Genomic DNA, 56,685 nt, shown 5'->3' with positions numbered 1-56,685 from the left:
TCCATTTCTGATGAAATATCATTTTTTCGTTCTGCTGAAATCCCTGAATCAGAGCCTAAATCTAGCTTACCGTCTAATCTAAGGGCACTAAATACACCTGCCGATGCGCCAAGTGCCAATTGGGTACTGGCACTGGCGGCAATCGCTTCTTTTTCGGCATCTGTACGCCCAACCTTTTCAGCAATGGCCTTTCCGGTCGCGGCCGCCCACCGATCCGAGGCTGAATGCGATTTACTTAACGAATCGGTAATTGTTGTCCCATCGGTAACGGTATGGCCTTTTGTGTCAGTATGTTGGGTCAAATTATTGAATGCTTGCGAAGCGGAGGCATTTGCCGACTGCAAGCTGGTAAACGCGCTTTGCTGTGATTTTTGTGAACCGCTGGCCATACTGTAAGTGGCTTCTGACCACCCGGAGACTGTTTGGCCTGAATTGGAATCCATACTACGTTGGGAGCCAATACTGGTGGTTGCGGCAATTGAAACGGGTTCCGGCATGAGACGTTCCGGTTTGACCGCAGCCGAGGCGCCGGATGTCATACGTCCAGCAAGATTTACGGCGGCATTAGAGCCGCCGTAAACCAGCATCAATGATAGGGCGGGAACACTGGATGCCAACATGCCACCGGTGGCCAACCAGGTTTCTAGCGTCCCGTAAAGTTGGTCGTGTGAGACCATCGCCATCAATGATGTGCCATTCGCTTCTGCCTGGTCGGATATTGTCGTCATTAACCGCGTTGTGACCATCGCAATATACAAGTTGCAAACAGCAGTGATCGGCCCCCACAAGGCGATCCAAATCAGCATCTGGAAATATCGCGCGATCATCTTGATGCCCATCAGACCTAATGTCGTTAAAAAAGCGACAATAGGGGATATAGCTACCGTGAATATTTCAATGAAGGCGGTCAACGGTCGGGAAATTTGCGTAAAGATGCTTTGTTCTCCAGACCATTGCAAACGTAGCTGCTCAATACCCGTCCGTTCGATAAATGCCGCTGGCCCGTCGCGTAAATAGGCGGCCATCAAGCCATTACGCATATACGTCTGAGAGTTGACCGCAACCATGCCCAGAGCCTGGGTCGATTGGGTGACCAAATCGTCAGGGGTGACCGAGGGGTCTTTAACATCCAAAAACCCCCGCATATATTGCTCCCATAACGTGGCAAACTCAGGCGTATTAATGTATTGGTCAAGCAACGCATAAGCATCTTTGCAAGATTTTTGGCCAGAAAAAGCAGGCAAGTCCACCAAAACATCCTTGTTAATAAATGTGGTTTTCATTGCAACCCAAATATCTTCGGCCTTTAAAAGCCTTTCCCGCGTGACCTCATGTTCACTTTCAGGAATTTGTAGTGCTATGTCGTACATGACGCAACCTTCAATATAGCTATTGAGGGAGTCAGACAAGCTGCCATTAAATGTGATATCAGAGGAAGCGGTGCCCAAGCCTATATTACGCAGTTTTATCAGGGTACTTAATGGCTGTAGATAGCCGGACTCAAGTAAATGTGCTTCATCCGGCGTTGAGAACACTGTTTCATACACTTGGGTGGTGTTGACACCGATGGTTGAGACAATTGACATTGGCAAGGAAATGCCAAGGGGGACATTTGCAACGGTGTAGACCTGTCCGGTATAAATATCCTCAATGATTACCGTGTCCTTGGGGATAAACATGGCGGCGGACACAATGTAGGCGACCAATATTGAATAAAGAGGAAATTTCAGTTCAAACAAATATTGGAATGCCACGAGGAACAGCCCAATCAGAAAACCAATTTTCATCAAGGTGTTCATGTTGTCGGATGCGAAAACCATAGCAACGCCATTGAAGGCGTTGTACATCATTTCAGCATCACCAATACTTAGGATTGAATAAGCCATAGCATTACTATCCTAAATTTTATGGTTGTCTTTTTGATGTAGTGACCTCTCCACATCGTCAAGCATGTTTAATATGTTGGCAATGGAGGCTGTAGATTCTCCGTTTAGCCGCCTCTCATTATCGATTTGTTGTCGCCTGGACTCCATCACTTTAAGCATGGATGAATCTAGTGGCTTGCCTGTGGAATTGATTGAATGGGTGACAGCCTCAAACATTTCGTCAATAATCTGATTGGTCAATCCGGTGGCCAACACACCGACCATTTGTTCGCCGATAAGGGCAGCTGAACCTGGTTGTGAACTTACACGATGTAGCAGGCCTAAAATCCCCGGTGAGGAAGCTTTGATAAACTTGTCTTCGTTTGCACCAAAGCCCTCGCCACCGTCGCGGTTTCCCAACTTTCTTATGATACCGCCAGTACCGCCAAGGCAATTGCAGGTACCGAACAACATGGTGCGTACTTTTTCCCGCATTCCGGTGACATGGATAGTTTCAGTGGGATCGGCATCACTCAATAAGCATTCGTCACTTTCACATTTGTAAATATTAAGATCACCACCTTCGATAAAATCGCGGGTCTCAATCGTGGGTTGGCGATAATCATATTTCACATCTGAGTTATCATCCTTTTTTCCAATGATCATGGTTCCGGTCAAACTCATGAGCACCCGTTGCAACTGGTCATCACCATTAACGAACCAACTGTAAGCGACGGCATCTTTTAAGGCATCGTGGACGACATTTCCCGTAATTTCATCGGCAGCGCCACTGGCTAATGCAACTTGGTTAGGGTTTTTTGATTCTTTTGCTTCATGGAAATCTGGTAAAAAACCTTTGCTGGTATCAAGGTCAGCTGCGTCATTTAGCCGCTTGTCGTGCCAAGCACCCAAACCAGTGGCGTTAACGATGGATTTGGAGGCATCGCATGAATTTTTCATGATTGAATTGATTTGGGCAATATCCTTTTGTAACTTGGTCATCACTTGTGAACAGGTAGGGCACATGCCTTCAATTGCCAACTGGAAAGCGTAACCGACTGCACCTTGAGTGATGCTACGCAAAAGCGAGGTTATTTGAGTGCCATTGATGTATGAGAATGACCCGCCAAATAGATCAATCCCGCCACATCCACCTTTGAAACTGGGAGGTACAAAAGAGACCAGGTTAGGGTGAAGCACCTTGTTTCGTGTAGCTAAATTACCTCCAGTGATCACTCCTCTTCGTTGAGTATCATAATAACCTCCTGGTGTTGCATTAAGCATATCTACAAACATGCCACTCATCTCATCTTCTAGTCCTGCGTGTGCGTATGTGGTCAGTGTCAAAGTGATCAAAAATAGAGATAAAGTTTTCATTGGATGGCTTTAAAAAGGTATCAATATCAAGCTCTATTTTAGCTAAGACTGCGATTTTACGGTGCGTCGAAAAGTATCAAAAAAGTGGTATAGTTCAAAAGATATGTCTACTTATTAAGTAAGACTATTTTTAAGTTTTAGACATTAGTCATGTAATCTCTTGAAGAAGTTTTCTTGAAAAACAACTAACTAACTTTTTTGGATTATGTGTCTAGTTTGTAGTTGTTTTTTTTGTTTTAACTGTTTTTATTGTTTTAGTAGTTATTTTTACTATTTAATTCAATGGCATGTAACCATAAATGTGCGGAATTTGTTGTGGGATGTGCGGAATTTGTTGTGAAATGTGCGGTATTTGGTGTGTGGTGTGCGGGTTTTGGTGCGTGATGTGCGGAATTTGTTGTGGGATGTGCGGAATTTGTTGTGATAGGTGCGGAATTTGTTGTATTATCGAAAAAACCTGTTAGATAACCCCTCCAATAATACTTTTGTATGATTGAGTTTGTCGTTAAACACACTGGATAGCATTCTTGTAAAGCAGGATTTGTAACTATATTGTGTGTTTTTTAGAAAAATAGAATAAATCTGTTTTTAACATGTATTTATAATCAATCACTTACAATAAAACCATTGGCTATTTTTGGGAAATGTGCGGAATTTGTTGTCAACTTTTTTAAAGAAAACAATTACTTATAATTTATGGCTAAAAAAAAGATAAAAGCATTACCAAATTCGTTAATCGTTACTCAAGCGAATGAGTTAGTTGAGGCTCGGTATAACTTACCTTTAGGGGAGCAACGGTTGGTTTTGACTATGATTTCCAGAATTCAGCCTGATGATGCAGATTTTAAGCCCTATCGTGTTAGTGTTAGTGATTTTGCTGAATTTTTAGGGATATCTAGAGATTCAGCATATGCTGAGTGTAAAAAAATAACAGCAAAATTATTGACCAGAGTGTTGCAGATTAAAGGGGAGGGCAGATTGTTACAAATTGGCTGGATGTCGTCCGCTGAATATATTGACGGCTCAGGTATGGTTAATTTGACGTTTGATCCCTTGCTTAAGCCCTATCTATTGCAATTAAAATCTAGTTTCACTAGTTGTAAGTTGACGATGTTGTTGAGTTTTAAAAGCCAGTACACTATGCGTGTTTATACCTTGCTTAAGCAATATGAGAAGTTGAAGGTTCGGGAAATAGAAATAGAGCCGTTACGTGATATGTTGGGTATTAGAAAAGATTTGCATGAGGAATACAGGGATTTTAAACGTCATGTTTTGGAATACGCTAAAAAAGAACTCGCTGAGAAAGCGGATTTAATGTTCGAATTTGATGAGATAAAGTATGGTCGTCGAGTTGGAGCCATACGTTTTCGTATTTACACTAAAACCCCACCTATTTCTTTGTCAGCTAATGATGACTTGTTGACAGTTGATGAGGTTGGTAATACGCCTTATAACGTCAATACGCCCATCGACCCAGCTATTAGTGATTTATTGTTATTTGTACCTGAGCAGCATCGAAACAAAAAAACTGTCTATGCGGCCTTGGAGGTATTTAATAAAAAGCACGGTTTTAATTACGTTAAGCGTAATATTTTGTATAGCAATGCTAAAGCCGATAAATCTTATGCTGGATTTTTAAATAATGCCCTAAAAGGTGATTGGGGACAGGATGTGGAGTTAGAGCAGCAGTCTTTGTTCAAGAAAAATCCGATTGAAGTATGGGAACGTAGCGGATTTTCTACTGAGAAGGAATACAATGAATTTATGTATAAAAAGCAAATGAAGAATTACGGAATGGTAGTTTAGTTAGTGCTACTCTGAGCGATTTGTCCTATCGAATTATGCCACTTTTTTGATACTTTTCGATAAGACAGAAAATTAAAATCTTCTTTACAATATTTCCATGTTTATTCAAATGTGGAATTTATTGCGGATATGGATTTAAAAACACAATATAGCCAGCAAATACAACGCAACACGTTACAGCAGCTAATTCCAGTCCAGTCTTATGATGATGAATCCAGGTTTTTCTACTTGGAAGATGGTCATTTAGGATGGGGTTATATCAGCAGCCCCCTACAAAGCGGGGACGATTCAGTCATCCAGCGGATGAATGTGCTGTTTTCCTTCGATTACCCGCCAGACAGCTTTATTCAAGTTTTGTTATTAGGGTCGCAAGACATCCAGCCTAAGTTAAGGGCTATTGAAAATATCCGCAAAACCAAAAATCCAGAACTGAAACAGTCATTGCGTAACCGCGTCAAAATGCTGGATGAAGCAACCATGCGTCCTATCGACCCAAATGCCGTTGCGTATATCCGAGAATTCAAGATTCTCTTCACCGTTAAGATTCCCCTGAAAGACAAAAAAGGCTTGCCTTTGGGCGATGATATGAAGCGCGGCAATGAACTTAAACTTTCATTTGAACAGACGCTTAAGTCCGCCGGGTTGCGCCTGGTTCCGATGGATGCCGAAAGTTATCTCCGTCATATCGGGCAAATGCTACATTGGAAACCCTCGGCGGATTGGCGTGGGGGCGAGCCTTGTTATGATGAAACCTTACCGATTAACGGGCAGATTAGTGAGCACGATGATCGGATTGAGGTGAACAAGAACAGTGTTTTGCTGGGTGACAAATGGCTACGGATACTTTCACCTAGCCGTTTGCCCAAAACCATGAGCCTGCAAAATATGCGCCGATTGATTGGTGACCCCATGAACGGCGTTAGAGGGATACATGGCAATTTCTACATCAGCCTGAATATCCACATCCCTGACAGTTCCAAAGAAAAGCAAAAAGCTGAAAAAGAACGCGCCACCATTAATTATCAGGCATTCGGCCCGATGATGAAATTTAACCCGAAGTTGGGATTAAAAAAGGAAAGCGCGGACTTGTTATATGAATCTACTAACGACGGAGACCGGGTGGTTAGGGCTATGCTTTCCATCGGGTTGTTTGAAGATAACATGGAACGTAGTGAGGCGAGGCTGACGGAGGCGCGTGCCTATTTGAGCGAAATTGGCTGGAACATGAAGGAGGACAAATACATCGTGTTGCCTATGTTGGTGAATGCGTTGCCTTTCTGTGTCGATCCACTGGCGGTTGAGTTTTTGCAACGGTACAAACGGATGGGTTCAAAACATTGTATCGAATTTATGCCGATTTTAGCGGATTGGGCCGGCACCGGCACACCCCAAATGACGTTCGTGTCCCGAAGCGGCCAGCTCATGAATATGAGTATTTTTGACTCCCAGACCAATTATAACACCTGCATTGTTGCCGCCTCCGGTTCCGGGAAATCCTTCCTGACCAACGACATTATCACGTCGCATCTCAGCTCTGGCGCAAAATGCTGGGTGATTGACGTGGGCCGTTCTTATGAAAAATTGTGCAACACCATTGGTGGTGATTTTGTTGAATTTGGCGAGAGTAGTGAAATATGCCTGAACCCGTTCCAGATTATCGACAATTACGCTGAGGAATCTGACATGTTGGTCGGCATCATCATATCGATGGCTTCAATGGATGATAGGCTAACTGATTTGCAGCAAGCACGGCTACGTGCGGTGTTAAAAGAGCTTTGGGATGAACATGGCAAAGAGCTCATCATCGACCAAGTCGCGGAAAAATTGCGTAATGACACTGATAGCCGCGTCATTGATATGGGTGACCAGCTTTACGCTTTTACTAGCAAGGGCGAATATGGGCGTTTCTTCAATGGTACCAACAATGTCAGTTTTGATAACCCATTTACTTGCCTAGAGCTGGAGGAGTTGAAAGGGCGTAGCCATTTGCAACAAGTTGTCCTGTTAATTTTAATCTATCAAATTCAACAATCCATGTATTTGGGCAACAGGGATCAATGCAAGCTGTTGTTTATCGATGAAGCTTGGGATTTGCTGTCTAAAGGCAACATAGCCAAGTTTATCGAAACCGGTTACCGCCGGTTCCGTAAATATAATGGCGCAGCCATTACCATCACCCAATCATTAAATGATTTGTACAGTTCACCATCCGGTGTCGCTATTGCCGAGAATTCTGCCAACCTGTATTTGTTGTACCAGAAACCGGAAACCATCGAAACGATTAAGCGCGAAAACAGGCTAATGATCGGTGAGGGTGGATTTGAATACCTTAAATCCGTCCACACCGTGACAGGCCATTATTCAGAAATCTTCTTCAGAACCGATTACGGTTTGGGTGTCGGTCGCTTGATTGTTGACCCTTATACCAAACTGCTTTATTCCACCCACCCCAATGACATCAAGAAAATTGCGGCCAAAACCCGGTTAGGGATGAGCACGGCTGATGCGATAGAAACCATTCTGGCCGAAGAAAACGCGGCTTAACTTTATTAAGAGGTAAAAAAATATGGCTGAAGATAGTGAAAATCCCAGAGACATTAATCAACAAATCCCGGCTAAGAAAAGCTCGGAAAGGGAGCGGGTTAGAAATATCTTTTTAAACCAGTATCGCGGCGATGCCGTTGTTGTGCCGATAAAATTGGTGTCAACGGAGATTAATAGGGCGTTCCGAAAGCATTTTGACGGAGTATCCAGATCATTGTTTTATGTTCGATATTACTCAAGGGCATTGAATAACACTGCCATAGAGCAAGAGGTTGTGACTGGTGTCATTGCATTGCTAGATCAGGCGGCGGAAGGAATAAGACATAAGAATGAAATGGCTGATAGTTTAATCGGTCAGTTTGACGTAATAATTAAAAATGGTGTCGGTCAAACAACGATAAACGCATCGGTCATTGACCCGCTTGCAAACCGTTATTTAAAACTGGTTGAGGCGGCAGATGAAGTCGCTCGTAAATACAGTGCGTTATGGATGGCATTGGCGATAGACGATAGACAAAAAAACCAGGCAATGAACGAAACCGTCAATGTGTTACGGCAAGTGCATACCAACAGTACCAGGATCAGCTTAGGCTTAAGGGACAGGGTATCTCCAAAACAAAATTCGAAACCAGACGAAGCCGAGAATAATGAAGCAGCGATCATAGAAACTGATGAGTTTCAAGATACAGAATTAGAAACTGAAGGGGCGGATGCGTGAAACGTTTCCCGGCCATCCTAACCTTAACCATATTCTTCTTGGATTTTGGTGTACTGGCGCACGCCGGTGAAGGAATGGAGCAACCATTTTTTGGTGTTTCGGACGGGAGGGAAAACGTAACCACACAATTGCAGGCATCCGCTTTCTACCAGCAAAAGGAGCGGGGATGGTTTTGGTATGAAGATCCTATTGAGGAAGTGCCTGAAATTGAATTGCCGCCAGAACCGAAACCACTCAAACAAGAGCAGATGGAGCAAAAGAATTCGCCTCCCCTCAAACCACTGTCTTCGGAATGGTTTCGGGCGAACCTGACCCAATACCGTGATGAAGCCGTTGATGACCCGACACCTGAAAACGTGTCCAAGTACATGTATCTGCAACGGGTGATGCTTGACAAGGCGGAGCGGTTTACTGATGCCACTAAACAAGTGGTGATGGCTGACCCCATACTTGATGAGAATAGCCGTCGGCCTATTGCGACATTTGGTGCGAATGCACTGGATGAACAGGCGGAATTAGGAATGGCTAAAGTCGCCAAGCAGCTTGCAAAGGCAGCGGGCCTTTGGTTTTTTTACAGTAGCACCTGCACGTTTTGCATCAAAGAGGCTGGCGTACTGAAAGGGTTAGCCAACGCCTATGGGTTCAAGGTGATGGCCATCGCATTGGATGGTTTACCGCTGCCGGATAATTCTTATCCGAACTTTACCACTGACAGCGGTCAGGGCAAGAAGTTAGGGGTCGAAACCACACCTGCACTATTCCTCGTGAAACCAGGCAAAAACGGCGATGTGATCCAAATAGGACAAGGGCTTTTGTCCGGGGATGATATTGTGAAAAGGGCGGTGGTACTGGGTTATCAGCGTGGCTGGATCGACGATGCTGATTATAACGGCACCTTGAAAGCCAAACCCATCACCATAGACCAAACCACGCTGCAAACGGTTAATGATGACGACCTTGATAGCCCTGACGCACTGGTTAGTAAAATTAAGGATAACCTGAAAGAACAGCTAAGGAAGCTACGGTGAGAGTTTTATTAGGACATGATGATTATTTACTGACCCAAGGACAAAACCAAATTGTGGCATGTGACTACAGTCGTTTGGTGAACGCGCATACCTTGATCGTGGGTAAAACGGGTATGGGAAAAACCACAACGTTGAACGACATAATTGGTCAAATATGCCGGTTTGATGGCAATGTCCGCATCCATGTGTTTGATGTACACGGTGACATCACTTTGGGTGGGTCAAGTTCATTCCGCTTCTCCGAAGCAACGGAGTTCGGGTTAAACCCTTTTGTGGTTAGCCCTGACCCCCATTTTGGCGGGGTCAGGAAGCGTGTCCAGGATTTTATTGCCACGATAGGTGGTTGCCAGCCTATCGGCGCACGCCAAGAAGCTGTCATGCGCCACTTGATCACGGATTTGTTCGCGGCCAATGGATTCTTTGCAGACAACCCTAAATCATGGTTGCTGGACGATGGCTTCCAGCGTAAATATGCCAAACGTTATCCGACAATGGATGACGCGTGCCGTTTTGCCTTCGGAAAACTCAAGCAGTTGATTATTGGCAGTGATAGCCAGTCAGGCAAGGCGTTGGAAGAACTCAACAAAACCACGTCAAAATTATTCAAGCTATCAAAACAGTTAGTTGCCACCGGTATGCAATCAAATGAGGTATTGATGGAGCAGTCAGTAAAACAACGTGCGGACGCATTGAGGTTTTACCAAGACTACATCGAAAACCTTGAAACTGGTAAAGAGCTGGATGACTTCATCCGATACGAATCCAAAGAAATACTGAAATCGGTGGTCGACCGCTTCGATAATCTGAAGGCCAGTGGCATTTTTAAAAGCCAGGCACCACCATTTGACCAGGACAACCCGATTTGGCGGTATGACATCACCGCTTTGCGTGAAGATGAAAAACGCCTGTTTGTCGAGTTCCGTTTACAGGAGCTGTTCGCATTGGCACAAGAAAAAGGTGCCCTTAGGCAAGGGGAAGTGTTGCGTCATGTCTTCATTATTGATGAGGCGCACCTGTTTCTTCGCGAGGACAGCAACAACATTCTTAACCGGATCGCCAAGGAGGGAAGGAAGTTCGGACTTGGTTTGATATGCGCGAGTCAATCGCCGACCCATTTTTCCGAAGATTTTTTTGCCAACGTCGGAACCAAGATCGTTTTAGGGGTTGATACGATGTATTGGGATAATTTGGTACGGAAAATGAAAATTGATCCCGGCAGTTTGAAGTACATCCGGCCATTCACTGTTATGGGCGTGCAGATGAGCAATAAAGGTGAGCCGAAATCTCCATTTATTATGGTGAGGTTGGCCGACCGTAGGGAAAAGGCGGTAGCTGGTAATGTCTAGTCGGTTATTAAGTTGGTTAGGTTTTCGCCCTAAGGTTGTCATGCAGAATATTGGCCAGGAAGACGGTCGATACCCCGCATTCTCGAAAGGAATACCCGTCGAACCCATCGAAAACATCGTGGGTCGGCAACGGGAACTGATCCAACAAATTGTCCAATCCAGGGGCTTATCAGGGTTGCATAATCGTAGCAAGGCGGAAGAACTGATTATTTCGCCTATTCAGCATTTTGCAGAATGGGTGCATTTGTTGCCCGCTTCGGACAATAGCTATTTTAAAGGATCAGGGGGATTGTTCAGGTTCGGCTTGGAGCACGCATTATTTTCAATACGCTACGCCGAGCGGAGTGTTTTGACTCGGGTGACCCCGGAAGAGCGGCGGGAAGCCGAGCGGGTTTGGACGCACGCCGCATTTCTAGCCGGACTGGTCAGTGAATCGGTGCTGACGCTGTCTAAAATCAGTGTTTATTCGGATAACGGGGAGACTTGGCATCCGGGTGTGGAACCCTTGTATCAATGGTTAGTGCGGAACAACGTTAAAAACTATCATATTCGTTGGTTGGCTACGGTAGATTTTGCAATGGCCGCCGCCATTGCCGCAAAGACGATACAACAGGAGCAGGCCGCGCTCCTGGCAAAAGGTGAGAAATCGGTGTTACCGACCTTAATGTCAGCCATCCAAAATCCTCATGATGGGTCTAATCAGATTGTCGCTATTACTAGGACAATCCGGTTGAAACTAATCGACAAGGATTTGGCCGAGGACCCGTCAAACTATGGGAAGCCCTTGTCAGGGATGCACTTGGAGCCGTGGTTGATTGATGCCATGCGGCATATGGTCGTGAACCGGCATTGGCAGGCCAATACGGAGACTGGCAGGATATGGTACGGTTTGGATGGAGTTTACTTGGTATGGCCTTTATCTGGGATGGATATTAGGCAGGAACTGCGGAACGCCAAATGCCCGTTTATGCCAAAAACAACAGAAATCCTGGCGGAAATGATGTGCGAGGCTGGAATAATTGACCAAAATGAAGCGGGTGCGGGTGGTTACATTTTTACCATAGGACTGCCCCAGGCCAGTAGCGAACTGAAACCCATGTCCGCAATCCGGTTAAAACGAAAAGAAATATTGTTATTGGACGACAGCATTACACCCATTGATTTGGCGCTTTTGTTTAGTGGTGATGTAGGCGATGGTAGGGAAGTTACTAACATCGGGCAATTCCAGTCGGAAGCAAGGGAAGAGGATAGCGGGTTCTTCGAACTGGAACCGGCTAAAAAATGGGCGACAACATCCCCCACCAAAGAAGTTGAATCAATAGATACGATTGGCGTGCGCGAAGTATCAGATAACACAGTATACGATGCGGATTATGCCGCGCAATATGCCGATGTCTTGGTCGAGGTTTCCGATCCTGCGACAACAAACCTGTCAACTGGCAAAAGTGTCCAATCATTGGACACTTTTAGCATGGAACTCGGCAATCATTTAGGTGTAAGCCTGACAGAGAAAGACAAGCAGTGGGTGAATAATTTATTTGGCAATATTGATGCGAATCCTAAAGGCGTGTCGACAAATACTGGGCTAAGTGCTGATAACCAAATGGATAGTCATCGGATATCCAAGGATGCAAGCGTGCTTAGCTCTGATGGATTGCTAAAATCACGATGTCCAATGGTGATAAAGCAATTGAATAAATTGCCGGCGGAATTTGTTGAGTTGACCCCGGAGGGCAACACCAAAATAAACGCGCAAGGGTTAAGCAAAATCAACATGGACATCAAAGATTGCCTCGCTGTGTTGAGGGCATCTGGGGAGTTGGTGTTGACCGATGGGGAGGTATTGATGATTGAAAAGAAGGGCAGTAAGGACATCCGTTGTTTTTTGGTGAAAGGGGATATCCGTCATGGCTTATGACCCTTATATTCGTAAACCTTACGAATTCTATGTGGCTGTATCCTGGGCTATTGCCACGGCGTCATCATTGTCCGGCTATTTGGTTCTGCCTGGTGGGGAATCGATGTTGATCCCTAGCTTATGGTTTGGGCTGTTATCTTTGCTATCCACAGCAAAAGGCTTCGGCCTTTTAGGGAGAGGTAAGTTTGGAAAAATGCTGACCTTTCTTAATGTTAAGGCTTTATTGAAGAAGGTACAAAAAAACCAAATGTGGTTTGGTTGGGGGTTTGATTGGAATCCGACCCACACCCAACGGGCGGTCGACACCATGATGTCGGGGAAAATTTTGACTGGCACTAGCGAATATCCCGGTAGCCCTTGGATACATGGGCTTAACGACAACAAAGAGGAAGAAATCCAAATCCCGCTGCAATCATTGGAGGGCCATACGATTATGTTTGGTACGACGGGTTCTGGCAAAACCCGTGCTTATGAAGTGATGGTCACACAAGCCATACACCGTGGTGATACCGTCATCATGCTCGATCCTAAAGGTGATAAAGATTTGCGGGAACGGATGGAAATGGAATGCGAAAGGGCAGGGAGAAAGGACGCCTTTCTATTTTTCCATCCGGCGTTTCCTAAGTCGTCTATCCGTTTTGATCCCATGCGTAACTTCACCCGCACCACAGAAATTGCCTCGCGGATTGCGGCGTTGTTGCCGTCACAGTCGGGTGGCAATGATAGCTTCACTGCGTTTGCGTTCCGGGCGTTAAATCTCGTGGCACAAGGGCTGGTTGAGGTGGGTCGGCGGCCTTCAATCAAAGAATTGCGCTTTTTTATAGAAGGGGGAGCGGAATCATTATTGATCAGGGCAATGGAATGCCATGCCGAGCGGGTTGACCCGGAATGGCGCCACAGTGCCGAGGATTTTTTTAAACGGGCTCAAGAAGGGAAAATAAAAAAAATGGAAACGATCACACAGGCAAAGGACTTGGCTGTCGTAGAGTATTACCGAAAAGTTCTGAGCAATACAGATAAAGGCTCGGAAGGTATTGATGGTTTGTTGAGCCTGGTTGAACACAACCGGATGCACTTTTCCAAGATGATTGCTTCGCTCATTCCTGTCCTTAACATGCTCACTTCAGGGGAACTGGGTGGATTATTGTCGCCCGATGAAACCAATGTGAGCGATATGCGCCCAATTTTTGACACATCGACGATTATATCTGGCAAACATGTCATTTATATTGGCCTGGACTCCTTGTCAGATGCCATTGTGTCATCAGCGATTGGATCGATTGTCTTGGCTGATTTTGCTTCGGTCGCCGGGGCGATTTATAACAGCGGCATTAAGCCTGGGCGGATATCGATGTTTGTGGATGAAGCCGCCGAGGTCGTGAACGTGCCGTTTATCCAAATCCTGAATAAAGGCCGTGGTGCTGGCTTTCAGGTGGTGATGGCGACCCAGACACTGCCAGACTTGATTGCACGGACGGGGGATGAAGCCAAGGCCAGGCAAATTATTGGTAACTGCAACAACTTGATCACGCTACGAATTAAAGACGGGGACACCCAGAAGTTCGTCGTCGAAACCTTTGGCAAGACGTATATCAAGACTGTACAACAATCCATCGGGGCATCAATGAACTCCGGTGATAATTTGGCGCACTTTTCAGGCAATACGGGGCAATCTTTGACTTATGGTGAATATGACCTCTTCCCGCAACACTTGTTAGGCCATTTGCCTAATTTTCACTATATCGCGGCCATCGCCGGCGGCCGTGTCATTAAAGGCCGACTTCCCATCATTATAGAATATCGCGGCTATCGTTGGTGGCCGTGGCATTAAAAACCGACTACTGATCATCACCCCATAAATTTATGCAAGCAGAAGATAATGCGATTGTGCGTCAAATTCAACATCCACCGGTTCCGCCAAAGGCGTCTGACCAGTTACGTGAAGTGTGTAAGAAAATAAAAAAATTCAGGGCTTCACAAAAGCTGTTTAGCAGTTGGCCGAATTTAAGGACGGCATCTTACAATTTGGTGGAGTTTCTGACGGTTTATTGGCCTGATCCGCTCGATAGAAATGGAAGCTTGCTGGTCGCCTGCCTCGAAAACGCATTTGATGTGACGGAATCACTTTATGAAGAAAATGCGGATATTGTTGATATACAAAAAGCCTTTATCAAAACCGTCACCGAAGAATTGGCAGTTTCAATGGAATATTCATTAATGATACGGGCAAAATCGACCTGGATACCTCATGAAGTGAATAAAGAATTCCTTTCGGAACTCATCAGGGAAAATACCGTGAGTTCATTGACGTGGACAAAGGACACGTTACCCGGACATAGCGGCGGACAAAGCAAAGTGATTTGTGCGTCAAGGATATTTACGCTGAATGAATTAGAATTGGCGGGGTTGATAGATTGATGGCCAGGCACATTATGATTTGGTTGGTGGTGGTGTTTTTTACACCCTTGTTTTTGCCCTATATCATGAGTCCTAAGCTTATCTCCGGTTTTATCCGGGATGACTATAAGGCGGCAGTGCAAATTTTGGGTGGCAAGGAAGAGATCAACCATTCCTTGGTCGGGGTATATAAACGGAACCTAAAGGCGGTTGCCGAATTCGTCAATGAATTTGAAGGCAGGTACGACGACTCTGACGAATTCCGTTATAGCGGTGATGGAATTGGCGAGACACTAGCCGATATTCCTGGTCAATGGGTGGAATCCGTTAAGCTTGAAGTGTATAGCATGGCATTACGTTTGGTGATTATGTCGAAATGGCTTTACTGGTTAGTGCTGCCGATGTTGGCCGCCATTATTGCTGGTATTTACGAACGTAAGCTCAAGGCGGAGACGTTCAGCCCGTCCATGCCACCTATTTACAACACGGCGATACATGCGCTCATCGCCATGTCTTTTCTTTTTGTATTGTGGCTGTTATGTCCCTTACCCTTACCGCTGATGATTGTGCCGGCGTTGTCGACACTGGCAAGCATGTTCATTTCAATCGGTATTACGCATTATCCTAATTACTGAGTAGACAGTTACTGCATCACTACAGGATAAAATTTTACTTAGATTGCCAGCTGTGTGTCACTGTCTTCAAGGCTAATTGAAATTCTTTTACCGACAGCGGAGGCGGCTTTCGTAAGTGTACTCAAGGTCACGGAATGGCCGTTAGAGTTAAGTAGCCTGTCCAATTGGGTTCGGCTAATGTCCATGCGTTTGGCCATTTTGGTTTTGGTGATATTTGCTTCGACCATTGTCTGCGCAATCATACAGGCAATCACTTTTTTTATAGCAGCCGCCTCAACTTCTTCCAAAATCCCCTCTTCTTCAAGAAAATCATCGAAGTCAGAGCCAATAAAATTGTTGTTGGAAGCAGTCATAAACTGTTAACCGATGCAAACGGATTGGTGATAGTCAAACGTCCGTCAATTACTTGACCGTGCTGCATATCTTCGCTGTACAGCGTGATACAGCCTGCTTTCAGGGCGGTTGCGATAATCAAGCTGTCAAAATGGCTATACTTGTAGCGTGCGGCAATTACCCATGCGATATACGTTTCCTGAATACTAACCTCGATCAATTTTACGGATGTCAAAATGGCCATTAATATTTTTCCCGTTTCGGCGGGTGAATGGTGGAGTTTGCGCCGCAATACATGAGAGCATTCGTTAACGACTTGGGTGGATATGGTCGGTTTTTCCGCCAGTAACGCGCACGCTATTGAGCGCTTACTGCTATCGTCACCCAGCGTATAAAGCACAATATTACTATCCAGAAATACTGTCATATCAATTCCGACTATCATCATAAAGCACATTGCGGTCTGCAATGGGTTTGCCGTTCCACTCAATATGCACCGAACTTAAATAATCCAGCGCAGCTTGCCGTTCGGTTTCGCTTAGGTTTTCTGGCTTAAGAGCAGCGGATAAACTTAGCGCGGTCGCTAAACCTTGATCGTTGGCGGTATCGCCAAAGCCACTAGCTAAGGTGGCTAAAAAGTCTTCGGTATCACACTGCTGTTTTGTGGTAATGGATGCCGGAACATAACGTTGTTCCAGAAAGTTGATGAAATCCAGTGCTTCACGAGCCACGTCTTCGGGAAGTTTAAGGCTGTGTTGGTAAATTGTTTCAGCTATGGTCATTCGTTTTTTCCTGAAATTATGGAATGGGTTTCCAAAAGGGAAATTTAGCAAACGTGCTTTGGGTTGAACACCCTCTCCGCAGTCATTCTAAAATTATGTCGCCCGAACTATACCACTTTTTTGATACTTTTCGGTAAGACATAAAGCTTATCTTTTCGTTATTATTTCCCCAGTAAATTCATCAGGCTAAGTGTTGTTTTGGCCTTAATTTTAGCTGTGTGGGGAACAATGGGAAAATCAATTTTGTGGGCAGCCCTGGGTATTTTGGGTGGCACGGCCGGGGGGTATTTGGCGGCCGGCCAAACTGCTGTCCCGGCACAACTGGCGGTGATTGATATCCAATCGCTAATCAAACAATCGACCATAAACGGGCAAACTGAAGCTGATGCCAAAGCCTTAACTTCGCGTATCAAGGCCGCCACTGCCAAGCTGGTAGCTCAGGGCATCATCGTCATTGATTCGGGGGCCGTTGTTGACGCACCGGAGGAAGCTTATGTCACGGTCGAGTGAGTTTGTCATCACAGGCCTGCGACTTACACGGGCATTCACGCCAAAGTTGCTTGGACATGTGCGCCTACATGGGATGGCTTGGCTGCTATTGTTGGCACTGGCCTCGGTTATTCAGGCCAACTACCGGATTGCCGTCAACCGTACCCCTAGCCTTCCTTACAGCTTTTACCTTATTTGCCTGAATGATGCGGTAGAAACGGGCGGTTTCATCGCCTTTCATTGGCATAATGGCAAGCCTTTCCCTGATGGGACGGTTTTCACTAAACGCCTTGTCGCCGCAACAGGCGACAAAGTAGTCAAGCATGGGCGTGATGTTACGGTGGGTGATGTTACCCTGCACGGCAAAGAGTATGGCATCACTGGCCGCAGGCTATTTCCAAACGACCAATTGCGGGAAGGCGACAACATCATCCCGCCGGGCAAATACTTCGTTGCCGGTGATCACGAATACAGCCTGGATAGCCGTTACGGGTTGCTCGGCCTGGTCGACCAAAAGGAGGTAATTGGACGTGCCTATCCACTTTTCTAAAAAACTGCTTTCACGTTGTCTGGTTCTCCTACCTGTGGCTCTGTCGTCTTCTTTGGGTTTTGCATTTGACACTGAAGACGACCTTTTTTTAAAAGGCCTGGCGGGACAGCAGCAACGCATTATCACTTCCCAACACGATCTCCCGGATTGGTTGAAACCCAAACCACTTCACCTAGACTCTGTCTTTGAACAACAGCTTCGCCAAGGGCTAACAAGTGCGTCCCCTCGTGGAGCAGATGCCAGTGTTAAGCCCATATCTTCAGGCCACTGGATTTTTGTATCTTTCGGGATGCCTTTGGAAGAATTGAAGGCCGCTGCCAAGGAAGCATCTGAAACCAAAGCGGCCCTGGTGTTCAGGGGAGTTGCCGAAGGCGAGAATACGGGGCAGTTGGAGCAACGCCTTGCGGAGGTCATCAAAGGCATCAAGCCCATCCCAGGGGCAATCATAGACCCGTTGTTGTTCAACAATATGGCGGTATCAACGGTGCCGACAATGGTGTCCACCGATGCACAAGGCCATACCCGCCGTGTCCGTGGCTTGCCCGGCTTTAATTGGCTGGACAGGCAGGATGAAGGTGAGGCGGGACAAAAAGGCCCCATATACACGATCACCGAGCCGGATATGATCGGCGAAATCAAACGCCGGATCGCAACGACTGATTGGGAAAAACAAAAACGTGATGCGATGGCCAATTTCTGGAAAGGCCAAGGGGAAGGTTTGGATTTGCCCAGGGCGAAAGCCGACCGGGAACGCTTGCTCGACCCGTCATTGACGGTCACCCAGGACATTTACCATCCGAATGGCAAGCTGATCGCCGCAAAGGGGCAGCGCATGAACCCACAAACGTTGTTGCCGATGCGGTACGTTTACATCATTTTTGATGCCACCCAACCGGAACAAGTTGGTGTCGCTAAAAAACTCGGTGTCCTCGCGGCAAAAAAAATGAAACCGGTTGTGTACTTGTTTTCTAAACTCGACCACCAATCAGGCTGGGAACAGTACAACTTGTTGGCGGGTGAAATGGGTGCCCCCATCTACCAACTCAACAAAGCGTTGCTGAAGCGATTTCAAATCCAAGCCTTGCCTACGGTCATTGAGGGCAGTGGAGACAAGTTATCCGTTAGAGAAATTGGTAATGAAAAGTTTTAAAGTTGAGGCGTGGATTTTTATTTTTGCGGTTATTTGGTTTTTTTGCCTTGTTAAATATGACGTCACACATAAGCATCCAAATAATCAGAATAACCTGGTGTATCAAAAATGAGTGGGCTCAGTTGTGCAGGCATTCTGGATGATCCTTGTGCATCGTTCTGGATTAAAAATGCCCTACGTTCTGCACTCGTGCGTGATCCGGTTGATGCGTTGAATGACGCGGAACTGTTAGTCAACATCCTTCAGGAAAATCTCGTCATTTTGCAGCATCCAACGGATGAAACATCCACTTTTAAACATCCTATATAGGCTTCAACATGTTTAACCGCATAACATTATTGATGGCAATAACAGCCATCTTTCTGTTGTCGTCCAACGTTCTCCATGCGGACACCACGGCTTCCTCCACAACGGACAGCAACAAATTGCTCTGTCCCGATGCGGATTTTTGGGGCAAGGGGATGCTGACCGACATTTGTTGGTCATGTATGTTCCCAATCCGTCTGTTGGGATTCACGGCGTTTGAAGGTGACAACTTCGTGCCCGATGGGGCATCTGACCAGGCACTTTGCTCTTGCCAGGGTAAGGACGGCATTCCCTCATTTGGGATAACTGCGGGTATGTGGCTACCGGCACGTTTGGTGGAGGTGGTCAGGAAACCTTATTGCTCACCCGTTATGGGCGGCATATCGTTCAACAACAGTGTCAGGCTCTGGGGCGGTGTTAAGGAAACTGAAAATGACGGTTCCGATAAAACTTTCTATAACTACCATTACTGGGCATTCCCGTTGTACGCCATCCTTGATTTGTTCGTACAGACCAACTGCAACGCCGGTGGGCTTCGTAATTTGGACATGATGTACCTATCCGAACTCGATCCGACATGGAACGTCGACGAGCTGGCGTTTTTCCTTAACCCCGAAGCGGTGATCTTCGCTAACCCGCTGGCCTTGGCGGCCTGCACGATAGATTGTGCCAAGACGACGGTGGACAAACCAATGACATCGCTGTGGTGGTGCGCCGGGTGCTGGGGCAACCTCTATCCGTTTTCAGGCAATATCGCTTCCGATGGTTCTGCACCCAGGGACACCAGTCTGTTGACCGCTAGAATACTGTCCAGCCTACACCGCAAAGCCTTGGCTCATAAAACCTACGGTGATGATGCCTTATGCGGCGGCACTATTTATCCGATGTTGCCTAAACAGCAATACAAACTCAGCACGATGTTTCCGGTGGCGGAATCGGAAGGGCGGTGTTGCCATTCGATTGGAGAATCGACCTTCCGCTGGGGTGAACACCGCACCATACCTGGGGTAGGGGAGGATTATGTGTATCTGGTATGGAGATATACGGACTGTTGTCTTTCAGGTGGCGATTAGGGGGAAGTTATGTTTGTTAATCTAAACGCCGACTTCGCGGCTCAACGCGTCAATAGCCCATTGGTTAAGGCTTTTACCGACGGCTTGTGCCTTGACCAAGGCCGCCGCGTGAAGTTCGGGCGGAACCCGCAACATCAGCTTGCCACTAGCTGGTTTTTTCGGGTCTTTGCAAATGGCCGCACAATCGGCCAAATAAAAATCGATGGCATTGTGGAAGTCCTGCCTCAATTGTGCCACCGTTTCGCCTTCGAAGGTGATGCTATCCTTAATGCCCAGCACTTTGCCCCAAAAGATGCCGTCACGTTCATCAAATTCGATGCGTGCCGTGTAACCCTGATAAGTCATGGTATTCATGGTCTGATTCCTTGTGCCTCAAGCCACAGGCGGATTTCTTCGATAAAGCCGTTTAGTACGCTATTGGAGATAGCGGCATGAAAACAATTGCTAGTTTGTTAATCATGTGTCTGGCACACAACAGCGTGGCCAGCGTCTACATCGCCACCAGCGTGCTATTTTTCACACCGTTTTCTGCCATCGCCGATGCTTTTATTGACCAGGCGAACGATGGAAAAAATCTTGGCAGCACGCTCCGTTCGGATTTTGTCCTGCCTGAGATGGACGCGGCTTCCGGGACGATGACCCTCAAGAACGGCGCGGCGAACGGACAAACCGTCCAACAAAACGAGCTGTTCCAGGAAGTCATACCCGGTTCTATGGATGCCGCCGTCACTGCTTACGGAGACAGTGACGCCATGAGTACGCATATCAACGACAAACTGGATGAACTTGGATCATCTGGTACAAACCACGGGATAGCTTACCAGACCTTGTTGGGGGCGAACACCGCAATGCCTAATATGAAGAACGACCCGCTCTGGCAAACCTCTGATAATGTGCTGGGACAAAAGAGTTCTGACATCAACGATAAGTTTACGGGTTGTCAAAAGAATACCACCTACGATGAAAAATCGTGTTCGGTGCATGTCAAAGACTTGAAGACGTGCAAGAAGGCGGCAAAAGCCGAGAAATGCCATGTAACAAGGAATATTACCTATAGCCCAGTTATCCGCATGGGGTCTGGTGACGGCAGGATTGCCAGTTGCGGGGTAGGCTGCACTTATTTATACACGGGTACGGTTGGGGACAATTACTGGTCAGGCGGGGGATGTACGGTTTTTACCTGGACAGCCAGTTTTATCGTTTCACGCCCGGATGCCATCCACAACGTCATCATCGACAATGTCCAATATGATGACCAGACTCGAATTTTTCTTAATGATAATTTGGTTTATACCGGAGCGGCTGGATACGACACCAGCGGTGGATGTGATTTCCATAAAAGTTTGAATGAAAACCCTGGCACGGACATCACGGCGGCGTTCAAAAATGCAGCGGCTGGTGGCACGGTGACGGTTAGGCAGGAAACACGGGTGGGTGGGAACGGTGAAGGCTTTTCCAGGCTAAAAGTGCTGGCCGCTTTGGACATCACTGAGCAGTTCACCGACTCGCCAGTAGGTTGTCGGGAACGGGTGTCAAATGCCTGGCCTCCTACCGGACAAGCACCGGATTGGACAAGGACAGGCACCTTGGAAGACCAGGCATCAACAGATTGGTGGCAATGTCTGGATGCCGCCCATGACCGCTCATTTGGAGGCTGGCTGGTGTCCACCAGCCAGCCAGAAACGTTCAGTAGCTTTGGTGACATTCTGCCGGAACCCTTGGCTTCACCACCCGCGCCGATTTGCTACAGTGCCGAAACCAGGATGCCTGGCCATGTCAAGCTACCGTGTTTCACTGATCTTGACGGCTACCAGCAATGCCCGGAATTTGATTACAACACGGATGCCCATGATAGCTGTGAGAGCTTCGCGGCACGACCGCAATGTGGCTATGTGGGCGAACAGTGTGCTGATGGAGCCTACAACCCGGTAACCGGCGCTTGCCAAGAATTTATAGTCACTTACGATTGTGGAACTACCCAGGCAACTAATTGCGATTTGGTGAAAACAACCGACAAGACTATTTGTGACAGTGAAATCCGCTGCATAGGTGGCGAATGTGTCGACCCAGCCGAAGAATCTAGCCGGGATTTCACGCGGGTCGCCGCCGCCCTGCAAACGCTGAACCAGGCGCAACAAAGCAATGGTTGTGATGTTAGCACTGGCACCTGCAAACTATTTGAAGGTGAGGCGCTGTCATGCCAGATGGCGGACTTGTCGATTCTTGGTAAGGTGGACTGCTGTAACATGCCTATAGAAGGCAGTTGGATTGATTATATGGAATTGGGCTACAAGTCGTGGCTGCTAACTGATACTGCGGTTGAGGCTTACGCAGTTGCCGAATATGGCGGGACGGCTGTCAGTCAAACTGGGGCATGGACACTCGCAACCCAAGGCACAGCTTTTGCTGATGGATTTACGCTTATGAAAGATGCTTACAGTGCGATTACTGAGCCGTTTACTTCTGCTTATGATTCTGTGGTTTCTATGTTAGGTGAACAGATAGGGACTGACTTAAGTATTGAAGCCATGAAACAACAGGCTATTAGCGCGGCTGGTGATTGGGTGGCCAATAATATGGGGACTGGGGTTGCAGATTTTTTATTTGCAAAATCTGCCGAAGGAGCATATTCAGCTATATCAAGCACATTATCGACGGTATTTACCGTTGTCGGAATTATTTATGCAATTTACCAAATTGCCAAATTGGTCGTGCAGTTGATTTTCGCTTGCACTGAGGATGAGACCAAACTCAATATGCTCAAAGACCAACGGTTATGTACAAGCCCTACTGCCATAGGTACATATTGTTCCGCTGATTTTTTAGGTATATGTGTTGCTAGACGGGAAGCCTATTGCTGTTTTAGCAGTGCTTTTGGGCGGGTATTCCAGGAACAGGCGCGACCGCAGTTGGGAAAGAATTTCGGTACGCCTCAAAGTCCTGAGTGTTCCGGTCTCACGGTGGATCAGATAAGCCACTTAAATTTTGACACGATGGATTTCGGTGAATGGATCGGGATGTTGCAAATAACGGGGCATTTGCCGAAGGGCGGTGCATCCGCAGATGCCATGTATGACAAAAGCGTGGTTACAAAAAGCAAATTGGGGGGCGCGAACAACACCAATACCCAGCAACGGTTGGATAAACAGACCGAAGGCACTGATGTTGATGATATTAGGCAACATTTGCTCGACAATTTGTAGTGGCTAGAAATTGTACAATCTGACAGTGTATTAATCAAAACAAGCCATTAAACGTAGTTGTTTGCTAATTTTAACAAAGTTATCCCCAGAATCTGGGGATAACTTTTTTGCTTTTTTGGCTATTGCATAATTGTTGGAATCTGGATAATGGTGGTTATGAACGATATTTTTCTCATAGGACGTAAATATGAAATTGATGGCATTGACTAAATGGTGCGTGCTTACCATCATACTAGGTGGCTGCGCTATACATCAGGCGGAACAAGAAAAGCGGATCGCCTACTTATCGGCTGGGGTCATACCTGAAAAAGGAATGTCGGCCAAGGATGTCTTGCTGCGCGGAAATTTGGCAGCTGAAGCGGCTAAAGGTTCAGGGGCTGGAATTGGTATGGCTGCTTTGATGTTACTTAATTCAGTAGATTTTCAAAAGACAGCGGCCAAGCATGACCACTTAGAAACATGGATGCCCGTATCGGAAGCCAGAGACGAATATGAGGCGAAGCTGAAGATGTCTAAGATTTTAGAAAATGCCATTTTTAAAACGTTTAGCCCTCCTTATCAAGCGAAGGTCGATGAGATTGAGGATGAAGCCACCATTGGTGTAATAAGCAGAGGAAGATTCATTCGTATTGATGGCCCAGGTTGTGAAAATTGGTCTTGTAAGGTAAATGCTACGATTCCTTCAGAGACAGCATCCATTTCCGATGGGACTATGCTCAAGTATGGACACCCTATACTTGGTCAGAATTGTCCTTGTTATGTTTACACAGGTTTGGCGGGTATAGGTGGTTTTGTAAAAATTACTAAGGAATATGTTGAACAGGGATCAATTAATGGTCATTGGCATCGGTTTGAATCTAAACCAATTAGCTTCGTAGGCGAAGACTTCTACACCAGGCTGTCTGCAAACCTACCAGATTGGGCGTATTACTATGTGGCCAAGCAACCGCCCAACACTGATATGAAAGTGCCGGCATTGTTCAATAAAGGCAAACGGGTCAACTGACGGGGCACTGCACTTTGAAACTAGAGGATAAGTAATGAATAAAAATGTGCTGACGGTGTTTGCGATGTCAGAATCGGTGTTCGAAACCCATGTGCTTGTCCGAGTCTATTGGATGACGGGCAAGCAACGTAAGAAAGCGGTAGATGTCCGGCTGGCGTTGACGTGTGAAAACATGCTAGCGGCTGCGGAAGCGGTGGCGATCCGTTATTTGCTGGGTGATGTTTGTATCTTTAATAAAAACCGCACGGGGCATAACCTCGGTATTGTGGTGTCCAAAGGTGCAATCAAAAAGCTTGGGCATAGCAAAACTCAATTAAATGAATTGTACGATTATGGTTACCCTTTGTTGACCCGCTATATGGGAGCTGAAATCACCGTGTCAAAAGACCAAAGTTGGTTTCCGCCTAATGAGGAATTAGGTGAGGTGGCGTGTGTTGACGGTGAAAGCCTACGCGGCAGGGAAACATTTGAGACCAACGACAAAGGGGTTATTGCCATCACACGCCATGCGTTAGAGCGTTATCAGGAGAACTGCGGCACCATCAACGCGCAGACGACATGGAAAAGCCTGACCCAACGCTTGCAGTTCAATGCCGGCATTGAAAAGGTCGAACTGCCCAGGAACGTGCTGGAGCATAAAATTGGCAAGTATGGCGAAGCTCCCGAAGTCTGGAGGCATCCTGACAGCACTTTGCATTTCGTGTTTTTTGTCAAACATGACTGCAAGCTATTAGTGACGGTTTTTGAGCGCAATACAAAGTTTGATAACCCTAAACCAGCATTCCATTCGCCGAAAGAAGCTTGGGAGCCACCCAAGAAATTTGCGTAATAAATAAAAAATGGATTTAGAGTATATGTTTTCTTATTTTTGTAATATGGATTCTATGTTAAAGAAGGCTGGAAGGTATGTGATGATTGCCTCCATACTGGTCGGATACGGGTTTATTTCAAACACCCAAGCACATCCTGGCGGATTGAATGCCGAAGGTTGCCACAACAACCGGAAAACGGGTGAGTATCATTGTCATAAGCAAAAGGAAAACATCGAGCCTCCCCTTTTAAGGCCTATGGAAGTTGCAACACCACAACCTATTAAAAAAGCAGGGGATATCCTTCGCCTTGATTATGACGGGTTCACTGTTTGGCTAGATTGCTCAAAACGTGGCCCTGTTAAATTCCAATATAATGCCCAGCGTGATACGGGCAATGCCAAAAGGGCGCCGGATTTTTACCTTGACCCAAACGTGCCAAAAGAATGCCAACAATTGACCAGCAAGGCTTACGGGCATGGTTTTGATAGGGGACACCAAACGCCGGCCAATCATCTTGATGCCTCTGATATGGCGATAAGGCAAACCAATTATATGACAAATATCCTACCCCAGACATCACAAATGAACCGAGGCGCTTGGCTGGAGACCGAGGAAATTATCGAGTGCTACCGGGATATAGATGAGCTGTTAGTGATCGGCGGCGTGATTTGGGGTAATAACCCAGCAGATGATTATTTTGTCGAAAGCCACGGCATACAAACTCCCGACGCTTTTTGGAAAGTGGTTATACGCGGTATCGGTCAAGACGAAAGGGCGATTGCTTGGATTGTACCGAACAGTAGCGATGCGACACGAAAGAACCTCGACCAATATCTCGTGAGCGTTGATGATATTGAGCGGATTACGGGCGAGAAAATACCCGTAGCCGACTATGTCAAACATGACAAACCTGAAGTGTCATGGGTTTTCCCTATAGGTTGTGATAAAAGCTGAACCGGCTTAGAAGGCTTTGCGTTTTTTCAAACCAAATGACCAGCTTTATCATCGTCGCCGTCAATATGTGAGTTTTATCACCTCAAATGGCCAGACATATTATTAACGTTGACCAACCTTTTTCTTTTCCGCTGCCCAAAGAAATCTTTTTGCCCACCTTAAATTATTGACAAATGCAGCCGTTGGCAATGATAGGGATTGGTTGGCCGGTAACGGCCATGACCTGCCTTTCATAACCTTCCGAATTTATCCCTAAATATCACAAAACAGACGTTAAGATTTCAGCGTAGCCTATTGCCTGATTTGCGCGCAGTTTGGCAGCCCTAAGGTCACATACGTCTTTACGCTGAGGCGCCCCCCCCAAGCTTGGATGGCATGAATAGGCATGTGAGCCATTTGACACTCACCGCCTTCTAACTGTGCTCTTCTCGTTCGAATATCAATATCCCCCCGATAAGCGAGATTCAATCCTGAATCACGCTTATCGGCTAATTCCTGTCTCAAGTTTTGATCCTCGGCGGGGTAGAAAGGGATAACGGAAGCGTTCCCTGCCAATTACTCAACTCCGAAGCACGGCTATGCAGCAAGCGATTTTTCCAAGTTTGCCGCCCAACCGGAATATCCGATTGTAGGCAAAACCGAAGCCCCAGTTTGATACGCGGTTTCCGGATCAACATCGACCCCGACTCCATTGACGAAGCGGTTCATAAAATTGACCACGCAGCAGATGCAGACCACATCAAAAAATGCTTGTTCATCCCATCCCTCGGCATAAATCGCATCGACATCTGCTTTGGTGACCTGCGTAGGCGTTAATGTAAGTTTTTTGGCGTAGCTCAGTATCGGCTGTAGTTTTTTATCGACTTTCGGCGTGTCAATGTTAATCTTCATATCGCCGAATATCGATTCATCAATTCCATATGCCGTGGCTGCGGGAACATGCGAATGAAAACAAAAACTGCAGGAATTTAAGCCGGAAATATAAGTAAAAATGAGTTCGCGCTCGCCGTCGGTCAATGGCGATTCCTTCCGCATGATGTCGTCGATGAGGTGCAAAATAATAATGCCCCGTTTGGGATATTTTTGGAACACATCCGGGAGATTAGTCGTGCCTGGATGGGAAAGTAAAAATGACATGGATTTCTCCTTAATTAAATTAAAAATTAATTAAAAAATGAGTTTGTTGTAAGCTAGAAATTACCTCCTTAATACTATTGAAAAATATATGGACTGATTGGTACATAAAAAATAAAAAAATAGGTGCGGAATTTTTAGGATAACGCTTACTCGCTTGGAAATACAATCGACAACACGGTAGCTACCACTTGTTCAAGGTTTTCCCGACAAGGCTTGGCGCCTCCCAGCACCTGGATTCCATAAAATGCAGCGGTCAGGTAGGACGACAACACCTTTAGATCGCGGCCTTCAGCTATTTCTCCTGTGGCTTGGGCTTTGGACAAGATTTCGAGAATGGCCTTTTCTAATTGGGATACCCCCATATCGACTATTTCAGCCACTTGGGGGTCTTGACCTCGAAAATCCAACGCCGCTTTTCCTAACATGCAGGTTTTCTGTTCATTAATGGTTCTTTTAATTAATTGATCGAATAATTCCTTTATTGATTCCTGGGCAAATTTTGCTTCTGACAAGGCAGTTGAATGCTTGAACAACATGCCAGTGTCGCGGAAATGCCTGAGCGCTTGCAGGTAAAGTTCATGTTTACTGCCAAAAGCCGCATAAAAGCTGCCCTTGCCGATGCCCATGGCAGCCAAAAGTTCAGTCATCGATGCGCCCTTGTAACCCTTCCTCCAAAATACTTCCATAGCATTGGAGATAGCTTGCCGAGTATCGAATTCGCGTGTTCTCATGGATTTTGCATTTGTCTTTCTGTTCCGTTTAGTACAGAATAAATCGATAAATAACATTAGTCAATAACACGTCTGGTTTGTGCTACCCCCAAGGCAATGAGACACCCAGTAGCCAGCTGCATCTTTGAATATTCAGTATCATTTTTTGGGCTAATTTCCCGTTATGCCCCATTGAAGTCAAAACCCAGCCCAAATTCCTTTTGTCCCAACCAGGAAGACGGTGATCAATTGAACCAGGAAAAAGAGCAGGCCAAGAGTTAACAAGAATTTTTTAATATCTTTCATAACTACCTAAAATACCAATAAAATCATGATGCCAAAAATGGAAAGTATGCCTTTTATATAGGTGTAATTTATTTAATTAGACAGACAGTACCATCGTGATATTTCTAAGAATGCCAAAAATCCTATGATGCTGTCTTGATCGTACGGCAATTCAAGCACAGTAGTAAAATACCGTTTTACTATACATCCATAGGATTCAGTTATGGATTAATAGTGTCAGCAGATTCTTAACTTCGGATTTTTTTTGGCTTTGCGGGAAATGAATCGCGTAAATCTTACGGCTGATTTCGGGATTTGACAGGTAACGGTAACGGACATCGTCAGTATTGGCTGGAAGGCTGTATTCCGGCATCAAAGCCACTCCCAGACCTGCTCGGACTAAATTAACAATCCAATCCTCACTATTGCTTCGGTAAGCTGCGTAAAGGTTAACTTCCTGATTCTGGCATAACGCCCTTAATCCCTCCCTTAATTCGCAGTTCAGTCGATCAAGGTAAGGTTCAGACTGGATATCCTTAAGCTCGATTTGGCTGAAGTGGTTAAACCGGTGCTTGTTATTGAAAACAACCTTGTATTTTTCGGTATACAACATGGTTGACTCATACGGTGAACCCAGCAAATGTAAGGGGGCGCTAATAACCAAATCCAGTATGTCTGTTTCCAGTTGTTGCAGCAAGGCGCTTTCGTTGTCCACGATCAGTTCCAATTCAATATTAGGAAACTCCTGCTGATAATGGCCGAAAATAGGGCTTAATCGTTGTGCCCCTATGGTCGTCATTAGGCCTATCCGCAACGGAATGTTGTTTAAGCGGGTGAAGCGAATCGCATCGGCCTTAGTGGCTGCAGCTTCTTTGTAAATTCTGCGGAAATTCGGCTCAACAATCCGTCCTAATGAAGTCAGCAAACAACCGGTGCGTTCGCGGGTGAATAATTCACCTCCAAGCTCCTCTTCCAGTTTCTTGATGGCTTGGGTCAGTGACGGTTGGGAAACGTAGCTGAACTGTGCTGCACGAGTAAAACTGCCGTGGTCGCATACTGCCAAAAAATAGCGGATTTGGTGCATTTCCATATTAAGGCTCTTAAGCTCATATAGTTGAAAACTATTCTTTCATAGGTAGTTTGAATTTTACAACCTTCATAAATAAAGGATAGCATTGTCATCACCATAAACAAAATCTATATGAGGTGAATCCCATGAAAGCAGCAAAATTAATCGTAATGTATCCCACGCCCGCCGATGTTACTGTTTTCGAACGCCGCTACGAGCTTGAACACGTTCCGATGGCGGTCGAAAAACTAGCAGGAAAAATTCGCTTCGACGCCAATTTGATCACATCAGCGCCGGGGCAAACACAAGCACCTTATCATCGTATTGCTGAAGTTTATTTTCCTTCCATGAAGGATCTGGAGGACTGCCTGAGTTCTCCGGGTGGACAGGCAACGGCCGCCCATGCCGTTGAAATTTCCAGCGGAGGTGATCCTTTATTCTTGATCGCTGAAGTTGAAACGTTCATTTTTTAAATTTTTACTTTTGATTTGATAATTTTCAAAATTTACTATGGAGCAACAATGTCCTATTTGCCTTCAAGCCCAAATCTGGCGAGCTTAACCGGATTAATGGCGAAGTTTCCGCGTTGCGGAGTGCTGTTGTTTAAATTACTAGAGAATAATAGGAGCAGTTTTTCCCCCTTGAGCGGAGATGTTCACGATCTAATTAGTGCCTACGTGTCCGATCTCAACCAGTCAGCTTCTTGTTTTAACACACATAAAGTGCTAACCAAGGAAATGGGTATGGATGAATCTATTTTTAGACAATTAAAGCTGGATATCGACAGCGCGCAAGTCGACGAAAAACTCAAGCCGCTTTTGCGCTTTGTTAAAAAATTGACCCTAACACCCAGCCAGATCACTCAGGCCGATATCGAGGATATCTACGCTGCGGGTTGGGATGAGCGAGCGCTTCTGGATACAGTTCGATTATGCGCCTTGGTCAATTGCATGAACCGATTCGCGCTGGGTGCGGGTATAGATAAGCCAGCCCTTAACCAAAGGCCGCCATTAAGTCACCCAAGAATGCTTTACCATTCGTGATCTTCGGCTAATTTATTAATACAACCATCATGACAAATTAAGGTGGGATTTATGGCTACATTATTGTTGTTTTTTTTCCGGTTGCTCATTGTGAGTTCGGTTACAGTCTTGCTAATTGGCTTGTTCAAGCCGGAATGGCTGCGTTTTCGCGGCAAACAACCCGATCTGCTGCTGACATCCGCAATGGCATTCGGATTGTTCATTGCGGGATTTACTGGTGCCAGCAGAACCTACTATGTCCCTAATGCTGAGATATCTAAAGCGTCGAAAGCTGGCGTCCGTATAAACAAAGCAGTTTATAACACCGAGGCTATCTCTTCCGGTTGCCGAGCGGGAGGAAAGCAAGGCAATGCCGGTGCCAGTGACGGTGAAAAAACCCGTGACGGCATCCATTTTTCAGTCAGGACACCTTCAAACTATAAGGACACTATCGCCCACCCTTTGTTGATGGTCTATGCACCCGCTGGCCGGGATCGTGAAGAAGCGGAAGAACACGTCTACTTAACCAGCGAGGCAACCGCAGCGGGATTTGTTATTGCCTATGCCGACCACCAGCCATTATCACCGGAATCTGTCGTCAAATTGGCTGAAATACCTCAGCTCATTCAGGAAAAATGGTGCATCGACAAAAACCGTATATTCCTGACCGGACATTCCGATGGTGGCACGGTGGCAATGGGAATCGCTTTTTTCAACGGCACTAAACACATTCCGGCGGCAATTGCACCCAGCGCAGTCGGTATGCGGGGTGAAGATTTGCAAGACCGTAACTGCGTAAAACCTACACCAGTGATGCTGATGCACAGCAGCCGCGACAAACTGTTCCCCAACTACGGCAAAGAAGCCATTGAATGGTGGGCAAACTGCAATAAATGCACGACTAAAACCTATAAAGCCAGCGACCGCAAAGCCCCAGATTCTGGTAAAAAATGGGGCTGGGAAAAATATTACAAACAAGAACTTGAACAAAAAGCCCTAGACCTCAAACCTGGGCAACCATTGCCCTTTACCACCCCAGTTCCAGGCGTTGAAGGCTGTATGGCTTACAGTGGCTGCAAAAACGGCGTACAGACCTGGTTTTGCGAAGGCAGCGGCCCGCATCCGGAATGGCCGGGGAAAAATAAAGAAATCATTGCTTTTTTTAAAGGGACAAATAGCGAAAACGGAAAAAACACACCAAGTCAATAAGCATAGATTAATGAATAAACGAACCAACGGAGTCGCTATCTTTTTAAAAATGTATTTTAGTTGAAAGTCCGCTATCGTAAATTGACTTTATTGCGTTAACTGTCCGAGAATGGTCGTTTGCAGCTCGTCACGACTGACCGGTTTAGGGAAGTGTAAAACCATAGCCGACCGGCAGTTATGGGTCGGCATCCGCCGACCAACATGACATTAATCCATATCTTCCAGTGACTGTTTTGGGATAGTTTTATCTATGTCTGTATGATTTTAATGGTCAGCAGCATTGAAAATATGATCACTGAAGATTAGAAAACTTGTTCAATTTGGTGAAAATATTCAATATGCCCGTTTGCTGTCTTTGTCATTTATTTACCCATACATAAACAAATTAAACGGCTTTAAAATAAAAAGAGAACAATTGGAGAACATAGTTTAAAATCAATTCATTCCCCAAAACCACGATACAGGTTCCAGCCCATGCTTTTGTTGTTGCCAAGCTTACAACCTAAATCACTATTTTTACCCCTGTTTGGTGATAAGGTTGCCGCAGGTTTTCCCTCACCAGCCGATGATTTTGTCCAGAAAACGCTCGATTTGAATGAATTGTTGGTGCGTAAACCAGCCTCGACATTTCTGGCCCGGGCGCAAGGCGACTCAATGCTGGATGCCGGTATCCATCCCAACGACATTTTGATAATCGACCATTCGATAGAGGCTGTTCCAGGGGCCATTGTGGTTTGCGCTTTGAATGGTGAAATGACCGTCAAACGTCTGGGACGAAGCAGCAAGGGTGAATGGCGGTTGGAGCCTGCGAATGTGGCTTACCCGAATATCCTCCTTAATGAAGACCTGGAATTGGTGATATGGGGTGTGGTAACTAACGTGATACATCGGTTATGGCCACATGAGTGAGAAACAACGGCTTATCGCCCTCGTTGATGCCAATTGTTTTTTTGTGAGTGCTCACTTGGTATTTAGGCCGGATTTATGGAATAAGCCCGTCGGAGTTCTAAGTAGTAACGATGGTTGTGTTATTGCTAGGAATCAGGCACTAAAGTCGTTGGGCGTAAAAATGGGGGCACCACTCTTCGAAATTTTTGGTCTGGTCAAGAGACACAACGTTCAACTGTTCTCATCAACTTTTCCGTTATACGCCGATATGTCAGCAAGAGTTATGGCTACGCTTGAAGAATTCACGCCTTGCTTAGATGTTTACTCCATTGATGAGGGATTTTTTGGATTTGACGGGCGTTTGTGAAGGTGATCCTATAGCTTATGGGAAGCAGATAAAACGGACTGTTTTTCGGAACACGGGCATTCCTACTTGCGTTGGCATGGGGCCAACCAAGACCTTAGCCAAGCTTGCCAACTTTGCAGCCAAGAAATGGTCGAGAACAGACGGGGTGGTAGACTTGTCAGACCCAGTGCGCCGCGAAAAACTGATGAAGATCGTTTCCGTAAACGAGGTCTGGGGTATTGGTTCTCGCACGACCGCTAGGTTGGAGCTTCTAGGAATCAAGACGGCTTGGGATTTGGCAAGCCAGCCAGTGGAGTATATCCAGGCTCAATTCAATGTCGTGATTGCCCGGACAGTTCAAGAACTTAACGGTATTGCCTGTTTGGAATTGGAAGAAGTTGCACCGGACAAACAACAGATTGTCTGCTCTCGAAGTTTTGGCCAACGTTTGACTGAATATAGTGAGTTATCAGAAGCCTTGTCTGAATTTTGCACTAGGGCGGCTGAGAAGCTACGCCGACAACAGTCTGTCACGTCTTGCATCACCGTTTTTATAAGGACGAATCCTTTTAGCCAGCAAGAACCTCAATATCAACGTTCTGCCACGCTCCGGTTAAGTGCTGCGACCCAAGACACACGCACTATCATCGCGACCGCCAAGCGATTGCTTAAAGAAATTTTCAGGGTGGGTTATGGCTATCGAAAGTGCGGAGTACAACTGAGTCAGATAGAACCGCATAATATGGCTGGGCAAGGAGATTTGTTTGATTTTGCCGATGATCAAGTGCGGAAGGAAAATCGCTTATTAATGGAAACACTGGATAGAATCAATCACCGTTATCCTAAAAGTATTTCGGTCGCCGCCACGGGCGTTAATAAAGCATGGAAACCGAAGGCGGAATGGGTTTCGCCTGCGTATACGACCAATTGGGAAGAGTTGTTAACGGTTCAGTGTTGAAAAACTATCACGCCAACCTAGGTATTAATCAGGTTGCTAAGCCATTGATTGATAGTGGGTATCACCTGAATCTTAGGTTAAATCGCACAGCTATTTGCTAGTTCATAGATTCGCATTTATTTATTTTTGGATTTATCTTGTATGAATTTTTGAATGCCTTCAATATGAGCTCGGAGATAAGCGCGACTTAAAGAATCGTCTAATGGATCATTGTTATTATCAATGTATATCATATTCTCTTTAGAATTCTTACCACTAGGGTATTGGGTCGATGTTGTGCTGTTTGGACACCTAACAATGTTCATCTTATTGAAAACAGACAATGAACAGTCTGCCAGTTGTGGGGGTGCATTTTTTTTGAACAGCTCTGCCTGGGTTAACGGCGGTTTATAGACATTTGGTGATAAGTCAACGCCATTTTTATCCAAGATATACATAACACCGATAAACACTATTGGGGTGGCGACAACGACCCCAATAATGACCATTACGTTTTTGACAATTCCCCTCAAGCAACCAGGTTCTTCTTGATCTTCTGTTTCTGCGGTTACGTTTTCCTCTAAACCCCATTCAGCACTGCCCGTCATCCCGTTTTTTAATAAATTGGCGTTAGCTTTCCGAAGATTGCCGCTGGCTTTCCGAGTCATTCTAAGACGATGGTGTATAAACATTACTATGATTCCTGTGTTTGTAGTTTCACCACTGTATTAGCAAACCAGCGTGGAGCGGTTTTTGCCGCTTCCAATATTTCATCGTCACTCGCACTTATTTTTGGCGTAGCGAGAAGCAAACAGACATTGGTCATTCCGTGAAACAGGAAAATAACTCCGGCAAATATCGTAAATACAAAAAAAGATTTTATAGGATCAGTTGTTTTTAAAGAATGTTCAAGCGAACAAACAAATATTAAAACATAACCTGCACAATAAAATTTGTTGAAATTTCGACGAGTTTGTTCTGCGTTAATGTATTCGAGAATTGATTGGTTCATGTTGAATCACACTGTTGGACATCTTGTCTAAAATACAGATAAATTGTTCATTTCATCAAAAGAAGCGGTGTATCCAATATTATTCCACCATTTTATAGTGAAGTTTTTCATGTGCTCCCTCCTATCGTGTTTAATGCCCTCTGCTACAGCACTCCAGCCATCTAAGCAATCAAATGCTGATTTGTATCGAGCCTGATTATCATTATCCCATTTTTTCTCTTCTTCTTTTGCCGCACTTTCCCACAAATTGGCGAGTTCTTGTGTAATCATAAATCTAATTCCATTTGTTTCGATTGCACTTCGTAGTTGAATCCACGGTTCTTGTCATTGCTTTACCTCCCGTTTAATTTTCTTTTGGAGGTCGTTCAGTTGTAATTTGACGGTTGCCGCCTTTTCAGGAGACCATTGTTTGCTGACCACGAATAAGGCCGGAGCGACAATGGTTTGGACGTAAGCATAGGAGAATGCAGAATCCTCAATAGCTCTACCATAGTCTTCGGAGGACAAGGTGCGGCTTTGATAAAGATCACCTTTCAGCAAAAGTGGGTCGTCTATGGCAACAAGCCGCAAATCCTTCCGGTTGATCAGGCGACCAATGGCGGCGGCATGGGGTGCGGCCATATAAAACAAACAGCCTTGGTTTTGGGTGGCCTTTAGTATCGCGTCTTCGTAGTTCACTGCATCCTGGACGGCTATATCCTTATAGGCCGGATTCAATGTGGCTAATCTATCCCATGTCATGCGCGAGCCTGAGTTTTTGGGAATCCAGATTTTTTTATCGGCGATATCCGCAATAGTTTTACTTTTGGAATCCACGCTACAGGCCAAGTGACCGGCTTCCAAAAACGGTTTGAAGACTACCTCCAATTTTTCGGCATCGTACAGTGTATCGCCCTGTAGGAACCCTGCGTCACAAGCACCTGATTGCAGTTTGGCCAAGATGTCTGGCGAGCCCTTCGTTGTGATTAGCGCCATATTAACGGTGGCCCCCACTTCCGGGTAAATCACATCCTTTGCGACCGCGTAATAAGGGCCTCTTTCAGAGCCGGTACATATATTCAAGGTTGGCAAACTGGCGGCAAGCGCCGCCTCTGACAACGCGGCTGACGAGGGAACGCCAGCGGGAAGCCAGTTGGGGTTTGGCTGAGTTGTAATGCTTTGTTTTTGGCTATCAACCTTAGCCAAAGCCTCCTTCAATTCAGGATCATTTTTAGCCATTTGATCCGCTTGTTCCCGCCACTGGCGATAATCCTGGTCGTTCTGGTGGTTATGGGCATATTGGGCAGCATTGCTTGTGTTGTTCAGCAATGAATATAAGAAAACCGCTGAAATCAGACCAGTGTCAGAGACACCAGACGACCATCTGGACGAATTGGCTTGGTGGTATTGATTCCTAGCCGCCCAAGGATCGGCTTGCCTGGTCGCTTGTTCATACAGTGGGTTGCTACGGTATTGGTTACGATACTTTTCCAAATCTTCTTTTGGAAAGGACTTCGGTTGATGCTGTTGGTTAGGAAAAAGTGCTTGGAAGCCACTGAATGATTTTTGGGATTGCTGCTTGTTGAATTGGTTGTCAACCGTGTTGTCACCGACCCCAAACTTAAAATTTTGGTTTGGCTTCGTTTTGTAGGCTGGCGCTAAGGTTTTAGTCGGGATTTTGAACGACGGAGTTCTTGCCGGATTAGAGGATTTGAGCGATGCCGACCAAGCACTCGATATAACTAGCATCGGTATGATTAACGCCAAAAAAACGGTTTTTTGCATTATTTATTCCTATGGGAATTCGCTTAAGAAATAGAGAAAAGGTGCTATTGACAGAAAATGGCAAGTTGAAATTGACGGTAATTGGGTTTTAGCGGTCATTTGATAATCCAATCATTTGGATTTTATTGTCTTTAAAAGAGGTAGTTGACTTTAACCAAGACCTATTAACGCCTTAAACAATTCTACCGAACAGCTTGAGGAAAGGTTTATAGGTTATCGCTGTCATAGTTGCCGAGAATAAGGTTGCGAAGATGATCTCCGCGAAAAATGGTGGGTTCTCGACTATCACGCCGAGCGATATGATCAATCTGCCAATAACAGCGGTTATGACCGCCAAAATAAAAAATAAAACGCTATGGACTATATTCATGGTCAATATTCAGAAAAATAGATTGTGGTGAGTAGTGCCAAGAAAAAAACAAGGTTGGGTAGTTCATTTTGTGGCTGTATTTTTCGTACTAAGCGGTGAAATGACACTATTCGGTGACTTAAACCTACCGCCTAGATTCCATTTTCTTTCCTCAATTTCAGTATAGATGAAACCGTCGGCATGAAGGTCACCGTCATTATCCTCCCAAGGAGAGACCCAAATTCGCATCACTTGTGGTTGTGTTCTAATAGGAATGGGTTGCTCTATGGTTGGGACGGGAACTGGGCTTGCGTTAACGTGGATAGTCTCCGTTTTACGGTCAGAAGCATCCAAGTTATTGTCGGGTTTTACGGAGTCAGAATTGTTTGTGGCCTTATAAATTTCGCGGGCCGACTTACAGTGGACACCATCAACACCACCTGGACAAGAAAAATCGCTTTTGCCCAGGCTAAAAACGGAACACCCTGCCATTAAAACGGTGAAGACCAAAACAAGACATTTAAAAAATTTATCTACCATTGATTTCATCCTCTAGGTCTTTTTCCAATAACGTTTTAAATGATTTGACTGCCCCTTTAAAGGTATTGTGTGAAGGCAGGTAAATAAATGGTACACCTTGAATTTCAAGCATCTTTGTAGCGACCACGGCTTTTTGCAGAGGCTTAAGGTCACAGGAGCCTTCCTGCCTTACCAAAGGGGGAAGTTTGGAGTAATCTTTGGCCAACAATGCTTGGATAGACTGCTCTTTATCTTTATTGCATAGCAGTTGCTTGGTAAGCTCGGCAGACTTGCTTCCTAGTACCGGCACCACTACCAGTTTGAATGTGTAGTCTTTTGCTAGAGGTTCGATCTGGCTAATCAGGTCGTGGCAATGGTCGCATTGGGGATCAGTAAATATCGTTACCTCCCGTTTTCCGGTGCCGACGGTCAACGTGGATAATTGATCCGGGTTAATGCCGATCTTTCTCAAATCGACTTTTTCAATGCCCTGGGTGTCCGCTACGGACGTGATCTGCTTACCCCGCCACATGTCCACCAACTTAAAATTGCCGGCGACTACAAAATGTCCGTTATCGGTGATCAAAAATGATTTGTCACCCGCTTTGATGAATGACAGTCCCGTTACGGGCAGGCGCTTGACTTCATCGATGCTCCGCATGATTTCTTTCACATCTGCCGTCATTTCCGTGTCGGTTTTAGGAGTGGTACTGCTGGTTTGTGCCGTTGCTTGATTTACTGAGAGTGCCAACAAAACAGGCAATAGACCAAGGGCGTTAAATTTATCGGCAAAGTGTTGTAAAAACTGGGGAGTAGATTTGTTCATAAAATTCCTATTATCGATAGTTACCGTTTCCAGAGAAACCGCTGATACTGCCCATGAGGCCACTTGACCCGCCACTAATGCCACCGTAAGTGCCGTGGTGCTTGGTCACTGGTCCATAGGTGGTGTTGGTGATACGATCCGGCAGGACGGCGGTGCTTCTCGATTTTCCGGTGAGGGCCATGCCACGTACCAGAATCAAATCGATTTTTCGTCCGGCATCCACTTCAATAACCGGGAAAATGTTTTTGGCCATTTCCAGGTAATATGCCGCGAGTTGGTCGGCGGCGGAATGCACACCGCCACCGATGGCCTGACCACCCACCGCTTCGGGTGAGGGATATTGGAACTGGCTGGTACCGGATGGATTCAACGCTAACGGCTGGACACGTTGTGGGGTGAACGCCTTGCCGAGACCGGATACAAATCCTGCCAACAAAGCGTTGCCGATGACCTGCCCGTTCTTGCTGACCAAGCGGCCACGTACACCCGCCTTGCCGTCTTCACCAACAGAGTAGGCATCCATCGGTGTTTCTATGACCGTGCCATCTTTTTTGACACAAGACAACCGTTCGGCACGCATATAAGCACGCTCAGAGCTTAAGTCACCATAGCCGCTGGCGATGACGAAGCATTCGGCAATGTCCATGCGATATTTATTTGGTAATAAGGCCTCGTGTTTGACACGCAATAAGGTCGGGAACGGGTCCATCCGCGATTGGTTTGACGTGGGCGCATCCAGACCTGTCATCAGGACGCCGCTTAACATCGTACCGGACGGCAGGTAAACGTCAGGCAAACCGGTAACGCTGTAAGGTTTTTTGATATTGACCGTCTCAATAATACGCTTGCGCTCCTCACGTTTTTTCGCCAGTTCCGTACTGTTTGCCATCGTGCTGGTCTGCGCTGGTGTGGAACCGCCGTTTTTCGTTTTTTTGCCTTCCTCGCCGAATCCGGTGATGACGCGGATTTTCAGACCCGTTTCAACGCCTATATCGGGATCGTTGATGTTAGGTGGTTGTTTGGATGTTGGCTCGAATACGCTTTGTCCTGGTCTGGTTTTAGTGGAAGTTAATTTAGGATTACCGGAAATGTCGGGCAAAGGGACTTGGTTTTCTAAAATATCTTGAGCACTGGCCATCCGTTTCTCCAGTTCTTCATACCGCTGCTTCAGTTCGCTGGTTTGTTCTTTAAGGAGCTTGTTGTTTTCAATCATCAGCTCATTGGCTTCTTTGATTTTTTTGTCTTGCTGTTGGTAACTTGTGCGGACTTCGGTCAAATCTTCGGTCAGGTTCTTAATCTTCCCGGCCAAAGCATCCAACGACACTTCGCGGGGATTTTTGCCATTGAACAGGTTGTATTCAATCTTTCGTGGTTTCTTTGTGGGGGTAATGTCGCTATCTTCGGACGTGGCGACGACTAGGATCGCGGAGAGTAAAAAAACGACACCGCCCCCTCCCAGCAACATGAGCTGCTGTTTCCTTTTTGGATCAAGATTTTGATAAAATTCGGCCAGCCGCTTCTTGGGGTTGTTATCCATGAGTCAAGTCCGATAGTTAAAGTAAAGAAGGGCGGTATTCGACATCACGTTCCTGGCCATTGCGGATTAGGACGAAAATTTCAGTTTTATCGCCAGGATTCAAGCGAATTTTTGGCCACGATGAAACGGCCATTACTGATTCACTGGCACAGAAAGCCTCTTCAAATACCTTGGGGGCGAAACTTTTATTCTCGGCGACCAGCACAACAATGCGCATGTCTTGCCCAACAAAGGTTTGCCCGTAACTGAAGGCCAGGTTGGCGTTATGGCATAGACGTGAAACGCCGGATTCACTGGCCTGTTCATCCAGTGAGAAGCCGGAGGGGACTTGTTGTTTAGCCAGGGTCTGCATCATGCTTTTTATGTCTGACAAGTAATCCGATTCTTGGCGAAAGGGTTTCTCGGGTTCGGGCGATAATCCTAGTGATGCCGGGTTGTTATTGTCCGATTGACGGTCGGATTCAATACGGATTTCTATTGGAGTGGCGAGGTTCACGGGCAACAATTGCAACGAAGTCGCTTGACCCGTCTCGACATCCGAGATGAACAGGCTCACAGGGGACTCCATATCCGTGGCGACATACACCGCCGATCCGTCAATTTTGGTTTCAACATTGTCCACGGTCAGCACTTTAGGGTTCGCGTAAGGTGTGACGATGCGGTTGAGTTTGTTCCTGGCGACTTCAACCGTTTCCGTAATACCTTGCTTAGAATGGATGGTCACGCCTGTTTTAAGGCTGTGGTTGTCGGGCTTCATTAATTTGGGTGCCGGTGGTTTTACGCCCAATAGGGGCGGGCGTTTTTGTGGTTTTGGTTTTGGTAAGGGGAGCGTTGGCGCTTCAGTGGACGGAGGTTCTACCGCTGGTGAAGTGTTTTGCCCGTCTTGGTCAACGGGCAAAAGCCCGTTAGCCACGGTATTCTGTGCGGGAGGTGGCGTTTTAACGATAGGATTGGCCTGTTCTGTCGCCGCTTCAAGAAATGGCGGCTCCATTAGTGGCGGGGAATCTTCGGCAACGGCAATAGAAGATGGAGATGCCAGCCATAAAGCAACGATCAACGGCCTGATGGCCGATTTCTTGTGGTGTGCCGGGAATACTGTCATTTTGCTTTCTCCTGATCTTTTTTGGTTTGTTGTTTGGCCGCTTCCCTTTTCACCACCGCAACAATTTTAGCTTCGCCTTCATATAGGGCCAGATGGGAAATAATCGGGGAGTAATTCTTGATGTCGATCTTAAATTCAAAGGTCTGGCCGGATGAACCTGATTTGGCTCCGACGCCTGAGATCCAATGCTTGCCAGTCACAAAAACTTTATCGGTTTCGGGTTCGTAAGAGACTTTCTTGATTTCGAAGGTAGATGACACCTTTTCTTCCTTCAATGTCTCCAGGTCATTGCGTACCTGGTCATTCAGCAATAGCTTGATGTCAGGTGTGACCATGTCATTAAGTGATTCGAGGATAAAATCGGCATTTTCTGGTGTTATGTTGCCTAGGAGGGTAGCTGCGTACATGCCCCAGGATTTCTTATAACCTTCCGAGGCTTTGTTCTGGGCAATATCGGCCTGTTCTGACAAACCTTGTGGAATCAAGACCACCAGTTTTTCTGTGTTCAACACGCCAATGACCAAAATTAAATTAACGAAGAGTAAAAAGCCGCAAACAATTTTTAGAAATTTGTTTGAATCTTGGAGTCCCAGCCATTTTTGAGTGAAATCGGTATGTTTCATGGTTTAGTGGAAGAATCTGATAAAAGGCAAAGGGATGGATGTGGGGAATTTGTCTTTGGCATTGATGCCAGCATTCCAATACAAAGCATGGATCAAAAAACCGTTTGATTGCCGGTCTTTAAATTTCTTATAAATTTTCACTAGGAATAGCCCGGCGGCCAACAACATGCCCAAATGGTCTGCCATAATGCCGATGGCAAACATGATGGAAAGCAAAATGAATTCATCAAATTCCCAAAACAGCAATTGCTGCGGGTCGTCCAAGTAGTTGGGTATTTGGCGCATGGTCAGTTCCTCGTGACGGGGTAAAGTTCTGAGCGGCGGTTTAATGCGCGGCCAGAGTCGGTTGAATTAGTCGCTGCGGGTTCATGTTCCCCCAAGGGAAGCGTCGAAATAAGGGAAGGTTTTACGCCTTTAGCGATAAGATACTGTCTAACGGCCTGAGCTCTCTGCAATGATAAACGTTGGTTGTAAGCTGTCCTTCCATAGGAATCGGTGTGACCTGTGACTTTAATATGCAATATGCCAAGCGGGGCATTTTTGACTATAAAATGGTTTAACTTTGCGGTTTCGGCATCAGACAACGTGACGCTGTCAAATGCAAAGTAAACGGTGTTGATGTTTCCATTTTCGTGTTCAGACGGGACAGGCCTTGTGGTGGCTACAATGGACGCAACGGGCTGTAAGCGGGATGGTAAAGTCAATGCGTGCTGAAATGCGGGTTCGATGATCGCTTGATTTTGAAAACCCTTTATTAGCGCATAATCCAGATTAGAAACCACCGGTGGGGAATAGGTGGTTTCTATAACGAAATGGCAGCTTTTATCGGATTTTAAAAATAGGTTGGTGCAACCAGTCATAGCGACGGAGGTCACGAGCAACCAAAACAAGTTTTTATTCAAATTTTTCATCGAGAATGGTCTCGTAACGTTTAACTTTAGTGGAATACGCTGCGCCACGTCCGGCATTGAAGGAGTGGTATCGGGCAACAGCCTGACGCAGACCGTTACCGACATGGACATCTTTTAAAATGCCAGCGGCCACCATAATGTTGACACTAGGGTCAATCAGGAGTTTTTTGTCCCTGACCCTATGGCCGTTCCAGCGGAGATTGACTTGCATGAGGCCGACATCGATATTAGTAACACCTTGGTCAAGCATGACAGTCAGGGCTTTTACAGCGGCTTCTTTGGTAGGGTAGCGGTATGGGCCGGACTTGATGCCGGCACCACCCTTATTGACATAAATGGTCCAAGGCCACGGCCTAAAAGTCCGGTCGTGCCAGCGCATCCCTGTTTCTTGTAAGGCTATACCGTATAAGGTATTAGGGTGGACGCCGGCAAGCTGTGAGGCTTTCGCCCACAGGCTTTGTTTAAGGACGGCTGAACCGGCGTAACCATAAAGTGGGAAAACCATTAATAAAAGTAAAAATCGCCGCATACATTTTCATTAAATTTGATCTGTATTGACTATTTTAAACCAGTAGCCGAGATTCTATCGGGTCGAAAAGTATCAAAAAAGTGGTATAGTTCGACCCGACAGAAGGGCTTTTATTAGATGATAAAGTCGCTGATAGTGAGATTCGCAGAATATCCCGTCAATAAAACGGAGAAATCTGCGTTAGCGTCACCATTGAGGTCTACACTAATAGTTGTGTCAGCACTAATAGAACCGGATGCGGCAAACTTGATTTCGCCGGCGGTGTGGGTAAAGTCAGCGCCTTTGTCGGTTAACAAGACCAAAGGCACGGCGGCTGTGTGTAAATTAGCAAAATTAATTTTGTCCGAACCACCGATAAAATCAGTGATAATATCTGGAGCCGCAACTTTGGTGTCGGTTACCGCGGTAAATTTGAAAATGTCATTGCCATTTCCTCCAGTCAACTTATCTGTTCCTGCGCCACCATCCAGAACGTCGTCACCATCCAAACCGGACAATACGTTGTTTGCGGAATTGCCGGTCAACATATTGTTGCCAGCATTGCCTGTCCCATTGATGACAGATGTGGCGGTTAAGGCCAACGCTTCAACATTAACCGCCAAGGTGTAACTGACGCTGGATTGCACGGTGTCAAAACCTTCAGAGGCGGCCTCTATGGCCCGGTCACCGGCATCATCAATGATATAAAGGTCGTCACCGAGATTACCGCGCATCGTGTCGGCGCCTTTTCCTCCATCCAATGTGTCTTTGCCATCGCCACCATTAATAGTGTCGTTACCGCCTGCGCCGCTCAGAATATTGTTTCCGGCATTGCCGGTCACCACATTATTGGCGTCAGTTCCGGTAGCATTAATGTTCGTCGAACCCGTTAGCGTCAGGTTTTCAACATTGACGTTCGCAATTTTATAAGTGACGGAACTGAATATCGTGTCCGTGCCTTCTTGGACAGTCACGCCCGCGACAATTTTGGTATTTTCGACAACAGAATCAGATGATGTGTCAATGTAATAGCTGTCATTGCCGTCGCCGCCCGTCAATACATCAATTCCGGTACCGCCATCTAAGGTATCGTTACCTAAACCACCGAACAATTTGTCAGTCCCATCACCACCGTTCAAAACGTTATCAGCGCCATTGCCTGTAATAGTGTTGGCATCCGCATTGCCAGTACCGTTAATAGCCGCAGCACCTGTCAGGGTAAGGTTTTCAACATTGGCAGAAATGGTGTAAGTGATCGAAGCATTGATGGTGTCACTGCCTTCAGATGCGTTCTCAATAATCGTATCTGCCAAATCATCAATGACATACGTGTCGTTTCCGGCACCGCCCAGCAAAATATCCGCCCCCGTCCCACCATCCAGGAAATCGTTACCGTTTTGTCCTGTTAAAATATTGGACGCGCTATTACCGATGAGCGTATTGCTGGCGGCATTGCCAGTACCATTGACGGCGTTTGTGCCTGTCAACGTCAGATTTTCGATGTTGGCGAGCGAAGCGTAGGCGCTTAAATTATAGGTGACATCCGTTTTTATGGTGTCCGTCCCTTGCCCCCCGTTTTCAACAATCGTATAGCCAATTGTTGATCCCACAATGTAAGTGTCGTCACCAAAACCGCCGGACAGGGTGTCATTACCGCCGCCACCGCTGATCAAATCATTGCCAAGACCGCCGTCAATTTTATTGGCATTGGCATCACCCGTGAGCGTGTCGTTAAAGGTGCTGCCGATCAGGTTATCAATATTAACCAAAGTGTCAGTTCCTGACCCTAATGTGTTTTGGGCGGTTGCCAATGACAAATTGACAGCCACACCACGGGTGCTGCCAAACTGATAGGAAACCGTGTCATTGCCACTTACACCATCAATCGTGTTGTTGCCATAATTGGCAAAGATAACATTGTCACCGATGTTGCCTGTGCCATTTAAGTTGGTGACCCCAACCAGTTTGAGGTTTTCGACGTTGTTGCCGAGAGTATAATTGACCGTCGCCAACACGGTATCAACGCCTGAACTGCCGACGGATGTTTCGTCGGCTTTGTCATTGATATTGTCAGCGATGTAAATATCATCCCCCCCCAGACCGATCATGGTGTCCTGACCTGTACCGCCATTAAGGATATTGTTCCTGGCATTGCCAGTGATGACATTGTTGGACGTGTTGCCAATGGCGTTGGTGGCGTTGTTTAGCAGGATCAAGTTCTCAATATTGGCGGCAAGCATATAATCAACTGTGCTGCTGACCGTGTCGGTGCCTCCAGCGGCGGCTTCAACGACCTGATCCAATGGGTTATCGACCAAGTAATTGTCATTTCCAGCACCGCCTGACAAGACATCGATGCCCAAACCGCCGTCCAGGGTGTTTGCCCCGGCATTACCGGTCAAGTTGTCATTAAATTGTGAGCCTTTGAGATTTTCAATATTGACCAAGGTGTCAATACCCGCACCCAACGTATTTTGCCCGACCGTGGTGGCAAGGTTTACGGTCACGGCCGCGATGGCACTATCGTAAGAAACAGTATCGTTTCCGGCACGCCCGTCGATATAATCGGATAGGACGCTATTGTTGATGGGATTGTCTTTAATGTCGCCAATCAAAACCTGGCCGCCATTTGAAAAAACAAAATTGGCGGTCGTTAAATTGTCAATGGTAAGTCCGGTAAAGGTGATGGCCTTTCCAGATATGGTCATAACGGCATCGCCAGTCGCATTCACCGAGAAAACGGCTTGACCCGCATTGATGTTGTCGCTGTTGAAATTGATGATATCTGTGGGTTTGAAACTAGGGAACACTTTAGTTGTCCCCGTGAATGATGAAAAGTTAAAGGTGGCCATAATCTGCTCGCAAAAAATTAATGTCTGGATTAAAGAATCCTTGATGGTTCAATAAAGCCTGTTGCCGACCAATTGCAGTTTGTTGCCTATTTAAAAATAGCCCATTGAACGGGCTATTTTATAAGGGGTGTCACTTAGCAAAAGAGTAGGGTTTAGATTAAGGCTGAAACTACTGAGTTGATAATGGCGGGACCGTAATAGAGGGACAATGCGCCGGAGATACCGATAACGACAGCGATGATGGATTGTTGGACAACACCTGTAGCAAGGCCAACCAAGAACATGCCCAAAGCAATTACCTTGCCTAGCGTGCCTTTAGACCAGGCTTCGAGTTTTGTGTAAATGTCCGCAAAATCATCACCGTCCGTACCAGCAAACGACGCTTCTTGGAAAACCACCAAGGCAGTCAACAAGCCGATGAAGATCAAGGCGCTTTTGTAGTGCTTGTTGACAAATTTTTGGGTTTTTTGGGAAGCCAATTGGAGGCCGAATGTGACTGTGTCCAGGAAAGAAATTTTAGTTGTTGAAGCGATATTTTTCATCTTAGCGTTCCGTAATTTAGTTGAATAGATTTAAAACAATGCCGTCATCGGCAAGACTATTCTTCATTAAAATCAATGAAATGATAAGCGCGAAAAGTGTCACTTTTTTGGTATAGTTCAATCGAAGCACAAAACTGTGTAGCCTTTTTTGAGCTTTTTTCTTACGATGGTCTGACTGGCATTTACGGTTGCTTCACGGGTAGGGTAACAATCTTTCCTGACCATTCCTGGCGACCCAATTCGCCCCCATTCCCGCACCAATACCCAATCCTGAAATATCCCCGGAGTCACATGTATCCGATAGAACCGATGCATGTTCTGGACAGGGTCATTGCGTTGAAGATGAACAAAGGTAGCGAAGACACTTGATCCTGTTCCACTACTGTCAGCCATAGTCATTTCTTCCTAATAGGAAACCTGTGAAAGTTCGACAATAACTACAACCCTTGGTGTTTTTATTGTTTTTTGTCAGTCGGAGAAATCGTTCTTCGTCTTTGTGTCCAACGCCTCCTGTTAGTGGAATCGACATCGACATCACAAACAGGGCAAACTTGATATAAAACCGGATAATTTCTGATGGTTAGATGGTGGCATTGGCAACGTTTGCAGTGGACGAACTTATAATTGCCGCAGGTAATTTGCAAATAGACATGCCATGCCCTCTCTATGGGGAAGAATGGATCATCAAAAATAGTTTTATAAATAGTATAGGCACTAATGAACAACATTTTTTTATCAGCCGCTTTGGGCGATCCCATTTCAATATGATGGAAGATGCTATAAAAGTACGAAGAATGCAGGCAGTTGATCGGGGTTTTGACAATCCAATTTGGATCATAGGGCAAAAGACCGCCTCTTGAAGAATGTAAGGCTATGGACTTGAACAATATCGATGCGGAACGCTTGTTCACACCGAGAAAGGACTCAATTAAGGTTGCCCGACCGCCCAGCTTCACAATCTTTTCAGCAATATGATATTGGGCTTGTCTTTCACGCAGTTTGTTGTTCTTCATTCTCAACCATTCCCATGAGTATTGTCAGTTCCCCCATACCAACAACACTATTTGTAATGTCAGGTATTTTTATACGCATTATAGTTCGCCCACATTTCGCCAACTGATTCATATAGTTAGGTGTCAACTGGGAAATATTCTCCACTTCGTCCGCTGAAAGACCCAGCACCCAAATGGCTTCCGTGGGATGAGTTTTAGCTAGCTCTTTGGCATACATCAAGTACATAAGGTTTATTGATGACAAGTCATCAATAAATGATTGTTCTTTTGGCATAATTCTCCTTTTGAATACGGTTTTTTTTTAATAGAATGTTTTTTGTTTATGGGATTTCATTAATTGTGGTTTATTTTTCATTAAAAGGATGCTAAATGAGTAAATTAATCTTATATAAGCACTCAAATATTAAATAGACTCAAATATAATACAACAAATATATATGTCAATAATTCGTAATCAAATTTGAGGCCACTTGTTCATTATGACCACATTAGGAGATAGGCTTAGATCGGAAAGAATGCGTTTTAAGTTAAATCAAACTGATTTTGCTTCAATAGGTGGTGTTGGCAAAAATATGCAATATAAGTACGAACAGAATAAAGGAGTGCCTGATGCCACGTATTTGATCAAGCTGTCAAACTTCGGAGTAAATATCAACTGGGTACTCTTAGGTAGCTTAAATCCAGAAGAGGAAAAAAATGCGCTTACACCACTAATGGCTCTAGGTATCGATAACAAAGAACTTATAGGTATACCGTTATATGTAATTAAAGAGGAAGGTAATCGCAACGAAAGACCAGAATTGGTTTATTTTCCAAGAAGTTGGTTTATTAAAAATCAACTGCCATCAATGGATGTGGTCGTCGTGGTTAACCAAGGGGATGCCATGTCGCCCCATATAAAGGACAACGATTGGGTGTTAGCGGATACCCAAAGAAAGAATGTTGGAAATGGCGGAGCAATTGTCTTTCGGCTTGGGCATTGTGTGCTGGTAAATAACTTACAGCCACAGGGTAATGTGTTACTTGTTTCTGGGTTTAATCGAATATTTCAGCCTTACACGCTCGATGTGTCCAGTACTGAAATTGATTTTGAAATTGTAGGCCGCGTTATTACTTCATTGAATAAATGGTGAGTCGGGCTTATTAGATCGTCTATGAAAGTATTTTAATCAAAATCAAACTGACAAGCGTTACCTAAATTCCTGTCGTGGCCAGTCCCAAATTGGAGCTGGGCCGCGACAGGGTATCGAAAAGGGTTGTGCCGATAAGCAAGAGTCAAGTCGCCACCTGCCATACATGCCTCCCCCTAGTTGAAATACGGGCTAGAGTGTGCAAACGCTTCCGGTCCGTATCTGTTAAGGATATCCAAGCAATCTATCGATTTTGAATTGTCCGGTATAGGGCCTTTTGGTGCGCGGATTTCAACTTGCAGACCAAGGGCCATTGCTCTGTGGGCCAATTTCGCCGCCGCTTCAGAACCGGCCTGAATGCCGGTTACAGGCGCCGGACGATCCAAATCAGCCCAAATGACCAACTTTTTGAGGTTACTGGGCAGTTCAAAGTTAGGCATCAACGACGAACTGACCAGTGGCCACGTCACCATACCGGTTGCTTGGATTACAGCTAAAGCCGATTCTATTCCTTCAGTGACCCCTAAAATAGTAGTGGGTGTTCCTAGACGTATGGCAGAGCCGGCGACTTTCTTGTCCGACGGTGCCGTCATCATTTTCTTCGGAAATTCGACATTGGCTTTAAACCCATCGTTCGTGAGATACGTTCGGTGGATTGTGACCGCCCCTTCATTATTTTCAAGCAATGCAAGCAATGCCGGAAAGTAGCCCAATAAACGGCGATTTTCATCGCGGTATTGCAATGCGGGATGGAAACGGAAATTTGGATAATCCATTGTCACATCACCCAGCCCCCTATTGCGAAAGTAAAGCCTGATAGGCTCCGCATCTGGATGCCAAAGCGGTTTAGATTCCCGCCAGGTTCTACGGAGACTAGACCTAATCCGTTCATTATCCACTGCGGTAGTTGACGGCGTTACGACTGGCTTCATAACAATAGGAGAGATTGTGTCATTACTTATTCCCAACACATCCGCAACGTATGATAAAGCATCAGGAAAGCTCCAATTACGTAACCACATCAATAATTGAAAACCATCCGTTTTAGCACCACAAGTGTTACAAATTCCCCCTCCAGAGTGATTGGCATCACGGAATAACCGGAAACCATCTTTTCCACCGTGGACCGGGCATTGTGTATGCCTACCTGGTTTTGATGCTGCAAGTTCAAGTTCAGGCGAAAGGGCATTAAAAATAAACAACCACCGCCCGGTCGCTTGACCTCTAACGATATCCGCAGATAAATTGGAAGCCTTCATTGCAAACCTCCAACCACATGGACTGTTTTAAAAAAGAAGGAGGCATTAATTGAAAACTCTGTTCCGTCATCCCACTTAATTGTTGCTTCATCAAAAGAATTTGATTTAGGCGATATTCTCTTTACACCTACAATTTTCCCCAACGTTTCATAGCTCGCATCGGAATCAAATGATTCAAAAAAAGCTTGTACGGTTTGGCCAACTTTGATTTGTGTACTGTTCATCATGGTTTTTCTCCTGGTTATAGCCCCGACCACCGGGACTTCCTTAATGCCCGTGCCAACGAGAATTGAGGAAGTCCCGGAAGGCAAGACGGAAGGTTCCGAGAGAAAACCAACATCCCATCAGGAGAAAAGTTTTCTCCCGGAAGGGTTAAAAATTAACGGCCCGATAAATGCGGGCCAATAATTAAGACATGCGTAAAAAAATGCAGCATTAGGCAAATTGACTTGTCGTCTGTACTCCAACCCAATGCAAAACCCAACATAACGGTGTTTGGCCAGCTGCGTCGCCAGGATAAATAACGGGTCATATAAATCCCCTAAACCCAAGCAAGCTGCTTGACTACGATGGGCTGATATTCCACAGATTCAATGACACGGCAATTGCCAATCAAGGCAATATAGTTGTCGCGGATGGCATCACACGTTGCATCAAATGCACACACCAAATCAACCCGCTCGCGAAGCCTGGACATAGTCCAATCTTCCGGGTCAAAGCATTCGCCCTGATCAATGCCATTGCTTCGTACCACCAAACGCTTGGGCTGTACTTGAAAATTGACGCGGGTTGTTCCACAAACTCCACAACTGGCTTGTGAAGAACAGTTGCGCAATTCAATGGACAGGCGGTTTGCCAGTGTCCATTTTTCATCGTCTGTCATCGACAATGCCTGGACTGCGGACTGTTGCAGATAGACATTCGGATGGTGGGCGTTTGGATTTTTAAGGATTTCTTGCGCAATGGTTTGCGCGTTCATGTCCGCAAAAACCGGTGGCACTTTTTTATAGTTATTTTGGCCGCACATCGGGCAATAACTGTAATGGCCAGTGACTTCAAGATGCGATTCATAAAGAACCAGATAACCTGAAGATCGGCCATTGGTGCCAATAGTATAGGAATGGCCGTGTTCACTAATGAAGGTATCAATAGGCTGGCGAATCTCATTCCAGTAGTCGGTTTCAAGCATGTCATAGGCTATGTCGGCTTGTTCAAATGACAGGCCTAAGTTATGAATCTTGATGTTTTGGGCATATGACGTCATTGCATTCCAAGAACGCATCGTGTCATAGCGGCAGTGTGATTTGAGAAAATTGGCCATAGCAGCACGGCTGCGGCGGTCAACATTCTTTTGAAAGAAAGATTTGGACATCATGTTTCTCCAGCACTAAGCAGTTATTGCGGGAAAAACATTGCGCCCGACTGGGAAAATGAATTCCCGCGTGGGTATAAAAGTTATGACAATCCTTTAGGTTTTTTAAAAACCCTTCTAATCATGCCGTTTTCAGTTGCCTTAGGCAACCATTTTTTCAAGACTGTTGACCGTCAAATTACCATCCGCATTGACATGAAGATGGAAACTATTGCCATACAATATCGGGCACAAAAGCTGCGTTGGCAACAGTTGCCGTATACCGACAAGAGGGTCGTCTGTCCTATTAGCAACACAGAATGAATGGAATTCCGCTTGGTCTGATTCATAAGCCGATTGCTGAAAATCCTCATGCTCACCACGGTAAGAAGAAGTTTGTGTCAACACGCTAGGCGTATTGTCCAAACTTGGCATTACTACCTCATCGCCATTCTCTTCACCTAAGTAAACGGCATGTCCACGAATTTCGATAGTTTCATTACCAATTGTAATTACATAAGAATCACAAAAACGGACTTGAACCCAATCCCAATCACCTTTGAATAATACTGATCGGGTTTCATTAATCAGTTCAATCGTTGGGTTTTCCAATTTCTTTACTAATGATTGTATCCAATGTCCAGGATGCAGTTCGCCATGATAAACATAATGACCCTTCTGCATAGCGAACATATGGCACAAGGCACCGTCGTTCTCAACACATTCATCAATACTGACAACACCCTGAGTATTCAGATCGTCCCATGTTGACGCCACTGTGGACGGGAACAAATAATGCCCGAATGCCGATTCGTCGCAATTGGGATAATCAACAAAAGTTTGCAAAACAAAAGCAGGGATGACAGGAACATCGTTCAACAAATGAAGCAATTTCCAATCTTTTAACATCTGGTAGCTTGCCACAAAATCTATGGGATCGGCAGTCGCTTTCAGCTTCAGGTAATAGCCCTCAATCTGTTTGGCGAGCACGTTTTTGGTGATATTGATGACATCTTCCTCATCCACCAACTTGTCACGGTCAGGAAGCCTGGCCATAAACTTGGACGGATCGAGATGGATGACATGCCTTGGAATGGCATCACCATAGGTCTTGTTAGTGCGATAAATGGGCAGACCTTGAAGGTAAACATCAATATCGACACAGCTGCGTTTGTTATCAAGTCCCATCAAAAGTACCGAACCGATTTCTGTATCGATAAATTCACTTGAAGAATCAATGGCGCAGCATCTGCTGAGAATTTGTCCATCGAAGACGATAGGAATTGGGAAGCCACGGGCCAGTTCAATCAACTTGCGTTTGATCTGGTCAAACTCCAATCCGATGTCTTGCAACGTGATAACCGTCTTTCTGTCCCAATCATCGACAGGCGCTATTGAAACAGGTTGGAAGGTGAGTATTTCATCCGTACCTGACATCAGTTTTCCGCTTTTGCTGACGACAGTGATATGTCGGCAGGAATACAAGGCAGATAAAAAACCAATACCAAAAGGATGTTCTTGGGCAATAACATCGGCATTCCATCCAGATTCTGCAACAGTCAGCAGTTTATTGATGGATTCGATGCCGCAACCATCATCAGTGACGGTGAGCGTGTTAATTTGATGGTCAAAAGTGAATTCGACCGATGTCGCTTGTGCGCGTCGGGAATTTTGCATCAGTTCGCCCAGCACAGTAGTGCTGTTAGTAAAACTGAGCCTTAATGCGTTAACCAAATTAGCTGGGTTAATTGACATTACAGTTTGTTGCATTTGTGAATCCTCGGTTAGTGCCAGGGAACACACAAATGCCCTACCGGGGAAATGGTTCCCTGGAGGGTTGGTTTTAAGTTACGGGCAAGGCCGTGTTGTTTTCAGATTGCGGCAAGCCGCGTTGTTTTCAAATCACAGTAAAAACTGCTTTGTTTCAATGTAGCAATGTTTATTCGTTATTTAAAGTGCTGAACTGGCACGTTTTTCGGGTTCCAAAGGAAGCCACAAAAATTCATCTTTCCGCAATAAACAAACTGTGCATTCTGGAAAGATGACAAGAGTATAACCAATTGTCATCAAAATATTAAGATAAAAGACACAAATGAATGTATCTTTTATCAGGTTTTTTTTAGGAAAAAGCCGTTGGACTATCCTTTTCGGACATAGGAATACCTTCGGTATGACCGTGATTGGATTGCTGTGCCATTTTAATGTCCTCAGAGATAATTTCTGTGATTGCATTCATGTTAGTTTTCCTTATATTGTGTGAAATTGATAGGGAAAACAATACCCATAGGGAGATTTGTTTCCCCCTAGAGAGTAAGTAATTGTTTAGCTATTGAGCTAATGATATATATTGTTAGGTTATGGGAGATTGATTAAAAGTGTCCAATGATTGGACACTTTTATCTTAATACGGCAGTTCCCCGTGCATCACCATATAGTCACGTTCAGCACGCCAATAGCAAGTCGGCGTTTCATAGCTTCCTGATACAGTGGTATAACCCAAATCAAGAACATCGTAGGTTTGACCCGCTTGAATGGGTGTGTTTGGGTAAGACTTTGCATATTCATCCACATCAATCTTTTCAGGCGGGTCGTCAACTGGATAAAAACACCCAACAACCATTCCAGTGATAACGTCAAACTTGAATTTTCCGAGTGTGCCGCTAACCGTTGCCAAGCACAAATTTTGATTTGTCGACATAGCGTAATTCCAGTCAATATTCAGATGGCAGCAATATTACACTGTCAGTCAAATAGAATTTCCAGACACCGGAAATTAATGTGGTGAAAGGAATCTGTTTAGTTGCCAGTTCTTTGCCGTTACCATCATCAACACAGATTTTGCATTGCTGTGATTCGGATTCGACGACAATGGACAAAAACGGCTCATTTTCCAATAAGGAAAAATATTCGAAGGCAATCAGGTCAAGCAACCAATAGCTTTCTGTTTCGGAAAAGAAAAATTGGGCACCATCGGTATAAAGAAGGTTTTTCAATACTGGATGATGGTACCAATTTTCAGTTCCTATGTATTGGGCTAGAGCTACTTGTAGCGTTTCAGTTGTGTGTGTTGTTTGCATGTGTTTCTCCGAGATATTGAACCCCACAAGAAACACAGCATCCGTCAAGGACATGTTGTTCCTTGCAGGATGGTAGAGTTGTCATTTTCAATTTGGCTGTCAGAAATTGATTGCCGTGCAGCCAGTAAACGGAAGTTTAAGGAGAGCAAATCCCTTAACTGAGTGGTAATTCGCGTGACGGACAATTATCTGAAAGGCATTCGCAAGCATCATCATAGACACGACCACAGTGTCTACACTCAAAATCGGACAATCCAGTGTTAGGTTGAACTGATGCTAATCCGGCAAAAACCTCGATAGCAAAATTCAACTCCGAATCAATGTCTTTAAGTAAGTAGTTACAAGCTTTGAAGGCGTTCTCTTTACGGCGAATATCGTTTACAGACTCATCCGATTCCGGGAAATCCGCAACAGGTTCTGCGCTGAAAGTTAAGGAATCGTCACCGATTTCAATATATTGGTCATATAACAATGGCATTTCTTGAGTGTCATCCCAAATTGAGCCATGATCAAATGCCTGTTTTGCTGAAAGTATTGCCGTATCCTTATTGGTGGCTATAACGCCTACTTGGACACGATGGACGTAATTGATCTCGTAAGTGACGATGAATTTTGATTGTTCTGACATGAGTTATTACCTCTATTCGTTTTAGGGGCAATTACACCATAAAAGGGGAGATTTGCCCCTTGTGGGTTTAATGTAGTTGGCTAAGCAGATGTGGTTTGAATTTCAGTATCACAAAATCCCTGATGACATCGTGTTCAAGCCCTGTGAATGTGCAGCAGTTGTTGAAACTGAAAGGATTTTTGTCGGATTCGTTGATAACCCAGGAATAAATTTCCTTTCTGGTATTCCACGAACTTCTGTTATCGAACAAGCTGACAAGTGAATTTTCCAACAATTTTTCATACAGACAGAGAATATCCCGCTCTGACCAAGGCGTAATGGAATCCGGCTTATCTTTACCGCATAGCCAATCGTAGTCGTTGAAAATATCCCAATTTAACTTATGTGGATTTGGTTGGCCAGACATTGGGGATGTCTTTACCATGTGTCCTCCTAAAAAAATGCCGGAACACCTTAAAGTCCTGAAAGGGCTAAAAGATGTTCCGGCGGGGAAATGGAAATAAGGATGTATAAAGACAAGTGTCAATGACACTGGACACATACGAACCCTAGTTTCATAGTGAAAAACACTTATTGACTTTGATCGTCAGAGGCATTTGAAGAATTATCGGATTTAGTTTCGATTTCTGTATAAATGTCACCGATGATTTCAGTGGTGTAGCGATCAACTTTGTCAGAATCTTGCCATTTTCGTGTACGAAGGGAGCCTTCGATAAGAATCATTGAACCTTTTTTAGGATTACGATCACGAACGGTTTCAGCCAATTTTCCGAACAAAACGACGCGATGCCATTCAGTATGGGCAGTAGATTTACCAGCAGAGTCCTTACGGTAATCAGTGGTGGCGATAGACAGGTTCGCAATAGGGGATTTGTCCTGAGTGTAACGAATTTCAGGTTCTTTACCTAAACGACCTACAAGTGTGACTTTGTTATACATATTGAAATCTCCAATAAATAAAGAAAAAGGGAGACCAATATGCTACCCAAAGGGAGCAAATGTCTCCCAAAGGATGTTTATGAGGAAAGTGATCCTCAGTAAGTGAAAGTTAAAATTGAGATAACGCTAAGTTGCCTAAAATTTAAGGGTTTGTAGTCAGTGCAGCAATTTGTGCATGACGTTGTTGATTTAATTGAACAGTTGTATCGAATGCTTGTTTACCGGCAGATAATGCTGTGCCGACAGTACCCAATATTAACGTTAAAATTAAGATGCTTCTCATGTGTGTATCCTCGGTAAAACCGGGGAAACACACAGTTCCCTAGCGAGGAAAAATGAATTTCCCCAGTAGGTGAATGATTAAATTTACGGCAGAGCCGTGTTGTTTTCAGATTGCGGCGAACCGCGTTGTTTTCAAATTACAGAAAAACTGCTTTGTTTCAATTTTACAATGTTTATTCGTCATTTAAAGTGCTGAACTGGCACTGGCTTTTGAGTCCCGTAGGGAGCTACAAAAATTCATTAAAACCGTTTTTCCGCAACACACACAATGCGTGTTGTGGAAAAACGATGGCTGTATTTTATACGAATACCGTCAAGTGGTTAAGACCAAAAGACACGATTTTGCAGTGCCTTTTGGAATATTTTTATGCTGGATTAAATTGCGTTACTTATGTAGTGTAATTCAATCGTGCGACGACGTTTTGGCGGATAAAAGGATCAAAATGTCATTACCCAATGCCGGTAATCTGACAGCCATTAAAAAATGAAAGGCAGGTATTGCCAAAAAGGAAGCTGATTTCCCTTTTGTTTGCATCAGGGCCAGGCAGTTGACCTAACCAAAGAGG

General features: G+C 45.4%; 62 protein-coding genes (2 of these 62 running past the window's edge). 25 read left to right on the top strand and 37 right to left on the bottom strand.

Annotation, left to right across the window (positions count from 1 at the left end):
• On the bottom strand, positions 1-1,886 hold the 5' portion of the coding sequence (locus ACYQ1O_RS16580; RefSeq protein ID WP_459993346.1) for a conjugal transfer protein TraG N-terminal domain-containing protein. 1,060 nt of this gene lie to the left of the window's left edge; 1,886 of the gene's 2,946 nt are visible here — the first part of the coding sequence; its start codon is at positions 1,884-1,886; its stop codon lies off the left edge, out of view.
• A 12-nt stretch (positions 1,887-1,898) separates the two neighbouring features.
• Positions 1,899-3,242, bottom strand: coding sequence for a conjugal transfer protein TraH (locus ACYQ1O_RS16575; protein WP_459993345.1), 1,344 nt, complete (start codon positions 3,240-3,242; stop codon positions 1,899-1,901).
• 696 nt (positions 3,243-3,938) lie between these two features.
• Here ACYQ1O_RS16575 and ACYQ1O_RS16570 point away from each other — a divergent pair.
• From ACYQ1O_RS16570 to ACYQ1O_RS16530, 9 genes are all read left to right on the top strand, one after another.
• Positions 3,939-5,048, top strand: a complete 1,110-nt coding sequence (locus ACYQ1O_RS16570) for a replication initiation protein (RefSeq protein WP_459993344.1) — start codon at positions 3,939-3,941, stop codon at positions 5,046-5,048.
• A 129-nt stretch (positions 5,049-5,177) separates the two neighbouring features.
• Complete coding sequence (traC, locus tag ACYQ1O_RS16565) at positions 5,178-7,592, top strand: type IV secretion system protein TraC (RefSeq protein WP_459993343.1); 2,415 nt, start codon at positions 5,178-5,180, stop codon at positions 7,590-7,592.
• Between the two features lie 22 nt (positions 7,593-7,614).
• Positions 7,615-8,310, top strand: a complete 696-nt coding sequence (locus ACYQ1O_RS16560) for a hypothetical protein (RefSeq protein ID WP_459993342.1) — start codon at positions 7,615-7,617, stop codon at positions 8,308-8,310.
• Positions 8,307-9,338, top strand: a complete 1,032-nt coding sequence (traF, locus tag ACYQ1O_RS16555; RefSeq protein WP_459993340.1) for a conjugal transfer protein TraF — start codon at positions 8,307-8,309, stop codon at positions 9,336-9,338. The genes ACYQ1O_RS16560 and traF overlap by 4 nt, the downstream gene beginning before the upstream one ends.
• Positions 9,335-10,684 (top strand): ATP-binding protein, encoded by a 1,350-nt coding sequence (locus ACYQ1O_RS16550; RefSeq protein WP_459993338.1) that lies wholly within the window; start codon positions 9,335-9,337, stop codon positions 10,682-10,684. Before traF ends, ACYQ1O_RS16550 begins: the two co-directional genes overlap by 4 nt.
• Positions 10,677-12,602, top strand: coding sequence for a MobH family relaxase (mobH, locus tag ACYQ1O_RS16545; protein ID WP_459993337.1), 1,926 nt, complete (start codon positions 10,677-10,679; stop codon positions 12,600-12,602). The genes ACYQ1O_RS16550 and mobH overlap by 8 nt, the downstream gene beginning before the upstream one ends.
• Positions 12,592-14,433, top strand: a complete 1,842-nt coding sequence (traD, locus tag ACYQ1O_RS16540; protein WP_459993336.1) for a conjugative transfer system coupling protein TraD — start codon at positions 12,592-12,594, stop codon at positions 14,431-14,433. The genes mobH and traD overlap by 11 nt, the downstream gene beginning before the upstream one ends.
• A 32-nt stretch (positions 14,434-14,465) precedes the next feature.
• Positions 14,466-15,020 (top strand): hypothetical protein, encoded by a 555-nt coding sequence (locus tag ACYQ1O_RS16535; protein WP_459993334.1) that lies wholly within the window; start codon positions 14,466-14,468, stop codon positions 15,018-15,020.
• A 14-nt stretch (positions 15,021-15,034) separates the two neighbouring features.
• Positions 15,035-15,634, top strand: coding sequence for an IncC plasmid conjugative DNA transfer DtrJ family protein (locus ACYQ1O_RS16530; protein WP_459993333.1), 600 nt, complete (start codon positions 15,035-15,037; stop codon positions 15,632-15,634).
• Positions 15,635-15,672: 38 nt separating this feature from the next.
• On the opposite strand, the gene ACYQ1O_RS16525 is transcribed toward ACYQ1O_RS16530, so the two are convergent.
• The 3 genes from ACYQ1O_RS16525 to ACYQ1O_RS16515 are packed head-to-tail and all read right to left on the bottom strand — an operon-like array spanning position 15,673 to position 16,749.
• Complete coding sequence (locus tag ACYQ1O_RS16525; protein ID WP_459993332.1) at positions 15,673-15,987, bottom strand: helix-turn-helix domain-containing protein; 315 nt, start codon at positions 15,985-15,987, stop codon at positions 15,673-15,675.
• The gene (locus ACYQ1O_RS16520; RefSeq protein ID WP_459993331.1) at positions 15,984-16,394 is read right to left on the bottom strand and encodes a PIN domain-containing protein; all 411 of its coding nucleotides are present in this window, start codon (positions 16,392-16,394) and stop codon (positions 15,984-15,986) included. The genes ACYQ1O_RS16525 and ACYQ1O_RS16520 overlap by 4 nt, the downstream gene beginning before the upstream one ends.
• A 1-nt stretch (position 16,395) precedes the next feature.
• On the bottom strand, positions 16,396-16,749 hold the full coding sequence (locus ACYQ1O_RS16515; RefSeq protein ID WP_459993329.1) for a DUF2281 domain-containing protein: 354 nt from the start codon (positions 16,747-16,749) through the stop codon (positions 16,396-16,398).
• A gap of 228 nt (positions 16,750-16,977) precedes the next feature.
• Here ACYQ1O_RS16515 and ACYQ1O_RS16510 point away from each other — a divergent pair, with 228 nt between their 5' ends.
• The 5 genes from ACYQ1O_RS16510 to ACYQ1O_RS16490 all read left to right on the top strand — a co-directional run bounded on the left by ACYQ1O_RS16510 (position 16,978) and on the right by ACYQ1O_RS16490 (position 20,317).
• Positions 16,978-17,259: a hypothetical protein gene (locus tag ACYQ1O_RS16510; RefSeq protein ID WP_459993328.1), complete on the top strand. Its 282-nt coding sequence runs from the start codon at positions 16,978-16,980 to the stop codon at positions 17,257-17,259.
• Positions 17,243-17,788 (top strand): S26 family signal peptidase, encoded by a 546-nt coding sequence (locus ACYQ1O_RS16505; protein ID WP_459993326.1) that lies wholly within the window; start codon positions 17,243-17,245, stop codon positions 17,786-17,788. Before ACYQ1O_RS16510 ends, ACYQ1O_RS16505 begins: the two co-directional genes overlap by 17 nt.
• A complete protein-coding gene (locus tag ACYQ1O_RS16500) occupies positions 17,769-18,938 on the top strand; it encodes a TrbC family F-type conjugative pilus assembly protein (protein WP_459993325.1) in 1,170 nt (389 codons plus the stop codon). The genes ACYQ1O_RS16505 and ACYQ1O_RS16500 overlap by 20 nt, the downstream gene beginning before the upstream one ends.
• Before the next feature lie 108 nt (positions 18,939-19,046).
• Positions 19,047-19,247: a hypothetical protein gene (locus ACYQ1O_RS16495; RefSeq protein ID WP_459993324.1), complete on the top strand. Its 201-nt coding sequence runs from the start codon at positions 19,047-19,049 to the stop codon at positions 19,245-19,247.
• 8 nt (positions 19,248-19,255) lie between these two features.
• Positions 19,256-20,317 (top strand): TraU family protein, encoded by a 1,062-nt coding sequence (locus ACYQ1O_RS16490; protein WP_459993323.1) that lies wholly within the window; start codon positions 19,256-19,258, stop codon positions 20,315-20,317.
• Positions 20,318-20,338: 21 nt separating this feature from the next.
• On the opposite strand, the gene ACYQ1O_RS16485 is transcribed toward ACYQ1O_RS16490, so the two are convergent.
• Positions 20,339-20,671 carry a type II toxin-antitoxin system HicB family antitoxin gene (locus ACYQ1O_RS16485; protein WP_459993322.1) on the bottom strand — a complete coding sequence of 111 codons (333 nt, stop codon included), beginning with the start codon at positions 20,669-20,671 and terminating at the stop codon, positions 20,339-20,341.
• Positions 20,672-20,748: 77 nt separating this feature from the next.
• On the opposite strand from ACYQ1O_RS16485, the gene traN reads away from it, so the two are divergent.
• From traN to ACYQ1O_RS16465, 4 genes are all read left to right on the top strand, one after another.
• A complete protein-coding gene (gene traN, locus ACYQ1O_RS16480; protein WP_459993321.1) occupies positions 20,749-23,520 on the top strand; it encodes a conjugal transfer protein TraN in 2,772 nt (923 codons plus the stop codon).
• A 187-nt stretch (positions 23,521-23,707) separates the two neighbouring features.
• Positions 23,708-24,526, top strand: coding sequence for a hypothetical protein (locus tag ACYQ1O_RS16475; RefSeq protein ID WP_459993320.1), 819 nt, complete (start codon positions 23,708-23,710; stop codon positions 24,524-24,526).
• A gap of 34 nt (positions 24,527-24,560) precedes the next feature.
• The gene (locus ACYQ1O_RS16470; RefSeq protein WP_459993318.1) at positions 24,561-25,355 is read left to right on the top strand and encodes a hypothetical protein; all 795 of its coding nucleotides are present in this window, start codon (positions 24,561-24,563) and stop codon (positions 25,353-25,355) included.
• A gap of 10 nt (positions 25,356-25,365) precedes the next feature.
• Complete coding sequence (locus tag ACYQ1O_RS16465; RefSeq protein ID WP_459993317.1) at positions 25,366-26,292, top strand: DNA/RNA non-specific endonuclease; 927 nt, start codon at positions 25,366-25,368, stop codon at positions 26,290-26,292.
• 576 nt (positions 26,293-26,868) lie between these two features.
• Here ACYQ1O_RS16465 and ACYQ1O_RS16460 read toward each other — a convergent pair.
• The 3 genes from ACYQ1O_RS16460 to ACYQ1O_RS16450 form a co-directional block, all read right to left on the bottom strand.
• Positions 26,869-27,429, bottom strand: a complete 561-nt coding sequence (locus ACYQ1O_RS16460; protein WP_459993315.1) for a carboxymuconolactone decarboxylase family protein — start codon at positions 27,427-27,429, stop codon at positions 26,869-26,871.
• Between the two features lie 146 nt (positions 27,430-27,575).
• Positions 27,576-28,160 (bottom strand): TetR/AcrR family transcriptional regulator, encoded by a 585-nt coding sequence (locus ACYQ1O_RS16455; RefSeq protein ID WP_459993314.1) that lies wholly within the window; start codon positions 28,158-28,160, stop codon positions 27,576-27,578.
• Positions 28,161-28,641: 481 nt separating this feature from the next.
• Positions 28,642-29,514, bottom strand: coding sequence for a LysR family transcriptional regulator (locus ACYQ1O_RS16450; RefSeq protein ID WP_459993312.1), 873 nt, complete (start codon positions 29,512-29,514; stop codon positions 28,642-28,644).
• A 125-nt stretch (positions 29,515-29,639) separates the two neighbouring features.
• Here ACYQ1O_RS16450 and ACYQ1O_RS16445 point away from each other — a divergent pair, with 125 nt between their 5' ends.
• The 6 genes from ACYQ1O_RS16445 (at position 29,640) to ACYQ1O_RS16420 (ending at position 33,916) form a co-directional block, all read left to right on the top strand.
• Positions 29,640-29,966 carry an EthD family reductase gene (locus ACYQ1O_RS16445; protein ID WP_459993310.1) on the top strand — a complete coding sequence of 109 codons (327 nt, stop codon included), beginning with the start codon at positions 29,640-29,642 and terminating at the stop codon, positions 29,964-29,966.
• A 48-nt stretch (positions 29,967-30,014) separates the two neighbouring features.
• Positions 30,015-30,536: a carboxymuconolactone decarboxylase family protein gene (locus ACYQ1O_RS16440; RefSeq protein ID WP_459993308.1), complete on the top strand. Its 522-nt coding sequence runs from the start codon at positions 30,015-30,017 to the stop codon at positions 30,534-30,536.
• A 51-nt stretch (positions 30,537-30,587) separates the two neighbouring features.
• Entirely contained in the window at positions 30,588-31,724 is a 1,137-nt protein-coding gene (locus tag ACYQ1O_RS16435; RefSeq protein ID WP_459993307.1) for an alpha/beta hydrolase family protein, read from the top strand.
• A gap of 474 nt (positions 31,725-32,198) precedes the next feature.
• Complete coding sequence (locus ACYQ1O_RS16430) at positions 32,199-32,633, top strand: LexA family protein (protein ID WP_459993305.1); 435 nt, start codon at positions 32,199-32,201, stop codon at positions 32,631-32,633.
• On the top strand, positions 32,626-32,979 hold the full coding sequence (locus ACYQ1O_RS16425) for a Y-family DNA polymerase (RefSeq protein ID WP_459993304.1): 354 nt from the start codon (positions 32,626-32,628) through the stop codon (positions 32,977-32,979). The genes ACYQ1O_RS16430 and ACYQ1O_RS16425 overlap by 8 nt, the downstream gene beginning before the upstream one ends.
• The gene (locus ACYQ1O_RS16420) at positions 32,930-33,916 is read left to right on the top strand and encodes a Y-family DNA polymerase (protein ID WP_459993302.1); all 987 of its coding nucleotides are present in this window, start codon (positions 32,930-32,932) and stop codon (positions 33,914-33,916) included. Before ACYQ1O_RS16425 ends, ACYQ1O_RS16420 begins: the two co-directional genes overlap by 50 nt.
• Positions 33,917-34,032: 116 nt before the next feature.
• Here the strand turns inward: ACYQ1O_RS16420 and ACYQ1O_RS16415 are convergent, their stop codons facing one another.
• The 17 genes from ACYQ1O_RS16415 to ACYQ1O_RS16335 form a co-directional block, all read right to left on the bottom strand.
• A complete protein-coding gene (locus ACYQ1O_RS16415) occupies positions 34,033-34,587 on the bottom strand; it encodes a hypothetical protein (protein ID WP_459993301.1) in 555 nt (184 codons plus the stop codon).
• 2 nt (positions 34,588-34,589) lie between these two features.
• Positions 34,590-34,907: a hypothetical protein gene (locus ACYQ1O_RS16410; RefSeq protein ID WP_459993299.1), complete on the bottom strand. Its 318-nt coding sequence runs from the start codon at positions 34,905-34,907 to the stop codon at positions 34,590-34,592.
• A 27-nt stretch (positions 34,908-34,934) separates the two neighbouring features.
• Complete coding sequence (locus tag ACYQ1O_RS16405; RefSeq protein WP_459993298.1) at positions 34,935-35,177, bottom strand: hypothetical protein; 243 nt, start codon at positions 35,175-35,177, stop codon at positions 34,935-34,937.
• A 54-nt stretch (positions 35,178-35,231) separates the two neighbouring features.
• Positions 35,232-36,653 carry a TAXI family TRAP transporter solute-binding subunit gene (locus ACYQ1O_RS16400; protein WP_459993297.1) on the bottom strand — a complete coding sequence of 474 codons (1,422 nt, stop codon included), beginning with the start codon at positions 36,651-36,653 and terminating at the stop codon, positions 35,232-35,234.
• Between the two features lie 451 nt (positions 36,654-37,104).
• Positions 37,105-37,569 (bottom strand): type IV conjugative transfer system lipoprotein TraV, encoded by a 465-nt coding sequence (traV, locus tag ACYQ1O_RS16395; RefSeq protein WP_459993296.1) that lies wholly within the window; start codon positions 37,567-37,569, stop codon positions 37,105-37,107.
• Positions 37,550-38,365: a DsbC family protein gene (locus tag ACYQ1O_RS16390; RefSeq protein WP_459993295.1), complete on the bottom strand. Its 816-nt coding sequence runs from the start codon at positions 38,363-38,365 to the stop codon at positions 37,550-37,552. The genes traV and ACYQ1O_RS16390 overlap by 20 nt, the downstream gene beginning before the upstream one ends.
• 10 nt (positions 38,366-38,375) lie before the next feature.
• Positions 38,376-39,902: a TrbI/VirB10 family protein gene (locus tag ACYQ1O_RS16385; RefSeq protein ID WP_459993294.1), complete on the bottom strand. Its 1,527-nt coding sequence runs from the start codon at positions 39,900-39,902 to the stop codon at positions 38,376-38,378.
• Positions 39,903-39,918: 16 nt separating this feature from the next.
• Entirely contained in the window at positions 39,919-41,004 is a 1,086-nt protein-coding gene (locus tag ACYQ1O_RS16380) for a hypothetical protein (protein WP_459993293.1), read from the bottom strand.
• Positions 41,001-41,627, bottom strand: a complete 627-nt coding sequence (locus tag ACYQ1O_RS16375; RefSeq protein WP_459993291.1) for a TraE/TraK family type IV conjugative transfer system protein — start codon at positions 41,625-41,627, stop codon at positions 41,001-41,003. The genes ACYQ1O_RS16380 and ACYQ1O_RS16375 overlap by 4 nt, the downstream gene beginning before the upstream one ends.
• 3 nt (positions 41,628-41,630) lie before the next feature.
• Complete coding sequence (gene traL, locus ACYQ1O_RS16370; RefSeq protein WP_459993290.1) at positions 41,631-41,912, bottom strand: type IV conjugative transfer system protein TraL; 282 nt, start codon at positions 41,910-41,912, stop codon at positions 41,631-41,633.
• Between the two features lie 2 nt (positions 41,913-41,914).
• On the bottom strand, positions 41,915-42,538 hold the full coding sequence (locus tag ACYQ1O_RS16365) for an OmpA family protein (RefSeq protein ID WP_459993288.1): 624 nt from the start codon (positions 42,536-42,538) through the stop codon (positions 41,915-41,917).
• Positions 42,522-43,067, bottom strand: a complete 546-nt coding sequence (locus ACYQ1O_RS16360) for a transglycosylase SLT domain-containing protein (protein WP_459993287.1) — start codon at positions 43,065-43,067, stop codon at positions 42,522-42,524. The genes ACYQ1O_RS16365 and ACYQ1O_RS16360 overlap by 17 nt, the downstream gene beginning before the upstream one ends.
• Before the next feature lie 113 nt (positions 43,068-43,180).
• Positions 43,181-45,898, bottom strand: coding sequence for a beta strand repeat-containing protein (locus ACYQ1O_RS16355; RefSeq protein WP_459993284.1), 2,718 nt, complete (start codon positions 45,896-45,898; stop codon positions 43,181-43,183).
• 152 nt (positions 45,899-46,050) lie between these two features.
• The gene (gene traA / locus ACYQ1O_RS16350; RefSeq protein ID WP_459993283.1) at positions 46,051-46,440 is read right to left on the bottom strand and encodes a TraA family conjugative transfer protein; all 390 of its coding nucleotides are present in this window, start codon (positions 46,438-46,440) and stop codon (positions 46,051-46,053) included.
• A gap of 117 nt (positions 46,441-46,557) precedes the next feature.
• Positions 46,558-46,833: a WGR domain-containing protein gene (locus tag ACYQ1O_RS16345; protein ID WP_459993282.1), complete on the bottom strand. Its 276-nt coding sequence runs from the start codon at positions 46,831-46,833 to the stop codon at positions 46,558-46,560.
• Between the two features lie 62 nt (positions 46,834-46,895).
• Positions 46,896-47,453: a FlhC family transcriptional regulator gene (locus ACYQ1O_RS16340; RefSeq protein ID WP_459993281.1), complete on the bottom strand. Its 558-nt coding sequence runs from the start codon at positions 47,451-47,453 to the stop codon at positions 46,896-46,898.
• Complete coding sequence (locus ACYQ1O_RS16335) at positions 47,431-47,727, bottom strand: flagellar transcriptional regulator FlhD (protein ID WP_459993280.1); 297 nt, start codon at positions 47,725-47,727, stop codon at positions 47,431-47,433. The genes ACYQ1O_RS16340 and ACYQ1O_RS16335 overlap by 23 nt, the downstream gene beginning before the upstream one ends.
• A gap of 205 nt (positions 47,728-47,932) precedes the next feature.
• Here ACYQ1O_RS16335 and ACYQ1O_RS16330 point away from each other — a divergent pair, with 205 nt between their 5' ends.
• Complete coding sequence (locus ACYQ1O_RS16330) at positions 47,933-48,586, top strand: XRE family transcriptional regulator (RefSeq protein ID WP_459993279.1); 654 nt, start codon at positions 47,933-47,935, stop codon at positions 48,584-48,586.
• A 173-nt stretch (positions 48,587-48,759) separates the two neighbouring features.
• Here the strand turns inward: ACYQ1O_RS16330 and ACYQ1O_RS16325 are convergent, their stop codons facing one another.
• The 11 genes from ACYQ1O_RS16325 to ACYQ1O_RS16275 form a co-directional block, all read right to left on the bottom strand.
• On the bottom strand, positions 48,760-49,842 hold the full coding sequence (locus ACYQ1O_RS16325) for a DUF7146 domain-containing protein (protein ID WP_459993277.1): 1,083 nt from the start codon (positions 49,840-49,842) through the stop codon (positions 48,760-48,762).
• On the bottom strand, positions 49,839-50,069 hold the full coding sequence (locus ACYQ1O_RS16320; protein ID WP_459993276.1) for a hypothetical protein: 231 nt from the start codon (positions 50,067-50,069) through the stop codon (positions 49,839-49,841). Before ACYQ1O_RS16320 ends, ACYQ1O_RS16325 begins: the two co-directional genes overlap by 4 nt.
• Before the next feature lie 314 nt (positions 50,070-50,383).
• Positions 50,384-51,217 (bottom strand): hypothetical protein, encoded by an 834-nt coding sequence (locus tag ACYQ1O_RS16315; RefSeq protein WP_459993275.1) that lies wholly within the window; start codon positions 51,215-51,217, stop codon positions 50,384-50,386.
• 138 nt (positions 51,218-51,355) lie between these two features.
• Positions 51,356-52,963, bottom strand: coding sequence for an ATP-binding protein (locus ACYQ1O_RS16310; RefSeq protein ID WP_459993274.1), 1,608 nt, complete (start codon positions 52,961-52,963; stop codon positions 51,356-51,358).
• A 631-nt stretch (positions 52,964-53,594) separates the two neighbouring features.
• The gene (locus ACYQ1O_RS16305) at positions 53,595-53,891 is read right to left on the bottom strand and encodes a hypothetical protein (RefSeq protein WP_459993272.1); all 297 of its coding nucleotides are present in this window, start codon (positions 53,889-53,891) and stop codon (positions 53,595-53,597) included.
• A gap of 13 nt (positions 53,892-53,904) precedes the next feature.
• Positions 53,905-54,270: a DUF6876 family protein gene (locus ACYQ1O_RS16300; protein ID WP_459993271.1), complete on the bottom strand. Its 366-nt coding sequence runs from the start codon at positions 54,268-54,270 to the stop codon at positions 53,905-53,907.
• Positions 54,271-54,424: 154 nt separating this feature from the next.
• On the bottom strand, positions 54,425-54,898 hold the full coding sequence (locus tag ACYQ1O_RS16295; RefSeq protein WP_459993269.1) for a hypothetical protein: 474 nt from the start codon (positions 54,896-54,898) through the stop codon (positions 54,425-54,427).
• Positions 54,899-54,965: 67 nt separating this feature from the next.
• The gene (locus ACYQ1O_RS16290; RefSeq protein ID WP_459993267.1) at positions 54,966-55,304 is read right to left on the bottom strand and encodes a hypothetical protein; all 339 of its coding nucleotides are present in this window, start codon (positions 55,302-55,304) and stop codon (positions 54,966-54,968) included.
• Between the two features lie 164 nt (positions 55,305-55,468).
• Positions 55,469-55,837 carry a single-stranded DNA-binding protein gene (locus ACYQ1O_RS16285; protein ID WP_459993265.1) on the bottom strand — a complete coding sequence of 123 codons (369 nt, stop codon included), beginning with the start codon at positions 55,835-55,837 and terminating at the stop codon, positions 55,469-55,471.
• A 142-nt stretch (positions 55,838-55,979) separates the two neighbouring features.
• Positions 55,980-56,120, bottom strand: a complete 141-nt coding sequence (locus ACYQ1O_RS16280) for a hypothetical protein (RefSeq protein ID WP_459993264.1) — start codon at positions 56,118-56,120, stop codon at positions 55,980-55,982.
• Between the two features lie 552 nt (positions 56,121-56,672).
• Positions 56,673-56,685, bottom strand: the 3' end of a protein-coding gene (locus ACYQ1O_RS16275; protein WP_459993262.1) for a hypothetical protein. It continues 881 nt past the right edge of the window; the window shows 13 of its 894 coding nt (coding positions 882-894); its start codon lies beyond the right edge, outside the window; its stop codon occupies positions 56,673-56,675.

This window comes from Methylosoma difficile (assembly GCF_054657615.1).
This window is presented reverse-complemented; position numbering and strand designations above follow the sequence as displayed.

Bases quoted from the DNA above. Each gene is read 5' to 3' on its own strand.
- ACYQ1O_RS16575 (WP_459993345.1), bottom strand. From the start codon at position 3,242: ATGAAAACTTTATCTCTATTTTTGATCACTTTGACACTGACCACATAC.
- ACYQ1O_RS16570 (WP_459993344.1), top strand. From the start codon at position 3,939: ATGGCTAAAAAAAAGATAAAAGCATTACCAAATTCGTTAATCGTTACT.
- traC (WP_459993343.1), top strand. From the start codon at position 5,178: ATGGATTTAAAAACACAATATAGCCAGCAAATACAACGCAACACGTTA.
- ACYQ1O_RS16560 (WP_459993342.1), top strand. From the start codon at position 7,615: ATGGCTGAAGATAGTGAAAATCCCAGAGACATTAATCAACAAATCCCG.
- mobH (WP_459993337.1), top strand. From the start codon at position 10,677: ATGTCTAGTCGGTTATTAAGTTGGTTAGGTTTTCGCCCTAAGGTTGTC.
- traD (WP_459993336.1), top strand. From the start codon at position 12,592: ATGGCTTATGACCCTTATATTCGTAAACCTTACGAATTCTATGTGGCT.
- ACYQ1O_RS16535 (WP_459993334.1), top strand. From the start codon at position 14,466: ATGCAAGCAGAAGATAATGCGATTGTGCGTCAAATTCAACATCCACCG.
- ACYQ1O_RS16530 (WP_459993333.1), top strand. From the start codon at position 15,035: ATGATTTGGTTGGTGGTGGTGTTTTTTACACCCTTGTTTTTGCCCTAT.
- ACYQ1O_RS16525 (WP_459993332.1), bottom strand. From the start codon at position 15,987: ATGACTGCTTCCAACAACAATTTTATTGGCTCTGACTTCGATGATTTT.
- ACYQ1O_RS16520 (WP_459993331.1), bottom strand. From the start codon at position 16,394: ATGACAGTATTTCTGGATAGTAATATTGTGCTTTATACGCTGGGTGAC.
- ACYQ1O_RS16515 (WP_459993329.1), bottom strand. From the start codon at position 16,749: ATGACCATAGCTGAAACAATTTACCAACACAGCCTTAAACTTCCCGAA.
- ACYQ1O_RS16510 (WP_459993328.1), top strand. From the start codon at position 16,978: ATGGGAAAATCAATTTTGTGGGCAGCCCTGGGTATTTTGGGTGGCACG.
- ACYQ1O_RS16505 (WP_459993326.1), top strand. From the start codon at position 17,243: ATGTCACGGTCGAGTGAGTTTGTCATCACAGGCCTGCGACTTACACGG.
- ACYQ1O_RS16495 (WP_459993324.1), top strand. From the start codon at position 19,047: ATGAGTGGGCTCAGTTGTGCAGGCATTCTGGATGATCCTTGTGCATCG.
- ACYQ1O_RS16490 (WP_459993323.1), top strand. From the start codon at position 19,256: ATGTTTAACCGCATAACATTATTGATGGCAATAACAGCCATCTTTCTG.
- ACYQ1O_RS16485 (WP_459993322.1), bottom strand. From the start codon at position 20,671: ATGAATACCATGACTTATCAGGGTTACACGGCACGCATCGAATTTGAT.
- traN (WP_459993321.1), top strand. From the start codon at position 20,749: ATGAAAACAATTGCTAGTTTGTTAATCATGTGTCTGGCACACAACAGC.
- ACYQ1O_RS16475 (WP_459993320.1), top strand. From the start codon at position 23,708: ATGAAATTGATGGCATTGACTAAATGGTGCGTGCTTACCATCATACTA.
- ACYQ1O_RS16470 (WP_459993318.1), top strand. From the start codon at position 24,561: ATGAATAAAAATGTGCTGACGGTGTTTGCGATGTCAGAATCGGTGTTC.
- ACYQ1O_RS16465 (WP_459993317.1), top strand. From the start codon at position 25,366: ATGGATTTAGAGTATATGTTTTCTTATTTTTGTAATATGGATTCTATG.
- ACYQ1O_RS16460 (WP_459993315.1), bottom strand. From the start codon at position 27,429: ATGTCATTTTTACTTTCCCATCCAGGCACGACTAATCTCCCGGATGTG.
- ACYQ1O_RS16455 (WP_459993314.1), bottom strand. From the start codon at position 28,160: ATGAGAACACGCGAATTCGATACTCGGCAAGCTATCTCCAATGCTATG.
- ACYQ1O_RS16450 (WP_459993312.1), bottom strand. From the start codon at position 29,514: ATGGAAATGCACCAAATCCGCTATTTTTTGGCAGTATGCGACCACGGC.
- ACYQ1O_RS16445 (WP_459993310.1), top strand. From the start codon at position 29,640: ATGAAAGCAGCAAAATTAATCGTAATGTATCCCACGCCCGCCGATGTT.
- ACYQ1O_RS16440 (WP_459993308.1), top strand. From the start codon at position 30,015: ATGTCCTATTTGCCTTCAAGCCCAAATCTGGCGAGCTTAACCGGATTA.
- ACYQ1O_RS16435 (WP_459993307.1), top strand. From the start codon at position 30,588: ATGGCTACATTATTGTTGTTTTTTTTCCGGTTGCTCATTGTGAGTTCG.
- ACYQ1O_RS16430 (WP_459993305.1), top strand. From the start codon at position 32,199: ATGCTTTTGTTGTTGCCAAGCTTACAACCTAAATCACTATTTTTACCC.
- ACYQ1O_RS16425 (WP_459993304.1), top strand. From the start codon at position 32,626: ATGAGTGAGAAACAACGGCTTATCGCCCTCGTTGATGCCAATTGTTTT.
- ACYQ1O_RS16420 (WP_459993302.1), top strand. From the start codon at position 32,930: ATGTTTACTCCATTGATGAGGGATTTTTTGGATTTGACGGGCGTTTGT.
- ACYQ1O_RS16415 (WP_459993301.1), bottom strand. From the start codon at position 34,587: ATGTTTATACACCATCGTCTTAGAATGACTCGGAAAGCCAGCGGCAAT.
- ACYQ1O_RS16410 (WP_459993299.1), bottom strand. From the start codon at position 34,907: ATGAACCAATCAATTCTCGAATACATTAACGCAGAACAAACTCGTCGA.
- ACYQ1O_RS16405 (WP_459993298.1), bottom strand. From the start codon at position 35,177: ATGATTACACAAGAACTCGCCAATTTGTGGGAAAGTGCGGCAAAAGAA.
- traV (WP_459993296.1), bottom strand. From the start codon at position 37,569: ATGAAATCAATGGTAGATAAATTTTTTAAATGTCTTGTTTTGGTCTTC.
- ACYQ1O_RS16390 (WP_459993295.1), bottom strand. From the start codon at position 38,365: ATGAACAAATCTACTCCCCAGTTTTTACAACACTTTGCCGATAAATTT.
- ACYQ1O_RS16385 (WP_459993294.1), bottom strand. From the start codon at position 39,902: ATGGATAACAACCCCAAGAAGCGGCTGGCCGAATTTTATCAAAATCTT.
- ACYQ1O_RS16380 (WP_459993293.1), bottom strand. From the start codon at position 41,004: ATGACAGTATTCCCGGCACACCACAAGAAATCGGCCATCAGGCCGTTG.
- ACYQ1O_RS16375 (WP_459993291.1), bottom strand. From the start codon at position 41,627: ATGAAACATACCGATTTCACTCAAAAATGGCTGGGACTCCAAGATTCA.
- traL (WP_459993290.1), bottom strand. From the start codon at position 41,912: ATGCGCCAAATACCCAACTACTTGGACGACCCGCAGCAATTGCTGTTT.
- ACYQ1O_RS16365 (WP_459993288.1), bottom strand. From the start codon at position 42,538: ATGAAAAATTTGAATAAAAACTTGTTTTGGTTGCTCGTGACCTCCGTC.
- ACYQ1O_RS16360 (WP_459993287.1), bottom strand. From the start codon at position 43,067: ATGCGGCGATTTTTACTTTTATTAATGGTTTTCCCACTTTATGGTTAC.
- ACYQ1O_RS16355 (WP_459993284.1), bottom strand. From the start codon at position 45,898: ATGGCCACCTTTAACTTTTCATCATTCACGGGGACAACTAAAGTGTTC.
- traA (WP_459993283.1), bottom strand. From the start codon at position 46,440: ATGAAAAATATCGCTTCAACAACTAAAATTTCTTTCCTGGACACAGTC.
- ACYQ1O_RS16345 (WP_459993282.1), bottom strand. From the start codon at position 46,833: ATGGCTGACAGTAGTGGAACAGGATCAAGTGTCTTCGCTACCTTTGTT.
- ACYQ1O_RS16340 (WP_459993281.1), bottom strand. From the start codon at position 47,453: ATGAAGAACAACAAACTGCGTGAAAGACAAGCCCAATATCATATTGCT.
- ACYQ1O_RS16335 (WP_459993280.1), bottom strand. From the start codon at position 47,727: ATGCCAAAAGAACAATCATTTATTGATGACTTGTCATCAATAAACCTT.
- ACYQ1O_RS16330 (WP_459993279.1), top strand. From the start codon at position 47,933: ATGACCACATTAGGAGATAGGCTTAGATCGGAAAGAATGCGTTTTAAG.
- ACYQ1O_RS16325 (WP_459993277.1), bottom strand. From the start codon at position 49,842: ATGAAGGCTTCCAATTTATCTGCGGATATCGTTAGAGGTCAAGCGACC.
- ACYQ1O_RS16320 (WP_459993276.1), bottom strand. From the start codon at position 50,069: ATGATGAACAGTACACAAATCAAAGTTGGCCAAACCGTACAAGCTTTT.
- ACYQ1O_RS16315 (WP_459993275.1), bottom strand. From the start codon at position 51,217: ATGATGTCCAAATCTTTCTTTCAAAAGAATGTTGACCGCCGCAGCCGT.
- ACYQ1O_RS16310 (WP_459993274.1), bottom strand. From the start codon at position 52,963: ATGCAACAAACTGTAATGTCAATTAACCCAGCTAATTTGGTTAACGCA.
- ACYQ1O_RS16305 (WP_459993272.1), bottom strand. From the start codon at position 53,891: ATGTCGACAAATCAAAATTTGTGCTTGGCAACGGTTAGCGGCACACTC.
- ACYQ1O_RS16300 (WP_459993271.1), bottom strand. From the start codon at position 54,270: ATGCAAACAACACACACAACTGAAACGCTACAAGTAGCTCTAGCCCAA.
- ACYQ1O_RS16295 (WP_459993269.1), bottom strand. From the start codon at position 54,898: ATGTCAGAACAATCAAAATTCATCGTCACTTACGAGATCAATTACGTC.
- ACYQ1O_RS16290 (WP_459993267.1), bottom strand. From the start codon at position 55,304: ATGTCTGGCCAACCAAATCCACATAAGTTAAATTGGGATATTTTCAAC.
- ACYQ1O_RS16285 (WP_459993265.1), bottom strand. From the start codon at position 55,837: ATGTATAACAAAGTCACACTTGTAGGTCGTTTAGGTAAAGAACCTGAA.
- ACYQ1O_RS16280 (WP_459993264.1), bottom strand. From the start codon at position 56,120: ATGAGAAGCATCTTAATTTTAACGTTAATATTGGGTACTGTCGGCACA.